Source organism: Kitasatospora sp. NPDC001159 (assembly GCF_053598235.1).
In genome coordinates this window covers 1-56,829 of the sequence record NZ_JBSFJV010000036.1, presented here as the reverse complement: position 1 = coordinate 56,829, position 56,829 = coordinate 1, and the positions used below count along the sequence as shown (strand labels likewise).

Here is a 56,829-nt window from a genome sequence, read left to right as displayed (position 1 = left end):
GGGCGGGGCAGCGACGTAGCTGCCCTCGCCGTGGCAGGCCAGGTCGAGCGCGGCGTCGTCCCAGCCCATCCGGTACAGCAGGTCGGGCAGTCGACGGGCGGTGCCGGCGGCGACCAGGAACTGCAGCCGGCCGGTGGGCGGGGCGAGCACCGGGCCGACCTGGGTGCCCATCCGCTCCAGCCGGACCAGCGCCTGCAGACCGGCCTGCTCGGGGACGTCCAGGACGTCGAAGGCGCGGCCGGTGGGGAACAGTACGGAGCCCTGGGCGCCGGCGGCGCGGGCCCGGCTCTCGGTGCCCGGCACGGGGTGCAGGCCGGGCACGGCGCAGCGGTGGGTGCCGCAGGGACAGCGGGTCGGGGCGGTGACGGAGCCGGCCGGGTCGCCGGTGGCGACCGCCCAGCCCCAGCGGCCGGTGTACTCCGCGGCGGCCTGGGACGCGGTGACCTTGGTGCGGCGGCGCGCGCCCAGCGGTGCCAGCCGCAGGTGCCCCAGTCGAAGTTCGCCGAACAGGTTGTCCATGCCTCCCCCAACAGGTTCTCGTTGCCGATGGTTACGGGACGGTGACTGTGTGTTGATTGTCCGTTGCGTTGTGCGTTGTGCGGTGGCGGCGCGCGGCGCTTGGCGTGCGCCTGTTGCGGTGGTGCGCCTCGGGCGCCGCCTTGTGGGGGCGGCGCCGATGCCGGATCGTCGTGTGCGTGAGGCTGCTGCTGTCCCGAGTGGGCGGCGAACTCGCCTGTGACTGCGGTGGATTGCCGGGTCTGCCGGGTCTTCCGGGGTTGGCCGGGGGACTTGGCGGCCCGTACATGCCGGACCCGTCGGGACTATCCAGTGAAGCGCGTGCCCCTTGACTTCGGTTCACCCCTGGGGGTGGCGAAAGGTGGCGTTTCGCCAGGGTCGCTCCCACGGGTACCTCGCGGGGCACTACGTTCAGCACACGGACGTCGTCGAGGAACCTGCTCCGGGCCGTCGGGGAACGGGAGTTGGGGATGCCGTCGCACCGTCCGGTGCGACGGCACACCAGTACGACGAGGCGGTACCGCAACACCTCAGGCACGGCACGTCTGGCAAGAGCCCGCAACCGTCGGGCGGTCACGATCGGGGCCCCTCAGGGGCCGGGCGGGATGGGGACGTTCCCATGGCAGAGAAGCAACCCAATGAGAAGCTGACCACGTGGTTCGCCCGCAGTGGCTGGTCCAAGGGGGAGTTGGCCCGCCAGGTCAACCGCCGGGCCCGGCAGATCGGCGCCCACCACGTGTCCACCGACACCTCCCGGGTGCGCCGCTGGCTCGACGGCGAGCAGCCCCGCGAGCCGATCCCGAAGATCATGTCGGAGCTGTTCTCGGAGCGCTTCGGCTCGGTGGTCTCGGTCGAGGACCTCGGCCTGCGCGCCGCGATCCCGGTCTCCACCGTGGGCGGCGGCGTGGACCTGCCGTGGAGCGCCCCACAGACCGTCCAGCTGATCAGCGAGTACTCCCGCAGCGACCTGATGCTCAACCGCCGGGGCTTCCTCGGCACCTCGCTCGCGCTGACCGCCGGCGCCGCGCTGATCGAGCCGATGCAGCGCTGGCTCGCCCCCGGCCCGGGCGGCATGCCCACCCCGATCCTGACCGCGGCCAACGGCGGCGAGGCGTTCACCGGCCGACTCTCCGAGCCCGAGCTGGAACTGTTGGAGCAGACCACGGTCATGTTCCGCCAGTGGGACGCCCAGAACGGCGGCGGGCTGCGCCGCAAGGCCGTGGTCGGCCAGCTCCACGAGGTCACCGACCTGCTCCAGGAGACGTACACCGAGGACACCACCAAGCGACTGTTCCGGCTCACCGCCGAGCTCGCCCACCTGGCCGGTTGGATGTCCTACGACGTCGGGATGCACCCGAGCGCGCAGAAGTACTACGTGCTGGCCCTGCACGCGGCCAAGGAGGCCGGTGACCGCCCGTTCGGCGCGCTGATCCTCACCGACATGAGCCGCCAGATGATCCACCTCAACCGGGGCGAGGACGCCCTGGAGCTGATCCACCTGGCGCAGTACGGCAGCCGGGACACCGCCACCCCGCGCCAGCAGTCCCTGCTGTACGCGATGGAGGCGCGCGCCTACGCCACCATCGGCGAGGTGAACCGCTGCGCCCGGGCGATCCGGCTGGCCGAGGACACCTTCACCGACATCCGTGAGGGGGACGGGGACCCGGACTGGCTGAAGTTCTTCTCACCGGCCGAGCTGAACGCCGAGAACGCGCACTCCTACCGCGACCTCGCCTACCACTCGGACAACGCCCAGCTGTACGCCTCGCTGTCGGCGCCGGTGATGGAGCGCGCCGTCGACCTGTTCCGTCAGGACGAGGACCACGTGCGCTCGTACGCCTTCAACCTGGTCGGCATGGCCAGCGTGCACCTGCTGCAGAGAGAGGCCGAGGAGGCGGTGGTGTACGCCGAGCAGGCGGTGGACATCGCCACCAAGGTGCGCTCGGAGCGGCTGAACTCCCGGGTGCGCAAGACCACGGAGGCCGCGGCTGCCCGGTTCAAGGGCGTGGACGCGGTGAGCCGGCTCAAGGAGCGGGTGGTCCAGGACATCCCGGAGTACGTCTCGGTGGTCTGACCGCCCCCCGCACAGGACTCCACCGACCGTGACGGCCGCCGTCGCCACGGCTGGTGGCATTTCCTCCCCGAAGAGCGCTGCCGGTGGCGGCGTGCGGCGGCACGGTACGCCATCCGGCCCTGCGGCCGGGCCGCGGTTCACGTGCCTGTAACCCGCGCGTCGCACGCGTCACGGCCGCGAAACAACGGACCGCACTGGCCGAAACCAGCCTTCGGCACTCTCCTCTTCATCGCCGCCACCCCGGGTGGCACGGGACAGGTACCCGGGGGTAGGAGCGGCTTTCACGCAGAGGAGACGCCGATGCCGGACGGCTTCAGCGCGGGCGACACCGCCTTCGTGCTCATCAGTGCGGCCCTGGTCATGGTGATGACCCCGGGCCTGGCCTTCTTCTACGGGGGCATGGTCAGGGCCAAGAGCACACTGAACATGCTGGCGATGAGCTTTCTCTCGCTCGGCATCGTCAGCGTGCTCTGGGTCCTCTACGGGTACTCGCTCAGCTTCGGGCCCGACTCCTTCGCCGGACTCATCGGCAACCTGGACTTCCTCGGGATGCGCGGCATCGGGCTGAACGAGCTGACCGGGTCCATCCCGGTGACCGCGTTCGCGGTCTTCCAGCTGATGTTCGCGATCATCACCCCGGCGCTGATCAGCGGCGCCATCGCGGACCGGGCCAAGTTCGCCGCCTGGGGCCTGTTCATCGCCCTCTGGGTAACGATCGTCTACTTCCCGGTCGCGCACTGGGTGTTCTTCTTCGACAACGGCAATGGCGGCTGGCTCGGCGACAGAAACGGCGTGATCGACTTCGCCGGCGGGACGGCCGTGCACATCAACGCCGGTGTCGCGGGCCTCGCGCTCTGCCTGGTGCTGGGAAAGCGGGTCGGCTTCAAGAAGGACCCGATGCGCCCGCACAGCCTGCCGCTGGTGATGCTCGGCTCCGGGCTGCTGTGGTTCGGCTGGTTCGGCTTCAACGCGGGTTCGGCGCTGGCCGCCAACGGCGTCGCCGCGATGGCCTTCGTCAACACCCAGGTCGCCACCGGCGCGGCGCTGGTCGGCTGGCTGATCTACGAGAAGCTCAAGCACGGCGCGTTCACCACCCTGGGCGCCGCCTCCGGCGCGGTGGCCGGCCTGGTCGCGATCACCCCGGCCTGCGGCTCGGTCAGCCCGCTCGGCGCGGTGGCGATCGGCCTGATCGCGGGCGCGGTCTGCGCCGCCGCCGTCTCGCTGAAGTACCGCTGGGGCTTCGACGACTCGCTCGACGTGGTGGGCGTGCACGCGGTGGGCGGGGCGATCGGCTCGCTGCTGATCGGCCTGTTCGCCACCGGCGGGGTCGGCCAGACCGCCAAGGGCCTGTTCTACGGCGGCGGGCTGGGCCAGCTCGGCAAGCAGGCGATGGGCGTGGCGGTGGTCGCGGCGTACTCGTTCGTGCTGTCCTGGCTGCTGGCGAAGGCGGTCGACAAGCTGGTCGGCTTCCGGGTCGCCGAGGAGGTCGAGGTGGCCGGCATCGACCAGGCCGAACACGCCGAGTCCGCCTACGATTTCAGCGCCGTGGGCGCGGGCCTGGCCCGAGCCCTGCCGGGCTTGGGCGGCGTGGCCTTCGCGCCGGTCGCCGTGTCCGCCGAGAAGCCCGCCGAGAAGCCCGCCGAGAAGCCCGTCGAGAAGCCCGCCGAGAAGACCGCCGAGAAGACCGCCGAGAAGACCGAGGTCGACGCCTGATGAAGCTCATCACCGCCGTGATCAAGCCGTACCGCCTGGACGAGGTGAAGGCCGCCCTGCAGGCCTTCGGGGTCCACGGCCTGACCGTCACCGAGGCCAGCGGCTACGGCCGCCAGCGCGGCCACACCGAGGTCTACCGGGGCGCCGAGTACACCGTGGACCTGGTGCCGAAGATCCGGATCGAGGTCCTGGTCGAGGACGAGGACGCCGACGACCTGATCGACGTCCTGGTGAAGGCCGCCCGGACGGGGAAGATCGGCGACGGCAAGGTGTGGAGCATCCCGGTCGACACCGCCGTCCGGGTCCGCACCGGCGAACGCGGGCCGGACGCCCTGTGAGGCCCTGACCGATCGGCGGGCCCGCGCCCCTCCCCACGGGGGCGCGGGCCCGCCGACGGCGTATCGGCGCCCGGCCGGGCCGCAGGCCGTACGGCGCCCCGATCGGCCGCTCGGCGGCCCACCTGACGGACGGGACCCACGCGCATGACCACCGAGACCAGCCACTCCGACCCCTCCGACCACGCCGCCGCCCGGGCCGAGCTGCTCGACCGGCCCGGTCTGACCGGCCGCCCCCGCCGCGCCGCGCTCGCCCGGCTCACGGACGACTGGCTGGCCGGGCTGCTCGCCGCCGCCGACGCCCCCGCCTCCGGTGTCGCGCTGGTCGCCGTCGGCGGCTACGGGCGCGGCGAACTGTCCCCGCGCAGCGACCTGGACGTCCTGCTGCTGCACGACGTCCCGATCGCCCGTGAGCTGCCCGAACGGATCTGGTACCCGGTCTGGGACGCGGGCGCCAAGCTCGACCACTCGGTGCGCACCGTCGCCGAGGCCCGCTCCGTCGCCGCCGCCGACCTCAAGGCCCAGCTCGGCCTGCTGGACGCCCGCCACCTCGCCGGGGACTCGGCGCTCACCGCCGCGCTGCGCTCCGCGGTGCTCACCGACTGGCGCGCCAGCGCCCCCGCGCGCCTGCCCGAGCTGCGCGAGCTGGGCCGGGAGCGGGCCGAGCGGCACGGCGAGCTGTCCTTCCTGCTGGAGCCCGACCTCAAGGAGGCCCGCGGCGGGCTGCGCGACCTCGTCGCGCTGGACGCGATCGCCGCCACCTGGCTCGCCGACGCGCCCCGGGACGGCCTGGACGCCGCCGCGCTGCGGCTGGCCGACGTCCGCGACGCGCTGCACCTGGCCACCGGCCGGTCCACCGAGCGGCTCAGCCTCCAGGACCAGGACCAGGTCGCCGAGCGGCTCGGCGTGCTGGACGCGGACACCCTGCTGCGCCAGGTCTACGAGGCCGCCCGGACCATCGCCTACGCGAGCGACGTCACCTGGCGGGCGGTGGAGCGGATACTGGCCGCCCGGTCCGGCCGGGGCCGCCGGGTGGGCCGGCTGGCCATCCCGTTCACCGGCGTCGGCCGGGGCACCGGCGCGGTGGCCCGGGGCACCGTCGAGCGCCGTCCGCTCGCCGAGGGCGTGGTCGAGCAGGACGGCGAGGCGGTGCTCGCCCAGGCCGCCCGCCCGGCCGCCGACCCGGTGCTGCCGCTGCGCGCCGCGGCCGCCGCCGCGCAGAACGGGCTGACCGTCTCGTACGCGACGGTGCGCCGACTGGCCACCGAGTGCCGACCGCTGCCGGTGCCCTGGCCGGACGAGGCGCGCGAGCAGCTGGTCACCCTGCTCGGCGCCGGGGAGGCGGCCGTCCCGGTGTGGGAGGCGCTGGAGGCGGAGGGGCTGGTCACCCGGCTGCTGCCGGACTGGGAGCGGGTGCGCTGCCGTCCGCAGCGCAACGCGGTGCACCGCTGGACGGTGGACCGGCACCTGGTCGAGACGGCCGTGCGGGCCGCCGCGATGACCCGCCGGGTGGCCCGGCCGGACCTGTTGCTGGTCGCCGCGCTGCTGCACGACATCGGCAAGGGCTGGCCCGGCGACCACAGCGAGGCCGGCGAGGTGATCGTCCGGGACCTGGCCGTCCGGATGGGCTTCGGCGCCGAGGACACCGAGACCCTGGCGGTGCTGGTCCGCCACCACCTGACCCTGGTCGACACCGCGACCCGGCGCGACCCGGACGACCCGGCCACCGTGGAGGCGATCACCAAGGTCGTCGGCACCCCGGTGGAGCTGGAGCTGCTGCACGCGCTCACCGAGGCGGACGCGCTGGCCACCGGCCCGGCCGCGTGGAGCAGCTGGCGGGCCTCGCTGGTGGACGGCCTGGTGGCCCGGGCCGCCGCCCAGCTCGCCGGGGCCGGCGGGGCACCCGCGGAGGGGGCGCCCTCCGCCGAGCAGGAGCGGCTCGCGGTCGAGGCCGCGCGCACCGGCACTCCCGCGCTGTCGCTGCTGGCCCAGGTCGATGGGGCGGACCCGGGCACCGAGCCGATGGGCGTCGAGCTGACCCTGGCCGTACCGGACCGGCCCGGGCTGCTCGGCACGGTCGCCGGGGTGTTGGCGCTGCACCGGCTGACCGTCCGCTCGGCAGGGCTGCGCGAGCTGGACCCGATCGGCGCGGGCCCGGTGCTGCTGCTGTCCTGGCGGGTGGCCGCCGAGTTCGGCGAGCTGCCGGAGGCCGCCCGGCTGCGCGCCGATCTGCGCCGGGCCCTGGACGGCTCGCTGGACGTCTCCCGCCGCCTCGCCGAGCGGGACGCCGCCGCCCCGCGCCGCAAGGGCATCCCCACCCCGCCGCCGGTGGTCGCGGTGGCGCCCGCGGTGGCCTCGGCGACCGCGACCGTGCTGGAGGTCCGCGCGCACGACGCCCCCGGGCTGCTGCACCGGATCGGCCGGGCGCTGGACGGGGCGGGGGTGCGGGTGCGCACCGCGCACGTCTCCACGCTGGGCGCGGAGGCCGTGGACTCGTTCTACCTGACCGACGCGGAGGGCCGTCCGCTCACCGCAGAGCGGGCCGGTGAGGTGGTGGTGGCGGTCCGGGCGGCGCTGGGCTGAGAGCCCGCCCGGGCAGGGGTTCCGACAAGGGTTCCGACAGCGGTTCCGACAGGGGAGGAGACCGTACCCGGGGTGGCCGGATACCCTGGGGGACGACGACCGTACCGATACCGATGCCGCAGAGGACCCGCGCCGACGTGTTCGACACCCTTTCCGATCGCCTCGCAGCGACGTTCAAGAACCTCCGGGGCAAGGGCCGCCTGAGCGAGGCGGACATCGACGCCACCGCCCGCGAGATCCGCATCGCGCTGCTGGAGGCGGATGTCGCGCTGCCGGTCGTCCGGGCCTTCATCAAGCAGGTCAAGGAGCGGGCGCTCGGTGTCGAGGTCTCCGGAGCGCTGAACCCGGCGCAGCAGATCATCAAGATCGTCAACGAGGAGCTCATCGCGATCCTCGGCGGCGAGACCCGTCGCGTGCGGTTCGCCAAGAGCGGCCCGACGGTCATCATGCTCGCCGGTCTGCAGGGTGCCGGTAAGACCACCCTCGCGGGCAAGCTCGGCCACTGGCTCAAGAAGCAGAAGCACACCCCGCTGCTGGTCGCCTGCGACCTCCAGCGCCCCAACGCCGTCAACCAGCTCCAGGTGGTCGCCGAGCGGGCCGGTGTGGCCTTCTACGGGCCGCAGCCGGGCAACGGTGTCGGCGACCCGGTGCAGGTCGCCAAGGACTCGATCGAGTACGCCAAGCAGAAGCAGTACGACGTCGTCGTCGTCGACACCGCCGGTCGCCTGGGCATCGACGCCGAGCTGATGCAGCAGGCCGCCGACATCCGCGCCGCGGTGAACCCGGACGAGGTCCTGTTCGTCGTCGACGCGATGATCGGTCAGGACGCGGTCACCACCGCGCAGGCCTTCCTCGACGGCGTCGACTTCACCGGTGTCGTGCTCTCCAAGCTCGACGGCGACGCCCGCGGCGGTGCCGCGCTGTCGGTCGCGCACGTCACCGGCCGGCAGATCATGTTCGCCTCCAACGGCGAGAAGGTCGACGACTTCGACGCCTTCCACCCGGACCGGATGGCCTCGCGCATCCTCGGCATGGGTGACGTCCTCTCGCTGATCGAGAAGGCCGAGCAGACCTTCTCGCAGGCCGAGGCCGAGAAGATCGCCGCCAAGCTGCGCGGCGGCCCGAAGCAGTTCACCCTGGACGACTTCCTGTCGCAGCTGGAGCAGGTCCAGAAGATGGGCTCGATCTCCAAGCTGCTCGGCATGCTGCCCGGTATGGGTCAGATCCGCGAGCAGATCAACAACATCGACGACAAGGACGTCAACCGGGTCGGCGCGATCATCAAGTCGATGACCCCGACCGAGCGCGCCGAGCCGGAGCTGATCAACGGCTCCCGCCGGGCCCGTATCGCCAAGGGTGCGGGTGTCCAGGTCGGCGAAGTGAAGAACCTGGTCGAGCGGTTCTTCGACGCCCGCAAGATGATGTCCGCGATGGCCTCCGGCAAGGGCATGCCCGGCATGCCGGGGATCCCGGGGATGGGCGGCGGCGCGAAGAAGTCCGCCAAGAAGGCCCCGCAGGCCAAGGGCAAGCGCAAGAGCGGCAACCCGCTGAAGCGCGCGCAGGAGGAGGCCGCGGCCGCCGAGCGCCGCGCGCTCGGCGCGGGCGGCGCCCAGGGCCCGGCCGACGGCGGCGCGTTCGGCCTCGGCGCGGGCAAGGGCCCGGCCGACTTCGAGCTGCCCAAGGAGTTCAAGGACATGCTGTAGGCCCCGGCCCGGCTCCGTCCCCGATCGGCCCGTCGTCCCGCATTTCCGGGGCGGCGGGCCGCTCGCATGTCCGATGATGTTGGCGTGCGAGTGATGATCAGGGCCCCGAGGGCCGACGACGAGGTTGTGTACGCCGAGGCGGTCCGACGGTCCGCCGAGCACATCGGGCGGTGGAACCCGGTCGAGCCGGACGGGCTGCCGGAGCTGCTGGAGCGCCAGGGGGCGGGGCTGCGCACCTTCCTGATCTTCGACCGGGACACCGGCGGGCTGGTCGGCAAGGTGAACGTCGCCAACATCGTGATGGGCCGGTTCTGCAACGGCGCGCTGGGCTACGACTCGTACCTGCCGTTCGCCGGCACCGGGCGGATGACCGAGGGCCTGCGGCTGGTCCTGGAGCGCTGCTTCGCCCCGCAGTCGGCCGGCGGTCTCGGCCTGCACCGGCTGGAGATCAACGTGCAGCCGGAGAACGAGCGTTCGATCGCGATGGCCAAGCGGCTGGGCTTCCGGCACGAGGGTTTCACGCCGCGGATGCTGTTCCTGCAGGGGGACTGGCGCGACCACGAGCGCTTCGCGCTGACCGCCGAGGAATGGCCGGGCATCGTGGCGTAACCGCTGGTGGGGGCCGTGGCGCGGTCCGTGGGAGCGGTGGGGCGCGGCGTTGCGGTTGGCTCGTTCGAGCGCCTGTCCGTATTGTCCGGTGGGTGACCGAACCTGTGCCGTCGCGCCAGACCCCCGACCAGCCCTGGCGGTCCGAGGGCGCGCCGCCCCCGCCGCCGCCCCGCCGCCGGATGCCCGGCGGCTGGACGGGCCTCATCCTCACCGCACTCGTGGTGTTCCTGATCTCCGACCTGCTGCTGTCCTTCTTCGGTAACGAGGGCGCCACCACGATCTCCTACACCGAGTTCAACAACCAGCTGAACAAGGGCAACATCACCAAGATCTACTCCAAGGGCGACGCGATCGAGGGCACCCTCAAGACCGCCCAGCCCAAGCCGGACGGCGGCAAGGGGGGCTACGCCGAGTTCGACACCCAGCGCCCCTCCTTTGCGGGCGACAACCTGTGGGCCACCCTGCAACAGCAGGGCGTCGAGGTCACCGCCACCTCACCGGTGCAGCAGCGCAGCTTCCTCACCAACCTGCTGCTCTCGCTCGCCCCGATGCTGCTGCTGATCTTCGTCTGGGTGCTGCTCGCCCGACGGATGGCCGGCGGTCTCGGCGCCGGGCCGCTCGGCCGCAAGGCCCCGCCCAAGCCGGTCACCGCCGAGCAGGGCAAGCGGACCACCTTCGCCGACGTGGCCGGCATCGATGAGGTCGAGGCCGAACTCACCGAGGTGGTCGACTATTTGAAGAACCCCGACCAGTACCGCAGGCTCGGCGCCAAGATGCCGCGCGGCGTACTGCTCAGCGGCCCGCCCGGAACCGGCAAGACCCTGCTGGCGCGGGCCGTGGCCGGCGAGGCCGACGTGCCGTTCTTCTCCGCCTCCGCCTCCGAGTTCATCGAGATGATCGTCGGCGTCGGCGCCAGCCGGGTGCGCGAACTGTTCGCCGAGGCCCGCAAGGTCGCTCCGGCGATCATCTTCATCGACGAGATCGACACCATCGGCCGTCAGCGCGGCGCCGGCGGCGGCACGGGCGGGCACGACGAGCGCGAGCAGACGCTCAACCAGATCCTCACCGAGATGGACGGCTTCTCCGGCTCCGAGGGCGTCATCGTGATCGCCGCGACCAACCGGGCGGACGTGCTCGACCCGGCGTTGCTGCGCCCCGGCCGCTTCGACCGGCGGATCACCGTCAGCCCGCCCGACCGGGAGGGCCGCGCCGCGATCCTGGCCATCCACACCCGGACCGTCCCGCTGGCCGGCAGCGCCGACCTCAACCAGCTGGCCAAGGTGACCCCCGGGATGACCGGCGCCGAACTCGCCAACCTGGTCAACGAGGCGGCCCTGCTGGCCGTCAAGCGCAAGCAGGACGCGGTCAACGAGCGGGACCTCTCGGACGCCCTGGAGAAGGTCCAACTCGGCGCCGTACGGCCGCTGGTGATGCCCCAGGAGGAGCGCGAGCGGACGGCCTACCACGAGAGCGGGCACGCGCTGCTGGGCATGCTCCAGCCCGGCGCGGACCCGGTCCGCAAGATCACCATCGTGCCGCGCGGCCGCGCCCTCGGCGTCACCCTCTCCACCCCGGAGAACGACCGCTACTCGTACACCGAGCCCTACCTGCGCGGCCGGATCATCGGCGCACTGGGCGGGATGGCGGCCGAGCAGGTGGTGTACGGGGTGATCACCACCGGTGCGGAGAGCGACCTGGAGCAGGTCACCAACATCGCGCGCGGGATGGCCGGGCGCTGGGGGATGAGCGAGCGGGTCGGGCGGCTCACCGCGGTGCCCGCGGATGCGCAGGGCGCGTACGGGCTCTCAGCCGCGCCCACCACGCTGGACGCGGTGGACGAGGAGGCGCGGCGGATCGTCGCCGAGTGCTACGAGGACGCGGTGCGGCTGCTGACCGAGCAGCGGCACCGGCTGGACGCGCTGGCGGCGGCGCTGCTGGAGGCGGAGACGCTGGACGAGGAGGAGGCGTACCGGGCGGCGGGGGTGCCGCGGAAGGCCTCGGAGGAGGACGGCGGGTCGGCCTCGGGCGGCGGCTCGGGTTCGTCCTCGACTTCGGGTTCGTCCTCGACTTCGGGTTCGGACGGCGGTGGCGGGTCGGACGGGGCGTCGCTCGATCGGGCGTGAAGGCGCTGACCGGGGGCGCTCGCCGTGATGGCGGGCGCCCCCGGTTTCTTTCGTCCGGCTTCTGGTTCCGCTTGGTTCTGGTTCCGCTTGGTTCTGGTTCCGCTCGGTTCTGCTTCCGGTCGTTCCCGCCGCGGTCGTCAGATGACTCGCCACCGGCCTCCTACCGGGGCCGTTCGGCGACCAGGTAGCGGAAGACGTTCTCCATCCGGACCGTGCCGTCCGGGCGCAGGTACGGCTGCAGCGCCTCCTCCAGCTCCTTGGCCACCAGGGAGGCGCCGGAGAACTCCTCGGCCGCCTCGAACAGCCCGGTGGAGAGCAGACCGCGGACCGCGCTGTCGAGGTCCGGGTAGGCGAACGGGCAGCTCACCCGGCCGCTGCCGGCCGGGCGCAGGCCGGCCGGGGCGAGCAGGTCCTCCAGCGCGCCGGGCGCGCTCAGCTCGAACGGGTCGCGCGCGGTGGTCCGGCCCGCCATCCGGCGTGCCACGTCCAGTACCGGGGCGCTCTGGCAGCGCTCCGGCGGGCCCCAGGCGGCGAGCACCACGTGCCCGCCGGGGAGGGTGAGCCGGGCAGCCTCGGAGACCACCGGGCCGGGCGCGGCGGCGCCGGGCAGCTGCTCGAAGACGGTCACCAGCGAATGGGCCGAGCGGGGGACGGCGGCGGTCGGCCGGGACCCGGCGCACACCCGCAGCCGACGGTTGCGGGCCAGTTCGCGCAGCTCGTCCCGCGGCTCCTGCCCGGCGACCTGGGCGCCCCGTCCGGCCGCGAGCAGCAGGGCCAGTCCGGACCGGCAACCCAGCCCCAGCACGCTGCTCGCCGGGCCGACCTCCAGGCGGTCGTACACCGCCTCGTAGAGCGGCACCAGCATGCGTTCCTGGATCTCCGCCCAATCGCGCGCCCGCGCGGGCGCGGCGGCCCCGGGCTGCGGGTGGTGCGGTCGTGCGCCCGCTGGTCGTACGGTCGTGCCGGTCGTCCGAGCTGAAGCCATCGCGGCCTCCCATCCGGTCCTTCGGTGTGCTGCTACGGCTCCCCCAAAGTCCCGCCCCACTCCAGCGAACAGCGGGTCGAGCCCGGCGTCCAGAGGGGTGCGGGGTGGTGCGCGCGTGTCGCGGTCGTGCGCCCCCTGCGGCCGACCGCGGGCCGCCGTCCAGCGGCCGGGGGTGTGATACCGATTCGAAACCGGGGGCCCCGTCCCCGTACCATTCCGCCCATGGCTAAGGCACCCGTTCTCACCCCTCAGGCGGAAGACTTCCCCCGCTGGTACCAGGACCTCATCAACAAGGCCGAGCTGGCCGACAACGGTCCGGTGCGCGGCACCATGGTCATCCGACCGTACGGCTACGGCCTGTGGGAGCGGATGCAGCAGGAGATGGACGCGCGCATCAAGAAGGCGGGCGCGCAGAACGCCTACTTCCCGATGTTCATCCCGCAGTCCTACCTGACCAAGGAAGCCGAGCACGTCGAGGGCTTCGCGCCCGAGCTCGCGGTGGTCACCCACGGCGGCGGCAAGCAGCTGGAGGAGCCGGTCGTCGTCCGGCCGACCTCCGAGACGATCATCAACGAGTACTTCTCGAAGTGGGTGCAGAGCCACCGCGACCTGCCGCTGCTGATCAACCAGTGGGCCAACGTGGTCCGTTGGGAGCTGCGCCCGCGCGTCTTCCTGCGCACCACCGAGTTCCTCTGGCAGGAGGGCCACACCGCCCACGCCACGTACGAGGACGCCCGCGACTACGCGTCGATGATCCACACCCAGGTCTACGGCGACTTCATGACCAACGTGCTCGGCATCGACGTCGTGCTCGGCCGCAAGACCGCCAAGGAGCGCTTCGCCGGCGCCATCAACACCCTCACCCTCGAGGCCATGATGGGTGACGGCAAGGCGCTGCAGATGGGCACCAGCCACGAGCTGGGCCAGAACTTCGCCAAGGCGTTCAACACCACCTACCAGCTGCAGGGCGCCGAGCGCGAGTACGTCTGGCAGACCTCCTGGGGCGTCTCGACCCGCATGGTCGGCGGCCTGATCATGTCCCACGGCGACGACAACGGCCTGCGGGTGCCCCCGCGCCTGGCCGCGGTCCAGGCCGTCGTGCTGGCCATCAAGGGCGACGACGCCGTCATTGCCAAGGTCCGCGAGATCGGCGCCGCGCTCGAGGCGGCCGGCGTCCGAACCGTCGTCGACGACCGCACCGACACCCCGTTCGGCCGCCGCGCCGTCGACTGGGAGCTCAAGGGCGTTCCGCTGCGCATCGAGGTCGGCCCGCGCGATCTCGAGAACGGCACCGCAATGCTGGCCCGCCGCATCCCGGGCGGCAAGGAGCCGGTCTCCATCGACGCCCTGGCCGCGCTGCTGCCCGGCATCCTGGAGGAGGACCAGGCGCTGCTGCTGCGCCAGTCCCGCGAGCGCCGCGAGGCCCGCACCGTCGATGTCAAGACCATCGACGAGGCCGTCGAGGCCGCCGCGACCGGCTGGGGCCGGATCTCCTGGGCCGAACTCGGCCCGGAGGGCGAGGCCAAGCTGGCCGAGCAGGGCGTCACGGTCCGCTGCATCGTCGCGGCCGACGGTTCGGTGCCGCAGTCGGACGACCAGGACGGCAATATCGCGATCGTCGCGCGCGCGTACTGATGCCTGTTACCTGCAGGTAATGACCGTTGGCGGCGACATTTGCCCGGAATGCGGGTGGGTAAGAATCCGGTAACTCTCCCGGGCGACTACCGACACCCGACATCCCTACTCACCGGTCAACTGCCGGTATTAACGGAATAGCGGTACGGTGTACGGCCCGTGGCCCTGTCAAACTTCGACGGGTCCACGGGCCGTACGTCCTGGGGCGACAGCCCGCCCCTCGGACGGAATTCACGAGGCCCGCCGACTCTGCGGCGGGCCGAAACCGGCAGGGGGTTGGTCTTGCGTCAGATCCGGAACGCGCAATTCGCGCACAGTCGCGCATTCCTGGGAGTCCCCTGGGAATTCCCGGAGAACGGGAACATGCGGAACATCGGCTCGCTCTGCATCGTTGGTCTAGCGTGAGCACGACACAGCCCCTCGTCCTCGCGGCCGAACTGGCCGCCGCCTGGAGCGACATCCAGGCCCACCACCAGGACCTCCCGGACCTGGCCTCGCCCGAGGCCCTGATCGGCGAGTCCTCCTCGGCCTGTGGCACGCGGCTCGGTTTCGAGCGGCTCCTCCACGAGGCTGCCCACGGTCTGGCCGCGGCCCGGGACATCCGGGACACCTCGCGCGCCGGCCGCTACCACAACCGACGCTTCCTGATGCTGGCCTCCGAGCTGGGTCTGGCGCACCCGGTCGAGCCGCACGCGAGCAGCGGCTTCTCCCAGGTGACCATGCTCAAGGAGACGCAGGAGCGCTACGCCGAGACCATCGAGCGCCTGGACCGCGCCCTCGGCGCGCACCAGGAGGCGGTGGCCGGTGACGGCGCGACCCGCGCCTTCCGCGGTCCGGCCGCCCGGCACGGTTCCTCCGGCGGCGGCGTCCGGGTCAAGGCGGTCTGCGGCTGCGGGCGCAACGTCCGGGTCGTGCCGTCCGTACTGGCGCAGGCGTCCATCGTCTGCGGCGCGTGCCAGCAGCCGTTCAAGATCGCATAGCCGGGCGGCCGGGACCGGTCGGCGACTGTGCGGGCAGTCGGTGCGCCGGGGCGATCGGACGTTCGGAGTCGGTGAGTCTGTGGGCTGACCGGGAGCGGGGGCTCCCGGTCGAGCCCTGAGCCCTGCGTTCCGGGCCCTGGAGCGGCTCCGTCGTGAGCCCCAGTGGTCCCCGGGTGGTTCCGTTCGGGGTGGCCTGGGCTGCTGCGTCCGTGGCGGGCGGGTCAAGACCGTTCGCGCCGGTGTGGCAGAATGGACAGCTGAGTACTCGGCAGCCGGGCAGGACCCCTCTCTCCTACGGCTGGCGTGTCCCTTGAACGCCCCGCCCCGCAACCCCACGCGGACGGCGAGGACGCTCACCCACGTCAACACCAGGAGAATCCACTCCCGTGGCAGTCAAGATCAAGCTGAAGCGTCTCGGCAAGATTCGCTCCCCGCACTACCGCATCGTCGTCGCCGACGCCCGCACCAAGCGTGACGGTCGCGCGATCGAGGAGATCGGCATCTACCAGCCGACCTACAACCCCTCGAAGATCGAGGTCGACAGCGACCGCGCCCAGTACTGGCTGTCCGTCGGCGCCCAGCCGACCGAGCCGGTGCTCGCCATCCTGAAGCTGACCGGCGACTGGCAGAAGTTCAAGGGCCTGCCGGCTCCGGCGCCGCTGAAGGTCGCCGAGCCGAAGGTGGAGGACTTCTCGCACCTGTTCGCCAAGGCCGTCGCCGGCTTCGAGGACGCCACCACCGGTGTCGCCATCACCCCGAAGGCCAAGAAGTCGGACAAGGCCGAGGCTGAGGCCGACGCCGCCGCCGAGGCCTGATCGTGATCGAGGACGCCCTCGACCACTTGGTGAAGGGCATCGTCGAGCACCCCGACGAGGTGCAGGTGCGCTCGCGCAACCTGCGTCGGGGCAACACCATCGAGGTGCGAGTGCACCCCGATGACCTCGGCAAGGTGATCGGCCGGGGCGGCCGCACGGCGCGCGCTCTGCGCACCGTGGTCGGCGCTCTCGGCGGTCGCAACGTCCGGGTCGACCTGGTCGACGTGGACAACATTCGCTGACGCAGCTGCTCGTTCAGCCGTCGGGCTTGAGGCCGACCGGGACGCATGTCGTCCCGGTCGGCCTTTTTGCTAGCTGTCTCTGCTTACCTGTCTCTGCCTTCTTGCTCAGCAACTCCAGGAGAACGATCACCGTGCAGCTCGTCGTCGGCAGGATCGGCCGCGCCCACGGCATCAGGGGGGACGTCAGCGTCGAGGTCCGCACCGACGAGCCGGAACTCCGGCTCGGACCCGGTGCCGTCCTGCTCACCGACCCGGCCTCGGCCGGACCGCTGACCGTCGAGTCCGGCCGGGTGCACAGCGGCCGACTGCTGCTGCGCTTCGCCGGCGTCAAGGACCGCAACGCGGCGGAGGCGCTGCGGGGCACCCTGCTCATCTCCGAGGTCGACCCGGAAGAGCGGCCCGACGACCCGGAGGAGTACTACGACCACCAGCTGATCGGCCTTGACGTGGTGCTGCTCGACGGCACCCCGGTCGGCGAGCTGACCGAGGTGGTCCACCTGCCGTACCAGGACCTGCTCACGGTGAAGAAGGCCGACGGGACGGAGGTGCTCGTGCCCTTCGTCAGCCAGATCGTGCCGACGATCGATCTGGAGAACCAGCGGGCCGTGATCACCCCGCCAGCCGGGCTGATCGACCCCGAGCAGGCCGAGGTCGCCGGTCGGGCGGCGGCGGAGCCGGGGGCATCGGGCGAGTCCGGCGAGTCTGCCGAGTCCGGCGATTCGGACGGGGAGGCGGAGTGACTGTCGAGCAGACCCCCCAGGGCGCCGGGCAGGACGCCGGGCAGGGCGCCGCTCCGGGTGTCCAGTCCGGGATGCGGATCGACGTCGTCACGATCTTCCCCGAGTACCTGGAGCCGCTGGACATCTCGCTGGTCGGCAAGGCCCGCGCCCGCGGCCAGCTGGACGTGCACGTCCACGACCTGCGCGAGTGGACCCACGACGTGCACCGCACGGTGGACGACAGCCCGTACGGCGGCGGCCCCGGCATGGTGATGAAGCCCGAGCCGTGGGGCGAGGCGCTGGACGCGGTGGTGGCCGGCGGCCCCGAGGGCGAGGTGCCCACGCTGGTCGTGCCCACGCCCAGCGGGCGCCCGTTCACCCAGGAGCTCGCCCAGGAGCTGGCCGGCCGTCCCTGGCTGGCGTTCACTCCCGCGCGGTACGAGGGCATCGACCGCCGTGTGATCGAGGAGGCGGCCACCCGGATGCCGGTGGTCGAGGCCTCGATCGGTGACTACGTGCTGGCCGGCGGCGAGGTCGCGGTGCTGGTGATGGTCGAGGCGATCGCCCGGCTGCTGCCCGGCGTGCTCGGCAACGCCGAGTCCCACCGGGACGACTCCTTCGCTCCCGGCGCGATGGCCGACCTGCTGGAGGGCCCGGTCTTCACCAAGCCCGCCGAGTGGCGCGGCCGGACCGTGCCGGACGTGCTGCTCAGCGGCAACCACGGCAAGATCGCCCGCTGGCGGCGGGAGCAGGCCTTCGCCCGCACCCTGGCCAACCGGCCCGACCTGGTCGAGCGCTGGCAGTACGGCGCCTTCGACAAGAATGACCGGCAGGCGCTCAGTGTCCTGGGCCTGGCCTGGGACGAGGAGCTCGGCCGATTTCGGTCCGCGGCCGGTGGTGTGGAAGAATAGGCGGCTGCTGTCTGTCGCTGGCCCCCTCCCGTAGGGGGCACGTGGACCGGCGCCCCCGCCACGGGGGGATCGTCGTCAGCCGACGCGGCCCGCAGCAGACCCCATTGTGACGAACTTCCGTGGGCGGCCCGTGGCGCCTGCGATGGAGAGCAACATGAGCAACAAGCTCGCTGCTGTCGACGCGGCCTCGCTGCGCACCGACATCCCGGCCTTCCGCGCCGGTGACACCCTGAAGGTCCACGTCCGGGTCATCGAGGGCAACCGCTCCCGTGTCCAGGTCTTCCAGGGCGTCGTCATCCGTCGTCACGGCGCCGGCGTCGGTGAGACCTTCACTGTTCGCAAGGTCAGCTTCAACGTCGGCGTGGAGCGCACGTTCCCGGTGCACACCCCGGTCGTCGAGAAGATCGAGGTCGTGACCCGCGGTGCGGTTCGCCGTGCCAAGCTGTACTACCTGCGTGACCTCCGCGGCAAGGCCGCGAAGATCAAGGAGAAGCGCGACCGCTGATCCACCGGCCCCCGGCCACGCCGGGGGATCGGAGCGCTCTGAAGGGCCGGGCTTTCGCAAGGTAAGCTCAGCCCCCGATGAGCACGCACGAGCCACCCGCGGACCGCGACGGCAGTCCCGCACCCACCGGTGCGGACTCGCTGTCGCGGTCCGCGGTCGTTTCCGGGGGAGTTCCGCGGGGCGGTTCCGCAGCGGCTCCTGGTGCCGGCACCGATTCCGGTGTCGGGGTCCTCGCCGAGGGCACGGCCGTGCGGGAGCGCGGGCGAGGGCCGGAGCACGATCGGGATGCGGCAGCTGCGGGGGTGCGTGAGGCCGCCGAGCCGGACGAGGAGCCGGACGAGGAGCCGGACGAGGAGCCCGGGCGCTCGCGGTCGCGGGACCTGCTGCTGTTGGTCGGGATCTGCCTGGCGGCCCTGCTCCTGGTGAACGCCTTCGTCGCGCGTCCGTTCACGGTGCCCTCCGGTTCGATGGAGGACACCCTGCGGCCCGGCGACCGGCTGATCGCCAACCAGCTCGCCTACACCTTCGGCGGCCACCCCCAGCGGGGCGATGTCGTGGTCTTCGACGGGACGGGCTCCTTCCTGCCCGAGTCGGCCGAGCAGCCCGGTTTCTGGGACAACGTTCGTTCGATCGGCCGGGACCTCGGGCTGGCCCCGGCCGGGAACACGGTCTACGTCAAGCGCGTGATCGGCGTCGGCGGGGACCGGGTGACCAGCACCGGCCCGGGCAAGCCGATCACCGTCAACGGCGTGCCGGTGGACGAGAGCTCCTACCTGGCCCCGGGTGACGAGCCGTCCAACGTGGCCTTCGACATCGTGGTGCCAGCCGGCAAGCTGTTCGTGCTGGGCGACCACCGGAGCGCCTCCCGGGACACCCGCGACCACCTCGGCGAGCCCGGCGGCGGCTTCGTGCCCGAGGACAAGGTGATCGGCCGGGCGGACTGGGTCGTCTACCCGTTCTCCCGCTGGGCCGGCCTGGACCGGCCCACGGCCTTCGCCGCGATCGCGGGGACGGGTGGTCATGGGGACCAGAGGTAGGGGGCGGGTCGCCGACCGCCCGGCTCCGGAGCCGGATGATAGCGGCCCGGGCGGCGTAGGACCCGATTCGGCTCCGTCGGTCCGCGGTCGCGCCGAGCGCCGTCGCACCGCCCGGCGCGCGGCCCGTCGGCGCAAGCGCTCGCTGCTGCGTGAGTTCCCGCTGATCATCCTGGTGGCGCTGCTGGTGGCGCTGGTGATGAAGACCTTCCTGATCCAGGTGTTCGTGATCCCCTCGGGCTCGATGGAGCAGACCATCCAGGTCGGGGACCGGGTGCTGGTGGACAAGTTGACCCCCTGGTTCGGCAGTGAGCCGCAGCGCGGCGACGTCGTGGTGTTCAAGGACCCGGGCGGCTGGCTGGAGAACGATCGCAAGCCGTCCGACGGTCCGGTGCTGGGTGCGGCCAAACACGTGCTCACCTTCGTCGGGCTGTTGCCGTCCGACGACGAGCAGGACCTGATCAAGCGCGTGATCGGCGTCGGCGGGGACACCGTCGAGTGCTGCGACGCGCAGGGACGCCTCAGCGTCAACGGCCGTCCGGTGGCGGAGCCGTACCTCGCGGCGGGCAACCCGCCGTCCCGGCAGCCCTTCAAGGTGACGGTGCCGAAGGGGCGGCTGTGGGTCATGGGTGACCACCGGGACGTCTCCGCCGACTCCCGCTTCCACATGGGGAATCCGGGACAGGGGACCATCCCGCTGAGCGATGTGGTCGGTCGCGCGTTCATGATCACCTGGCCGCTGGACCGTTTCCATCAACTCGACGAGCCGAGTTCACTCTCCTCTCTTGCCGGGGCCACGGCCGGGGGCTCGCAGCCCGGCGGAACTACGCCGAAGTCGATGGGGATTGGGCCGGTTCCCATTGAACCTCCGCTCGTTATGGGTGTGTTGGGCATCCTTCCGCTCGTCGTTCGCTGGCCGGGACGGCCTCCCGAGTGAGCCGCCCCGGCGGTTGAACGGCCGGACCGCGCGTGTGGAACCGCGAGCCGGATGCCCGGGAGTGATAGAGAAGTGCAGGTGCGGCCGGGAGTGGTCCCGGCTGTGCGCCGAGGCCGTGTTGGTGTCAGGGGAGCCCGATGTGGGCAGCCCTGATGCGTTCATGGTCGTGGCGAGCGTGGTGCCCGCTGTGCGGCACTCTGAGCGCGGGCGCGCGGGCGTCCGCACAGCAGGGAGGAGACGTTGTGGGGGATTTGGTGATCGGCGCCCGCTCGGGCGCCGGGGACCCCGAGGGCTCGGGCGGCGGCCGGGTGACCCGGTCCGCCGATTCCTCGACGCCTTCGGCCGCGGTCGATGACGCGACCGCCAAGACCGCCGACGAGCACGGCACCGGGGCGGAGGGCTCCTCGGAGCCCCTGCGGTCGGGGAGCGAGTCGCCGGACGAGTCGGAGTCGGAGGCTCCGGCCAAGCCGCACAAGCAGCGCTCCTTCCTGAAGGAGCTGCCGATCCTGATCGGCATCGCGCTGATCCTCGCGCTGGTGATCAAGACCTTCTTCGTCCAGGCGTTCTCCATTCCGTCGGAGTCGATGCAGAACACGCTGCAGGTCGGCGACCGCGTTCTGGTGGACAAACTGACCCCCTGGTTCGGGGCCGAGCCCGAGCGCGGTGAGGTCGTGGTGTTCCACGACCCGGGCGGCTGGCTGAACGACGAGCCGACCCAGCAGAGCGGCAACTCCTTCGTCCGCGGTGTTCAGGATGTGCTCAGTTTCGTCGGCCTGATGCCCTCCGCCAACGAGAAGGACCTGATCAAGCGGGTCATCGCGGTCGGCGGGGACACCGTCGAGTGCAAGGGTGACGGGCCGGTCGAGGTCAACGGCGTCGCGCTCGACGAGCCGTACGTCTACCCGGGCAACACCCCCTGCGGAACGCAGCCCTTCGGCCCGCTGAAGGTGCCGAACGGCCGCATCTGGGTGATGGGCGACCACCGCGCCGACTCGCTGGACTCCCGCTTCCACATGGACCAGCCGGGTGGCGGAGCCGTGCCGGTGGAGAACGTCATCGGGCGTGCCTTCGTGGTGGCCTGGCCGGTCTCCCACTGGTCCACGCTGCCGGTGCCGGACACCTTCGACCAGGAGGGTCTGACGGGGGCCTTGCCCATGGAGCCTCCCGTGGCCGGTGCGGTGGGTGCCGTCGCCCTGCTTCCGCTGGTGCGCCGGGCTCGGGCCCGGGCGGACCGCGGGAAGGAGTCCTGAGCCCCACCGGGTCGTCCCCAGCTCTTGCGCGGGCCGTGGTACCGACGAGTAATCTGCTCGGACGTGCCACGGCCCGTCGGCGTTTCCGCCCGAGCCACCGGCGTGCCAGTGGTGTTCTCCGGTCGGCCAGAGGTGGACGGTGTCGATGAGCAGTGTCGTGGAACAGCCGGCCGACCGGTCGGCCGTGCCCGTCCGTTCCCGTCGCGGGCCCGCCGCGGTGCTGCAGGGCATCGCGCTCGGGCTCGGGCTGGTGTTGATGATCGGCGGCTTCGCCCTCATCGCGGTCGACTACCGGCCGTACAAGATCCCCACCGCCTCGATGCACCCGACGCTCCAGGCCGGGGACACCGTGCTCGCCCGCAAGGTCGGCGGCGCCGACATCGGCCGGGGCGACGTGGTGGTCTTCCGCGACCAGGCCTGGGGCGGGGAGCTCATGGTCAAGCGGGTGGTCGCGGTCGGCGGGGACACCGTCGCCACCACCGGCAGTGACCAGCGGCTGACGGTGAACGGGCAGCCGGTGGACGAGCCCTACCTCGCGACCCAGGGCCGCCAGGGCGAGACGTTTGGCGTGACGGTGCCGCAGGGGCGGCTGTTCCTGCTCGGTGACAACCGGCTCGGCTCGCTCGACTCCCGCACCCATCTGGAGGTGGACGGCGGAACCGTCCCGGCCGCCGCGGTCGAGGCCAGGGTCGAGGCCACCCTTCAGCCCTTCGGCCGGATGGGCGTGCTCGACCGCACCACGGCCTTCGACTCCTTCGCGGGCCCGAAGGCCGGCGAGCCCGGGCCGCTGGAGCCAGCCGCCTACGCCAGCGTCGCGGGCGCGGCGCTGATCGTCGTGACCTCGGCGGTGGGCGGGGTGGCGGGCCTGGCCCGCAGGCTTCGCCGGGGGCGCAGCTCCTGAGCGTGGCCGTCGCCGACCGGGCCGCTGTGCGGAACATCGCCCCGGACGGACGCGTCGGGTGGCAGGATCGGTAGCGCCACCGATGCGTACGGAAGGAGCGTGGAGCGCTGCCATGACAGCACAGCGTCGCAGGGCGGCGCGGATCCTGCTGTTGGACGGGCTGGACCGCATCCTTCTTTTCCTGGGCGCCGATCCGGCCGTGCCCGGGGAGACGTGGTGGTTCACGCCCGGGGGCGGCTTGGAGCCGGGGGAGGACGTGCGCGAGGCCGCCGAGCGGGAGCTCGCGGAGGAGACCGGCCTGCGGGGTGTGGACCTGGGACCCTTGGTGGCGTACGGCACGGTGTCGTTCTCCTTTCAGGGACAGCGCTACGAGCAGGAGCAGTGGTTCCACTTGGCCCGGACCACGGAGACGGGTCTGGACCACTCGGGCATGGGCGAGGAGGAACACGCCCAGCTGCTCGCGGCGCGCTGGTGGACGGTCGAGGAACTGCGGGGGACCGCCGAGACGGTCTATCCGGCCGGGCTGGCGGACTTCCTCGGGCGACTGCTGGCAGAGGGCCCGCCGGTCGGTCCGGTACGGCTCTGAGCGTGGGTGCGGTGGTCCACAATGGGTGGACGTGACAAGTTGAGGGGACGCCTGGATGAGTGCCGAAGATCTCGAGAAGTACGAGACCGAGATGGAGCTCAAGCTCTACCGGGAGTACCGGGACGTCGTCGGCCTGTTCAAGTACGTGATCGAGACCGAGCGACGGTTCTACCTCACCAATGACTACGAGCTGCAGGTGCACTCGGTCCAGGGCGAGGTGTTCTTCGAGGTGTCGATGGCGGATGCGTGGGTCTGGGACATGTACCGGCCGGCCCGGTTCGTCCGCAAGGTCCGGGTGCTGACCTTCAAGGACGTGAACATCGAGGAACTCGCGAAGAGCGACCTGGAGCTGCCCTCGGACGAGTCCGGCTTCGGGAACTGACGTTGGACGACTCCGTCCCGCGTTGTCCAGCCGAATTTCGCGCGACGGGGGCTTCTCACCCCTGCGGGTGACAAAAGTTATCCACAGGCCCGGGTTATCCACAGGGAGCCGGAATTTCCCGGCTTCGTCGCGCGCGGTGGTGCAGCCTCCTCGGCGGAGGTGGTCATCATGCAGAACACCGTCGTGCAGGACCAGGCCGTACCGGACACGGCCGCAGTCGGGGCGGACACCGGGGAGCGCCCGGACCGCAGCACCAGGAACGGGCTCGGCCGTTACGGGGAGCGGGTCGCCGCCCGCCACCTCACGGAGGCCGGGCTCCGCATCCTGGACCGCAACTGGCGCTGTGTCGAGGGCGAGCTGGACATCGTCGCCCTCGACGGCGACACCGTCGCGGTCTGTGAGGTGAAGACCCGTTCCGAGCGGGGCTTCCAACAACCCAGCGAGGCCATCGACCGGGCCAAGGCCGCCCGACTGCAACGCCTGGCCGAGCGCTGGATGGCCGAACGCTGGCCCGGCCACTTCGCCCGGCTCGCCGGGCCCGGGTACGACCCCGGGCCGGCCGATCCGCAGTGGCCGCCCGCTCCACCGGGTGGGGTGCGGATCGACCTGGTGGCAGTGGTCAACCGGGCGCGGGGAGCGGCCCTGGTCGACCATCTGCGGGGGGTGGTCTGAGATGGCCTTCGCCCGTACCTGTTCCGTCGCGCTGGTCGGGGTCGACGGAGTGATCGTCGAGGTCCAGGCCGATCTGGAGCCCGGGGTGGCCGCGTTCACCCTGGTCGGCCTGCCCGACAAGGCACTCACCGAGGCCCGCGACCGCGTCCGCGCCGCGGTCTGCAACAGCGGGGAGGCCTGGCCGCAGCGCAAGCTGACCGTCGGCCTCAGCCCCGCCTCGGTGCCCAAGAGCGGCAGCGGCTTCGACCTCGCGGTGGCCTGCGCCGTGCTGGCCGCGGCCGAGCGGCTCGACCCGTCGTCCATCGCCGACCTTCTGCTCATCGGGGAGCTGGGGCTGGACGGCCGGGTGCGGCCGGTCCGCGGGGTGCTGCCGTCGGTGCTGGCCGCCGCCGACGCCGGGTACGTGCGGGTCGTGGTCGCCGAGCAGACCGCGCCCGAGGCCTCGCTCGTCCCCGGGGTGACGGTGATCGGCGTGCACAGCCTGCGTCAACTGGTCGCCATCCTGACTGGGGCGACGGCGCCGGAGGAGCCGCCCGACCCGATCGACGGCCGGCCGGATCCGCTGATGGCCGGCCTGATGTTGCCCAGCGCCGGCGTGCGGGGCCTGCCCGACGACCGGGCGCTCCGGCTCGACATGGCCGACGTGGCCGGACAGTACGAGGCCCGGCGGGCTCTGGAGATCGCCGCTGCCGGAGGGCACCACCTCTACTTGAAGGGCCCACCGGGCGCGGGCAAGACGATGCTGGCCGAGCGGCTGCCCTCGCTGCTCCCGCCGCTGACCCAGAAGGAGGCGCTGGAGGTCACCGCCGTCCACTCGGTGGCGGGCCTGCTCCCGGCCGGGCGCCCGCTGCTCGACACCGCGCCCTACTGCGCCCCGCACCACTCCACCACGATGCCCGCGATCGTCGGCGGCGGCAGCGGACTGCCGAGACCGGGTGCGGTCTCGCTGGCCCACCGTGGGGTGCTCTTCCTCGACGAGGCGCCGGAGTTCCCTGTGCGGGTGCTCGACGCGCTGCGGCAGCCGCTGGAGTCGGGCGAGGTGGTGATCGCCCGCTCGGCCGGGTCCCTCCGGCTCCCGGCCCGGTTCCTGCTCTGCCTGGCCGCCAACCCCTGCCCGTGCGGCCGGTACTCCCGGCGGGGCGAGGGCTGCGAGTGCACGCCCGCGATGGTCAGCCGGTACCAAGGGCGGCTCTCCGGGCCGCTGTTGGACCGGGTCGACCTCCAGGTCCAGGTCGCCCCGGTGACCAGGGTCGAGCTGATGGAGCGGGACGCCACGGCGGAGAGCACCGAGACCGTCGCGGCCCGGGTACGGGCCGCGCGGGAGCGGGCGGCGGCCCGGTTGGAGCACACCCCCTGGCGGACCAACGCGGAGGTGCCGGGCCATGAACTGCGCACCCGCTGGCAGCTCGCGTCCGACGCACTCAACGACGCCGCGCGCCAGCTGGAGCGCGGACTGCTGACCGCGCGTGGCCTGGACCGGGTGCTCCGGGTCGCCTGGACGGTTGCCGATCTGGCCGGCCGCGACCGGCCGGACCAGCGGGACGTGCGCACCGCCCTGGTCATGCGTACCGGGGTGGAGCAGGGGCTGCCGCTGAACGAACGCCCAGTCGGCTGGCTCGGGGACATCCCGACCCAGCGCCGCAGCGGCCCGGACGACGACTGGCCGCCGGTGCGGGAACAACCCCCGGCGAGCGAGGAGGACGTGGTATGAGCCAGCCGTTGAGGAACCCTCATGCACCGCCAACGGCTGGGCCCGACACCGCAGCCGAGCCCGCCACCACGGCCGTACCCGATCCGGAGCGCCTCGCCCGCGTCCTGCTGAACCGGCTCAGCGAACCGGGCGACGCGGTGGTCGGCCGCTGGCTCGGGCAACTCCCCGCGGTGGAGGTGGTCCGGGCGATCCGGGCGGGGACCGTCCCCGAGCACCCCGGGCTGGACGCCGCCCGGCTCGCCGGCTACCAGGCGCGGCTCCCGGGTCTCGACCCGGCGGACGACCTGAAACGGGTACGAGCAGTCGGTGGACGCTTCATCATTCCGGGGGACACGGAATGGCCCAGCCAACTGGACGACCTGGGCGACGGGCGCCCGATCGGGCTGTGGACCACCGGCACCGGTTCACTCCGGTTGCTCGCCCTGCGCTCGGTGGCGGTGGTGGGCTCCCGAGCCTGCACGGCCTACGGCGCTCATGTCGCCGGGGAGCTGTCGGCCCAACTGGCCGAGCGCGGCTGGGTGGTGGTCTCCGGCGCCGCCTACGGGATCGACGCGGCCGCGCACCGAGGGGCACTCGCCGTCTGCGGGATGACCGTCGGTGTGCTCGCCTGCGGGGTCGACGTCGCCTACCCGAAGGGGAACGCCGAACTGATCCGGCGGATCGGCGTCCAGGGGCTGCTGGTCAGCGAACTCCCGCCCGGGGAACACCCGAATCGGTTCCGCTTCGTGCTCCGCAACCGGGTCATCGCGGCGCTCACCCGGGGCACCGTGGTGGTCGAGGCGGCCATGCGCAGCGGAGCCCTGAGCACGGCCCGACGGGCGCGGGACCTCAACCGCCACACCATGGGCGTCGCCGGCCCGGTCACCTCGGAGCTCTCCGCCGGGGTGCACGCCCTGATCCGCAGCGGCAGCGCCACGCTGGTCACCGACGCGGCCGAGATCACCGAGCTGATCGGGGCGATCGGGGACGACCTGGCGCCGCAGCGCAGCGGGCCGGTATTGCCCCGGGACCTACTGGAGCCAGCGGTGGCTCGGGTGCTGGAGGCCGTCCCGGCCACGGCGGAGGGCGCCCCGGTCGAGCGGCTGGCCCGTCAGTCCGGGCTCTCGTCCGATGAAGTCCTGCAGCGGCTCTACGAGTTGGTCTCGCTTGGTTATGTGGAGCGGCACGGTGCGCACTGGCGCATGGTGCCGAGAAGGAGGTGACCACGAGAAGGCGAGAACGCGAGAACGCGAGAACGCGAGTGCGCCCGAGGAGGGCGCGCCGGGACGGCCCGGCTGACCTGCTGATCCGGTTCTTCCGCTCGTATGGCCGGATCCGGTGAGCGAACGCCACCGGATCGAGGGACGACCGGGTGGCGGTAGCGCTTTGCAGTGAGTCGGTCACGCTACGCTCCACCTGCCTTCCCTATCAGCACATGACTCGGCAGAACGGCGCAGACCAACGTATGCCCACACACATTCCCGGACACAGAGTGACCGGTGGCGCTCGGTCCTCGGGAGGGCCGCGGACCGAGCGGCGACCCGCGAATGAGTTCCCGTCCAAGTCGGCGGGGACGATGGGAGGCCTGTCGCGTCAGGGCGGCCGGCCGACGGTGGTGCCCGGTCAACCCGCGGACGCGACCCGCGGCACCGAGCCGACCCACGACGGCGGGGCGGCCAGTGGGGCGGGCGCGACCGTCGACCATGCGCCCCGCCCGCCTGGCAGCGCCCCCACCCCGGACGCCACCTCCCCACCGGACGCCACCTCTCCACCCGGCGCCACCTCACCGCCCGGCGCCCCGGGGCGCAGCGCGCTCGAAGAGCTCTGGCGCTCCTACAAGGAGACCGGCGATCAGCGGCTGCGCGAGCAGCTGATCCTGCACTACTCACCGCTCGTCAAGTACGTCGCGGGCCGGGTCGGGGTCGGTCTGCCCTCCAACGTCGAGCAGGCCGACTTCGTCTCCTCCGGGGTCTTCGGGCTGATTGACGCGATCGAGAAGTTCGACGTCGACCGCGCCATCAAGTTCGAGACCTATGCGATCAGTCGTATCCGCGGCGCGATCATCGACGAACTGCGCGCCCTGGACTGGATCCCCCGTTCGGTGCGGCAGAAGGCGAAGGCCGTCGAACGGACGTACGCGACGCTGGAGGGCCGGCTGCGCCGGACGCCGCACGAGCCCGAGGTCGCGGCCGAGATGGGCATCGCGATCGAGGACCTGCATACGATCTTCAGCCAGCTGTCGCTCGCCAACGTGGTGGCCCTGGACGAATTGCTGCACCCGGTGGGTGAAGGCGGCGACCGGCTGAGCCTGATGGACACCCTGGAGGACCACGGCGCGGACGACCCGGTCGAGGTGGCCGAGGACCGCGAGCTGCGCAGACTGCTGGCCCAAGCGGTCAACACCCTCCCCGAGCGGGAGAAGACCGTGGTAACGCTCTACTACTACGAGGGACTCACCCTCGCCGAGATCGGACAGGTGCTGGGGGTGACGGAGAGCCGGGTGAGCCAGATCCACACCAAGTCCGTCCTCCAGCTTCGCGCCAAGCTCTCGGACGTCCGTTAGCGCGCGCCGGATCCGCCTGGCGGGCCCCACCTTGTCCGAATGCGTGGCGCCGTATCGGCCGCGGGTACGGCTCCGTAGAGTGGGTGCGTGCCGAAGATCCGAGCGGCCACGGTGGCCGAGCATCGCCAGCTGCAGCGGGCAGCCCTCCTCGACGCTGCCCGCACCCTGCTCGCCGAGGGCGGCATGGAGGCCCTGACCTTCCCAGGGCTCGCGGCGCGCACCGGGCTGGCGCGTTCCTCGGTCTACGAGTACTTCCGCTCGCGTGCCGCCGTGGTCGAGGCGCTCTGCGAGGTGGACTTCCCGCTCTGGGCGGCCGAGATCGAGGCCGGGATGGAGAGCTGCGACACCGCCGCCGAGCGGATCGAGGCGTATGTCCGGGGCCAGCTGGCGCTGGCCGCCGACCCGAGGCACCAGGCGGTTGTGGCGATCTCCGCGCTGGAACTCGACGAGGCCGCGCGGGAGCGCATCCGGGCGGCGCACGGTCGTCTCGTCGGCCTGGTCGTCCAGGCGCTGGAGGGCCTCGGGCATGAGCAGCCCCGACTCGCCGCGGCGCTGCTGCAGGGGATCGTGGAGGCGGCCGTCCGCCGGGCCGGGCAGCAAGCCTCCGGCGAGCGCGCTGGCTGCCCGGCCGAGACCCCCGAGACCCCCGAGGCGATCGCCGACGCCGCGGTCGCCCTGGCGCTGCACGGCCTCGCCCGCGCCTGAGCCGCTGCCCGTGACAGGGCCGCTCGGCCCCGTGCCGCCCACCCGCCCCGCGCCGCCCAGTGGCAGTAGCCGTGCCGCGCCCGCGCCGAGCAGGGCCAGCGGATCGAGGTAGCGGCCGCCGCGCAGCAGCCCCCAGTGCAGGCAGTCCCGCGCGCCGCAGTGCCGTCCGTCCGTGGCGAGCTGCCCGATCACCTGCCCGGCGGTCACCGGGGTGCCGACCGGGACGGTGCCGGTGACGGGCAGGTAGGTGGTCCGGAGCGGGGGAGTCCCCGAGCCCGGGTGGGTGACGGTCACCACCGGCCGTCCCGCCACCAAGCCGGAGAACGCGACCACCCCGGCAGCCGCCGCCCGTACCTCCGCCCCGGGCGCGGCGGCGAGGTCCACTCCCCGGTGTCCGGCCGCCCAGGGTTTCGCCGGCGGTTCGAACCGCCCCAGCACTCCACCGGGCCCGCCCACCGGCCAGGCCCGCGCCGCCGCACCCCGTTCCGGCCCGTCTCCGGTCGCACCGGCCGCGGCCCCCGCGTCACCCGACAACCCCAGCACCGCCGTCACCACCAGCACCACCCCGGCGAAGACGGCGGACACCCCTCGAACCCCACTGAGCCCAGTCATGCCCCGAGGCTCGCCGTGCTCCCGACCTCACACCACCCACTTCCGGATTCCTGTGGACAAACCGCCCCCGCCCCCGACCGGTGTCCCTCCGGCGGGTGTACGGATGCCGCCATCCGGTGTACAAGCGGCATGCCGGCACCGGATCGTGGGCAGGTGCCCGGCCGGCGAGCATCCGGTCCGCACCGCCCGCCCGCCGCCGCGGACCCGCCCGCCGCAACCGTTTCCCGGACTTCTCCAAAGGCCCTCCGCAGGCCCTCCGCCGCTCGCGAAGTCGCTCGCCCCTCGGCGCTTCCCGTACACTTCACACGCGACCCGGTCCACCGGGTCGACTTCGCACGCCCCGCCACCGGTGGTCGGACGCGGTTCATCCGCAGCCCCGCCAGGTGCGAGTGCCGCTCGGTCCGCCGAGCCCGACCGGTCCCCGGACCGAGCGGGTGGAGCGGCTCGGCACGTTCGGGGCGTCAGGCGTGGCTGTCACCTGGCCGCCACGGACAAACCGAGACTGACCCGGCCGTAGGCGGTCACCCGACGGGAAAACCCCACGGGAACGCCGCAGCCGGGCCGTAACACCTGAGGAGCACGGCAATGGCCGTCGTCACGATGCGGGAGCTGCTGGAGAGCGGCGTCCACTTCGGTCACCAGACCCGCCGCTGGAACCCGAAGATGAAGCGCTTCATCATCACCGAGCGCAACGGCATCTACATCATCGACCTCCTGCAGTCGCTGAACTACATCGACCGCGCCTTCGAGTTCATCAAGGAGACCGTTGCCCACGGCGGCAGCGTCCTCTTCGTCGGCACGAAGAAGCAGGCCCAGGAGGCCATCGCCGAGCAGGCCACCCGCGTGGGCATGCCCTACGTGAACCAGCGCTGGCTCGGCGGCATGCTGACCAACTTCTCGACCGTCTACAAGCGCCTGCAGCGCCTGAAGGAGCTCGGCGAGCTGGACTTCTCGGACGTGGCCGGCTCCGGCCTCACCAAGAAGGAGCTCCTGGTCCTCCAGCGCGAGCATGACAAGCTGGAGAAGACCCTCGGCGGTATCCGCGACATGCAGCGCGTTCCCAGCGCTGTCTGGATCGTGGACACCAAGAAGGAGCACATCGCGGTCGGCGAGGCCCGGAAGCTCAACATCCCGGTCGTCGCCATCCTCGACACCAACTGTGACCCGGACGAGGTCGACTACAAGATCCCGGGCAACGACGACGCGATCCGCTCCGTCACCCTGCTGACCCGCGTGATCGCCGACGCCGTCGCCGAGGGCCTGAAGGCCCGCGCCGGTGTCGCCAAGGGCGACACCAAGGCCGAGCCGGGCGCCGACCAGCCGCTGGCCGACTGGGAGAAGGACCTCATCGAGGGCGAGAAGAAGGCCGAGGAGGCCCCCGCCGCCGCCGAGGCTCCGGCCGAGCAGGCCTGACGTACCAAGGGTGAGGGGTACCCGCCGGTGCGAAGCCGGCAGGTGCCCCTCTCTCCCGCGCCGGGGCCGAACCACCGGTCCCGGCGCCACCCCACGCAGACACGCGAGACGCGAGAAGAGATTCACACCATGGCGAACTTCACCGCCGCGGACGTCAAGAAGCTCCGTGAGCTCACCGGCGCCGGCATGATGGACTGCAAGAAGGCCCTGGACGAGGCCGAGGGCAACGTCGAGAAGGCCGTCGAGCTCCTGCGCATCAAGGGCCAGAAGGGCGTTGCCAAGCGCGAGGGCCGTGACGCCTCGAACGGCGCCGTCGCCGCGCTGATCGCCGAGGACAAGAAGTCCGGCGTCCTGGTCGAGCTGAACTGCGAGACCGACTTCGTCGCCAAGGGCGAGAAGTTCGTCGAGGTCGCCGACGCGATCGCCGCCCACGTCGCCAAGACCACCCCGGCCGACCTGGACGCCGCCCTGGCTTCCGAGATCGAGGCTGGCAAGACCGTCCAGCAGTTCGTGGACGAGGCCAACGCGAGCCTGGGCGAGAAGATCGTCTTCCGTCGCTTCGCCCAGTTCGACGGTGACGGCTACGTCGCGGTCTACCTGCACAAGACCAGCCCCGACCTGCCGCCGGCCGTCGGTGTCCTGGTCGAGCTGGACAAGGAGAACGCCGAGGTCGCCAAGGACGTCGCGCAGCACATCGCCGCCTTCGCGCCGAAGTTCCTGTCCCGCGAGGACATCCCGGCCGAGGACCTCGAGAACGAGCGCCGCGTCGCCGAGGCCACCGCTCGCGAGGAGGGCAAGCCGGAGGCTGCCCTGCCGAAGATCGTCGAGGGTCGCGTCACCGGCTTCGTGAAGGAGAACTCCGTCCTGGAGCAGGCCTTCGCCAAGGACAACAAGAAGACCGTCGCCAAGGTCCTCGAGGAGAACGGCGTCGCCCTCAAGCGCTTCGCCCGCTTCCGCGTCGGCGCCTGAGCCACGTTCCACCTGGTCCCCGGCCCCTTTAGGCTGGGAACCGTCCCCGCCCGCTGACCAGGGCGGGCGGAACGCCGAACGGGCTCACCCAGCGCCAACCGTCCATGGGCGGGCCGCTTCGGCACCATGAACGACGAGGAGGCCATTGCCGTGCAGGACACCGAACCGGTTCCCGCGGCAGTGGCCTCCTCGCGTGTACACGCAGGTCGGGTATCCGCACACCCAGGCCTGTGAGCCAGCAGGTGCAAAAAGGAGAAGTCCATGCAGGAGACGCAGGAGACCGCGCAGGACCCCAAGGCGGGCTCGCGCCGCCGGGTGCTGCTGAAGCTGTCCGGTGAAGCCTTCGCCGGTGGCGGCGGGCTCGGCGTCGACCCGGACGTCGTGCACGCGATCGCCCGGGAGATCGCCACGGTCGTCCGCGCCGGTACCGAGGTCGCGGTGGTCATCGGCGGCGGCAACTTCTTCCGCGGTGCCGAGTTGCAGGTCCGCGGCATGGACCGGGCCCGCTCGGACTACATGGGCATGCTCGGCACCGTCATGAACTGCCTTGCGCTGCAGGACTTCCTGGTCAAGGAAGGCATCGAGACCCGGGTCCAGACCGCCATCACCATGGGCCAGGTCGCCGAGCCGTACCTGCCGCTGCGGGCCGTCCGGCACCTGGAGAAGGGCCGGGTGGTGATCTTCGGTGCCGGTATGGGCATGCCGTACTTCTCCACCGACACCACGGCCGTCCAGCGCGCCCTGGAGATCCACGCCGACATCCTGCTGATGGGCAAGAACGGCGTGGACGGCGTCTACGACTCCGACCCGCGGACCAACCCGGACGCGGTGAAGTTCGACGCGCTGGAGTACTCCGAGGTCATCGCGCGCGACCTGAAGGTCGCCGACCTCACCGCGATCACGCTGTGCAAGGACAACAACCTCCCGATGCTGGTCTTCGAACTGCTGGCGGAGGGCAATATCGCGCGTGCGGTGAAGAGTGAGAAGATCGGCACACTCATCAGCCAGGATTCCGTCCGGGCCTGAGCAGCAACCAGCCGTACGGGACGGCGTCCGCCGCGACCGGCCCCGACGCCGACACCGGTCGGGACAACAGCAGATGAACCGGACAGGGAGACCACAGTGATCGAAGAGACCCTCCTCGAGGCCGAGGAGAAGATGGAGAAGGCCGTTTCCGTCGCCAAGGACGACCTCGCGGCCATCCGCACCGGCCGTGCCCACCCGGCGATGTTCGCCAAGATCGTCGCCGAGTACTACGGCGCCGTGACCCCCATCAACCAGCTGGCCTCGTTCTCGGTGCCGGAGCCCCGGATGGCGGTCGTCTCGCCGTTCGACAAGACCGCGCTGAAGGCCATCGAGCAGGCCATCCGCGACTCCGACCTGGGCGTCAACCCGTCGAACGACGGCTCCATCATCCGAGTGGTGCTGCCCGAGCTCACCGAGGAGCGCCGCCGGGAGTTCATCAAGATCGCCCGCACCAAGGGCGAGGACGCCAAGGTCTCGATCCGTTCGGTGCGCCGCAAGGCCAAGGACGCCATCGACAAGCTGGTGAAGGACGGCGAGGTCGGCGAGGACGACGGCCGCCGCGCCGAGAAGGAGCTCGACGACACCACGGCCAAGTACGTGGCCCAGGTCGACGAGCTGCTGAAGCACAAGGAAGCCGAGCTGCTCGAGGTCTGATGAACGACGCCCCTGACGCCCCTGGCTACTGGGGCCCGTCCGACCAGCAGTTCCAGCCCTACCGCCCGGCGCCGCAGCCGCACGCGCCCGGGCCGTCGGCCCAGCCGACGCCGGGGTACGGCGAGTACCCGGCGCCGGCCCAGGGCCAGCCTGTCCCGGGGCACGCGGCTTCGGGAAACGCAGTCCCGGGGCACGTCGGCCCGGGGCATCCCGCCCAGGGACACCCCGGCCACCCGGGCGGCCAGGCCGCCCACCAGGGTGCGCCGGGCGCTGTCCCGGGTGACCACCGCCTCCGTTCGGATCACTCGCAACAGCCTCCGGTGTACTGGGGCGGCGACGCGGAGGAGACTCAGGTCATGCCCCCCGTACCGGCCGATGCCGGCCCGCACGCGGCGCAGGGTCGGCGGGCGGCCCCCGGTGAGCCGGCCGACCCCGGCGCGGGCCCGGCCCGGGAGGCCGGCCGGCTGACGGGCGGCCCGCTGTTCCGGGACGAGCAGCCCGAGACGGCGCCGCCGGGTGTGACGGAGACGGTCGTGCTGCGCGCGATAGCCGATGACGTCACCCTCGCCCCCGGTCCCGGCGCCCAGCCGTACCCGGGGGCTCCGGTGCATCCCGTGCCGCCGCAGAGCCACCAGGCGGCCGGGCAGCCCCACTTCGTGCCGTCGTCCCACCCAGGGCAGGAGACACCCGTGGCCGCCCAGCCCGCCCCGCAACCGGAGCCGCGCAAGCAGCGCGGTGGTCGTAACCTCCAGGCCGCCATAGGCGTGGGGGTGGGTCTCGGTGCGGTGATCGTCGCCTCGCTGTTCGTGGTCAAGGCATTGTTCCTGGTCGTCGTGATGGCCGCGGTCGCGGTCGGCAGCTGGGAGCTGACGACCCGGCTCGCCGAGCGCAAGCAGATCAAGGTGCCGCTGATCCCGCTGCTGGTGGGCGGCGTCGCCATGGTCGCCACCGGCTACTGGGCCGGGATCCAGTGGGCCGCGGCCTCGCTCGCGCTGACCGGGCTGGCGGTGATGGTCTGGCGGATGGCCGAACCGCCGGAGGACTACCTGCGGGACATAACGGCGGGTGTGTTCACCGCCTTCTACGTGCCGTTCCTGGCCACCTTCGTGGCGATGATGCTGGCGGCCGACGACGGCCCCCAGCGGATCGTGCTCTTCCTGATCGTCACGATCTGCAGCGACACCGGGGCCTACGCCGTGGGCTACAAGTTCGGCAAGACCAAGCTGGCCCCGACGATCAGCCCCGGCAAGACCCGCGAGGGCCTGGCCGGCGGCATCGGCCTGTCGATGCTGGCGGGCGCCCTGCTGATGCAGCTGATCATCGACGACGGCAGCTGGTGGCAGGGCCTGATCCTGGGCGGCTGCGCGGCGGTCACCGCGACCCTGGGCGACCTGGGCGAGTCGATGATCAAGCGCGACCTCGGGATCAAGGACATGGGCACGCTGCTGCCCGGCCACGGCGGCATCATGGACCGGCTGGACTCGCTCCTGCCGACCGCCCCGGTGGTCTGGCTGCTGCTGGCCGCCTTCGTCGGCAGCTAGCGCGAGAGCTCACCGCGAGGGCCCCGGACACCAGGCGTCCGGGGCCCTCGCGCGTCTGCGACACTGGAACGACCATGCCTAAGCCCGGAGAACTCACCTTTGTCGCGCCGCGCGGCGCCAAGCCCCCGCGACACCTCGCCGACCTGAGCCCCGCCGAGCGCAAGGAGGCCGTCGCCGAGCTGGGCGAGCAGCCGTTCCGTGCCAAGCAGCTCTCCAACCACTACTTCGGCCGGATGTCGAACGACTCGGCGAGCTGGACGGACATTCCCGCCGCCAGCCGGGAGAAGCTCACCGAGAGCCTGCTGCCCGAGCTGATGTCGGTGGTGCGGCACGTCTCCTGCGACGACGACGCCACCCGCAAGACGCTGTGGAAGCTGTTCGACGGCACCCTCGTCGAGTCGGTGCTGATGCGCTACCCGGACCGGGTCACCATGTGCATCAGCTCGCAGGCCGGCTGCGGCATGAACTGCCCGTTCTGCGCCACCGGCCAGGCCGGGCTGACCCGCAACCTGTCCACCGCCGAGATCGTCGAGCAGATTGCCGCCGGGATGCGCGCGCTCAAGGCCGGCGAGATCCCGGGCGGCGAGGCGCGGTTGTCCAACGTGGTGTTCATGGGCATGGGCGAGCCGCTGGCCAACTACAACCGGGTACTGGCCGCGATCCGCCGGCTGACCGACCCGGCCCCGGACGGCTTCGGGCTGTCCCAGCGCGGCATCACGGTCTCCACCGTCGGCCTCGTCCCGGCGATGAACCGGCTGGCCGACGAGGGCCTCAGCTGCCGTCTGGCGCTGTCGCTGCACGCCCCGGACGACGAGCTGCGCGACGAGCTGGTCCCGGTGAACACCCGGTGGAAGGTCGCCGAGGTGCTGGACGCGGCCTGGAACTACGCGGAGAAGTCCGGTCGCCGGATCTCCATCGAGTACGCGCTGATCAAGGACATCAACGACCAGGCCTGGCGCGCGGACCTGCTCGGCCGGCTGATCAAGAACCATCGGGTGCACGTCAACCTGATCCCGCTGAACCCGACCCCGGGTTCCAAGTGGACGGCTTCCCGGCCGGAGGACGAGCGCGAGTTCGTTCGTCGGCTCCAGTCGCACGGAGTGCCGACGACCGTCCGCGACACTCGCGGCCAGGAGATCGACGGCGCCTGCGGCCAGCTGGCCGCGGCCGGCTAGGAGCTAGCTAGCGCAGTCCGGCGGCCGCCAGCGCGGCGGTCGTCCCGCCGGTCAGCAGTAGGGCGGTGCCGACCGCGAGGGTGCGCAGCGCGACCGCGCCGAACAGCAGCCGGGGCGAGGCACCGAGGCGCAACAGTGCGTCGGTGACCTCGCTGCGGTCGGTGCGGACCTCGGCCAGCCGGGAGACCACCGCGGCGGCCGCACAGCCGAGCACCAGGCAGGCCTCGACGGCGGGCAGCACGTCGGCGCTGTCGGGCGTGCCGATCCAGTAGCGGATGGTGGTGAGCACCAGCGCGACGGTGAGGGTGAGGACGGCCAGCGGCGGCCCGAGCCGCCGGGCCTGGGCGGTGAGACCGCGTCCGGCCAGCAGCCGCAGCGGGGTGGGCCGACCGATCGCGAGCAGCCGTCCGGTCCAGGCGAGCAGCGGGCCGGTGAGCAGCGCGAGGCCGAGCGCGCTGGCTGTCCAGCCGCCGAGGGCGGCGGTGCTGGTGGTGCCGAGCCCAGCGGGCAGGTGGATCGGGCGTCCGTCGGCGGCGGCGTCGGGCCGCAGTGCGATGAGTTCGAGCGCGGCGCCGATCACCACCAGCCCGATCGGCAGGGCGATTCGCCAGACGCCGAAGCCGGTCCGGCCGCGGGTGCGGCCGCCGGGCAGGGTGTCGGCGGTGGGTACCGCGCAGGCGGCGGCGATGCCGGCGGTGAGCGGGACCAGGGCGAGCAGGGTGACCGGCGCGGCGGCCGGCAACGGCACGCCCATGCCGAGGTCGGGGGCGAGCGAGGGCCCCGCGATGTCGTTGCGCAGCACCAGGAAGAGCAGCAGGGTGAGCACGCTGCCGAGGGTGCAGGCGAGGACGACCTCGCCGGCGATCAGGGTGCGGATCCTGCGGGAGCCGGCGCCGGCGGCGGTGAGGCCGGCGATCCGCTCGGGCCGCCGGGCGGGCACCGAGCGGGCGGCGACGGCCGCGAACCAGGCGACGGCGGCGAGCGGGGGCAGGCACCAGAGCAGCCGGACCAGCCCGTCGGTGCCGCCGAGCGGGTCGCTCAGCGCCCGGCCGAGGGAGCGCAGCAGGAAGGCGGCGACGACGCCGGCGACCAGTGCGGTGAGCAGCCAGCGGCCGAGGTCGGGCACCCGGTAGCCCCGGGCCAGACGGAGGTAGAACACGTCGACTCTTTCAGCGGCTGGGCGTCGTCAGCGGCGGGTGGCCGTGACGGCGGACGCATTGGTCGTCCCCGGGGCGGCGGTGTCGCGCGGGACGGGGGCGGCGGGGGCGGTGAGCCGTCCGTCGACGAGGGCTACGGCGCGGTCCGCGAACCGGACGAGTTCGGGGTCGTGGGTGGCCAGGACGAGGGTGAGCTGGTGCGAGCGGGCCGCGCTGGTCAGTATCCGCAGGACCTGGTCGGCGGCCTCGCGGTGCAGCGGGGCGGTGGGGTCGTCGGCGAAGACGACGGGCGGCAGCGGGGCGAGGGCGCGGGCCACGGCGATCCGCTGGCGCTGGCTCTGGGCCAGCTGGTCGGGGCGCTGCCGGCCGATCTCGCCGACGTCGAGGCGCTCCAGCCACTCGTCGGCGGCGGTGCAGGCGGCCTTGTTGCCGGCCCCGGCGAGCAGCAGCGGCAGGGCGACGTTCTCGCGGGCGGTCAGTTCGGGGACCAGGTGCGGTTCGGAGCCGACGAAGCCGAAACGGTCGCGGCGCAGCCGTTCGCGGCCGGCCCGGCCGAGGGTGTGCACGGGGGAGCTGTTGAACCAGACCTCGCCCTCGTCGACCGTGAGCTGGGCGGAGAGGCAGCCGAGCAGGGTGCTCTTTCCGGAGCCGCGCGGGCCGGTGACGGCGAGTACCTCGCCCTCGCGGACGCCGATCGAGATGCCGCGCAGGGCGGGCGTGCCGTAAAGGGACTTGACGATCCCTCGAGCCCACAGCACGTCGTTGTCAGGCGGTGCCGCTGACATGAGGTTCCATCCTGGGTGCCGCAGGGATATGACAGTCGTCAGATTAGAACGACCGGGACCGGTCGCGGTTGCGGCGCACTGGTCCATCACGGGCAAATCACCCGCATTCAGGCATGTTTGGTCGTACGACTGTGATGTTGCCGGGCCGCCGGGCAGGGACGCCGAAGGGCGGCCCCGCGGGGAGCGGGGCCGCCCTTCGGCGGAGGGTGGGGAAGGGGGCTCAGGGGATCAGAGCTTCGCCCACGCGTCGGTGAGGCTGGTCCGCAGGATCTGCTCGATCTCGTCGAAGGTCGACTGGTCGGAGATCAGCGGCGGGGCCAGCTGGACGACCGGGTCGCCACGGTCGTCGGCGCGGCAGTACAGGCCGTTGTCGAAGAGGGCCTTCGAGAGGAAGCCGTAGAGCACGCGCTCGGTCTCCTCGTCGTTGAAGGTCTCCTTGGTGACCTTGTCCTTCACGAGCTCGATGCCGTAGAAGTAGCCGTTGCCGCGGACGTCGCCGACGATCGGCAGGTCGCGCAGCTTGCTGAGGGTGCCCAGGAAGCGCGACTCGTTGTCGAGCACGTGCTGGTTCAGGCCCTCGCGCTCGAAGATGTCGAGGTTGGCGAGCGCCACGGCGGAGGAGACCGGGTGGCCGGCGAAGGTGTAGCCGTGCAGGAAGGTGTTGTCACCCTTGTAGAACGGCTCGGCGATGCGGTCCGAGATGATCGTGGCGCCGATCGGGGAGTAGCCCGAGGTCATGCCCTTGGCGCAGGTGATCATGTCCGGCACGTAGCCGAACTTGTCGGCGCCGAACATGGTGCCGAGGCGGCCGAACGCGCAGATGACCTCGTCCGAGACCAGCAGCACGTCGTGGCGGTCGCAGATCTCGCGCAGGCGCTGGAAGTACCCGGGCGGCGGCGGGAAGCAGCCGCCGGCGTTCTGCACCGGCTCGACGAAAACGGCGGCGACGGTCTCGGGGCCCTCGAAGAGGATGGCCTCCTCGACCTGGTCGGCGCACCAGCGGCCGTACGCCTCGGGGTCGACGGTGCCGTCGGGGCCCTCGAGGTAGTGCGGGGCGCGGTAGATGTTGGTGTTCGGGGCCTTGTGGGTGCCCGGCACCAGCGGCTCGAACGGGGCCTTGAGGCCCGGCAGGCCGGTGATGGACAGCGCGCCCTGCGGGGTGCCGTGGTAGGCGATGGCGCGGGAGATGACCTTGTACTTGGTCGGCTTGCCGATCAGCTTGAAGTACTGCTTGGCGAGCTTCCAGGCGGTCTCGACGGCCTCGCCGCCGCCGGTGGAGAAGAAGACCTTGTTCAGGTCGCCCGGGGCGTAGTTGGCCAGGCGCTCGGCCAGCTCGACGGCCTTGGGGTGCGCGTAGCTCCAGATCGGGAAGAACGCGAGTTCCTTGGCCTGCTTGGCGGCGACCTCGGCGAGCTCGGTGCGGCCGTGACCGGCCTGCACGACGAACAGGCCGGCCAGGCCGTCGATGTACTTCCGGCCCTTGTCGTCCCAGATGTACGTGCCCTCGCCCTTGACGATGGTCGGCACGGGGGAGTTCTCGTACGACGACATGCGGGTGAAGTGCATCCACAGGTGGTCGTAGGCGGTCTTGGAAAGGTCCTTCTGCGCCGGGTCGGCTGTCATCGGGTGCCCCAGGTGTAGGTCTGTTTCCGGAGCTTCAGGTAAACGAAGCTCTCGGTGCTCCGCACGCCGGGAAGCGCGCGGATGCGCTTGTTGATCAGTTCGAGCAGGTGCTCGTCGTCCTCGCAGACCAGTTCGGCCAGGAGGTCGAACGAGCCTGCGGTGCAGACGACGTAGTCGACCTCGTCGAGGGCGGCCAGCGCGTCGGCGACGGGCTCGATGTCGCCCTCGACCCGGATGCCGACCATCGCCTGGCGGGTGAAGCCGACGGTGAGCGGGTCCGTGACGGCGACGATCTGCATCACGCCCTGGTCGAGCAGCTTCTGGACGCGCTGTCGTACGGCCGCCTCGGACAGGCCGACGGCCTTGCCGATGGCGGCGTACGGGCGGCGCCCGTCCTCCTGGAGCTGCTCGATGATCGCCTTGGAGGCGGCGTCGAGGGGAACGCTCGCGTTCCGGTCGCGGTTGGCCACGCGGCCACTGTGCCTGATCGTTCCCCTGTTCGCAAGCGAGGAAACTGCTGATTTCGTCGTGATCTTGGAGATCGCATGCGGATTTCATCGTGTACGCGAGTCATGCCTGTCGATCCCGGCGGTCTTGCGGCTACCCTGGCACGGTACGCGCGCACCCCCGCAGGGCGGCGCGCATTCCGCCACCAGTGGACCGCGCCGCTTAGGGCTCGGCCACTCGGCACCCTTCGTAGGCCGGATCCGCCGACGTACCATGGCGCCGGAATCTGCAATGCCGCAGGCCCAGACCGAGGAGAGACCCGTGAGCGACCTTCGCGCGCTGCGCAACTACATCAACGGTGAGTTCGTCGACGCGGCTGACGGCCGCACGCTCGACATCGTGGACCCGACCACCGGCGAGGTGTACGCGACGTCGCCGCTGTCCGGTGCCGCTGACGTGGACGCGGCCATGGCCTCGGCTGCCGCCGCGTTCCCGATCTGGCGCGACGCCACCCCCAGCACCCGGCAGAAGCTGCTGCTGAAGATCGCCGACGCGGTCGAGGCCCGGGCCGACGAGATCGTTGACGCCGAGGTGCGCAACACCGGCAAGCCCCGCGCGCTGACCCTCTCCGAGGAGATCGGCCCGATGGTGGACCAGATCCGCTTCTTCGCCGGCGCCGCCCGCCTGCTGGAGGGCAAGGCCGCCGGTGAGTACATGGACGGGATGACCTCGATCATCCGCCGCGAGCCGGTCGGCGTCTGTGCCCAGGTCGCGCCGTGGAACTACCCGATGATGATGGCGGTGTGGAAGTTCGCCCCGGCCATCGCCGCGGGCAACACGGTCGTGCTGAAGCCCTCGGACACCACCCCTGCCTCCACCGTGCTGCTGGCCGAGATCATCGGCGGCGTCCTCAAGGACCTGGAGCTGCCGGCCGGCATCTTCAACGTCATCTGCGGTGACCGCGAGAGCGGCAAGCTGATGGTCGAGCACAAGACCCCGGCGATGGCCTCCATCACCGGCTCGGTCCGGGCCGGCATCCAGGTCGCCGAGTCCGCCTCCAAGGACGTCAAGCGCGTCCACCTGGAGCTGGGCGGCAAGGCCCCGGTCGTGGTCTTCGAGGACGCCGACATCGCCGAGGCCGTCGAGGGCATCTCGGTGGCGGGCTACTTCAACGCCGGCCAGGACTGCACCGCCGCCACCCGCGTGCTGGTGCACGAGTCGATCCACGACGCCTTCGTCGAGGCGCTGGCCAAGGCCGCGGCCGAGACCAAGACCGGCGGTGTGGACGACGAGGACGTGCTGTACGGCCCGCTGAACAACGCCAACCAGCTGAAGCAGGTCGCCGGCTTCATCGAGCGTCTGCCCGCACACGCCAAGGTCGAGGCCGGTGGCCACCAGGTCGGCGACAAGGGCTACTTCTACGCCGCGACCGTCGTGTCCGGTCTGCAGCAGGACGACGAGATCATCCAGAACGAGGTCTTCGGCCCGGTCATCACCGTGCAGAAGTTCACCGACGAGGACCAGGCCGTCGAGTACGCCAACGGCGTCGAGTACGCGCTGGCCTCCTCGGTGTGGACCAAGGACCACGCCCGCGCCATGCGGATGTCGCGCCGCCTGGACTTCGGCTGCGTCTGGATCAACACCCACATCCCGCTTGTCGCCGAGATGCCGCACGGCGGCTTCAAGAAGTCCGGCTACGGCAAGGACCTGTCGGCGTACGGCTTCGAGGACTACACCCGGGTCAAGCACGTCATGACTGCGATCTGATGATCGTCTGAATCGACAAGGGGCCCGGGTCTTTTCGATCCGGGCCCTGTCGCTTTGCATCCTGTCGGCGGGTCGCGTGACGGGCTGACAGGATGGAACTGCACTTCGTCGGCGGGCGGCCCTAGCCTTACCGGCATGAGCATCCCCACCGCTGACTCAGCCGCCGGCCAGGCCGTCAAGGCCGCCGACCGCGCGCACGTCTTCCACTCGTGGTCCGCCCAGGCGCTGATCGACCCCCTCGCGGTGGCCGGCGCCGAGGGCTCGTACTTCTGGGACTACGACGGCAACCGCTACCTCGACTTCTCCTCGCAGCTGGTCAACACCAACATCGGCCACCAGCACCCGAAGGTGGTCGCCGCGGTTCAGGAGCAGGCGGCGAAGCTCTGCACCATCGCTCCCGGCTTCGCGGTCGAGTCGCGCAGCGAGGCCGCCCGGCTGATCGCCGAACGCACCCCGGGCGACCTGGACAAGATCTTCTTCACCAACGGCGGCGCCGAGGCCGTCGAGAACGCCATCCGGCTGGCCCGCCTGCACACCGGTCGGCAGAAGGTGCTGTCCACCTACCGCTCGTACCACGGCGCCACCGCCAACGCGATCGCCCTCACCGGCGACCCGCGGCGCTGGGCCAACGAGACCGGCGTCTCCGGTGTGGTGCACTTCTGGGGCCCGTACCCCTACCGTTCCAACTTCCACGCCGAGAACGAGGCGCAGGAGTGCGAGCGCGCGCTGGAGCACCTGGAGCAGGTGATCGCGTTCGAGGGGCCGGGCACGGTCGCGGCGGTCATCCTGGAGACCGTGGTCGGCACCGCCGGCATCCTGATCCCGCCGCCGGGGTACCTGGCCGGGGTGCGGGAGATCTGCGACCGCTACGGGATCGTGTTCATCCTGGACGAGGTGATGGCCGGCTTCGGGCGCACCGGCGAGTGGTTCGCCGCCGACCACTGGGGCGTCGTCCCGGACCTCATGACCTTCGCCAAGGGCGTCAACTCCGGCTACGTGCCGCTGGGCGGCGTGGCGATCAACGCCGAGATCGCCGCCACCTTCGCCGAGCGGCCCTTCCCCGGCGGGCTCACCTACTCCGGGCACCCGCTGGCCTGCGCCTCGGCGGTGGCCACCATCAACGCCATGGCGGAGGAGGGCATCGTCGAGAACGCCAAGCACATCGGCGAGACGGTGCTCGGCCCCGGGCTGCGCGAGCTGGCCGAGCGGCACCCCTCGATCGGCGAGGTGCGCGGCCTGGGCGTGTTCTGGGCGCTCGACCTGGTGCGGAACCGGGAGACCCGCGAGCCGCTCGTCCCGTACAACGCCGCGGGCGCGGACAGCGCGCCGATGGCCGAGCTGGCCGCTGCCTGCAAGCAGCGCGGGCTCTGGCCGTTCGTCAACATGAACCGCTTCCACGTCGTTCCGCCGTGCACCGTCACCGAGGAGGAGGCCAAGACCGGCCTCGCGGTGCTGGACGAGGTGCTGTCGCTCACCGACGCGCACACTCTCTGACGTACCTACCAGGACGGCCCCGGGCACCCGTGTGTCCGGGGCCGTCCCACGCTCCGGAAGGCCCACATGTCCAGCAGCTCCCCCCTGCCCCGCCGTTCCGCCCCGAGCCGCCCGCAGGGCCCCGCACGCGGACGCCGACGTTCCGTGCTCGGCGGGCCGCGGTGCTCGGCGCCGGGACGCTGACCGGCTGTGGCATCCCGTCGGCGTAGGTCGCCGAGGACCGCCGTTCGGCGCCGGAGCGCCCGGGATCACCGGCATCGCGTACAACCGCAAGGCGCTCGGCCGGGAGCTGAAGTCCACCGTGGACCCGTGGGCACCCGATCTCTGGGGCCGGGTCACCCTGTTCGCCGGACTGGACGAGGCGCGCGGGCCGCACAAGCTCCGGGGGCACATGACCGGAGTGTGAGGGGGACCGGGGTGTGACCGCCGTCGATCAGCGGCGTACGGCGTCCAGGGCGAGCAGCGCCACGTGCAGGGACAAGCAGGACTCCACCTGGTCGAGGTCGACGCCGAGGATGCGCTCGACCTTGTGCAGCCGATCGTAGAAGGACGGCCGGGACAGGTGCGCGGCGTCGGCAGCCGCCGACTTGTTCCGGCCCTGCTCCAGGTAGATCCGCAGCATCTGCACCAGCTGGCCGTTGTGCTCGGCGTCGTGGGCCAGCAGCGGGCCCAACTCCCGTTCCACGTAGGTCTGCAGGCGGGCGTCGTCGCGCAGCAGGTGGAGCAGGCCGCGCAGCCGGACGTCGGGCAGCCGGTAGTAGGAGGCGGTCCGGCCGCCGCCGGGCGCATCGTGCAGGGCGGCGTCCGCGACCTGGGCGGCCTCCAGCAGGGTGCGCCGGGCGTCGCGGACCGAGCCGACCGAGGAGCCGACCGCGACCACCGGGCCCGGGGCGTCGGCGCCCTCCCGACCGGCCTCGGCGGACATCCGGCGCAGGGTGGCCGAGAAGGAGTCCAGCGCGGCGTGCTCGTCCTGCTGGGCGCCGAGCGCGATCAGCAGGCCCACGCCCTCGTCGTCCAGCGCGCCGACCAGGGCCGAGAGCCGGCAGGCCCGGACCGCGCCGGCGGCCAGCTCGGTGAAGTCGCGCAGTCGGGCCTGCGCCTCCAGCGCGGCCGGGATCGGCCCGCGGCGCTGGCGCAGCACCACGCCGACCAGCCGGCGGCCCTCCAGCGGGACGCCGAGCGCCTGGGCACGCAGGGCCACCTCGGAGACGGTCAGCGCGTGGGTGAGGATGCCGGAGAGCAGGGTGCGGTGGGTCTGCCGCTCCAGGCTCTCCCGGTCGCGCACCACCAGCCGGTTGAGCGCCAGCGCGGAGGCGCCGCGCTCCAGCAGCATGGCGTGCGGGTGGGTCTCGCCCTCGGGCAGCGGTCCCGGTTCCTGGATCAGGACCAGCCGGCCCCAGTCCTGGCCGCGGGCGCCGACGGTGGTGACCAGCCAGCCACTGCGCGGGTCGTGGCCGGTGCGGCCGGGCGGACGGACCCCGCGCGAGCGGCGCTCCCAGTCCTCCAGCAGCTCGACCTCCGGGCGTCCGGCGGAATCGTGGGCGAGCACCTGGTGGGCCAGGTTCTCCAGGACCACCGGCGCGCCCGCCATCCGGGCCACCTGACGGATCACCTCCGGCGCCTCGGCGCCCTCCACCACCAGCTCGTTGAACACCTGGTGGACCGACTCGGAGACCCGCAGCTGCTCCAGCTGGGCGTTGACCACCAGGGCGTGCACGGCCTCGGTGACGGCGACGAAGCGCACCTCGCGGCGGAGCGTGATCAGCGGCAGCCCGCGCTGCTCGGCGGCGTTCACCAGGGCGCGCGGCAGCGAGTCGAAGTAGCGCCGACCGAACTCGACCACCAGGCCGGCCACCCCGACCTCGTCCAGGTCGCGGACGTAGCGGGCCAGGCCCTCGCGGTCCTCGGGCAGTGCGATGCCGGTGGTCAGCACCAGCTCGCCGCCCTGCAGCATCCCGGCGACATCGGGCAGCTCGCTGACGTGGACCCAGCGGACCGGCCGCTCCAGGCGGTCGGCGCCGGCCACCACCTGGGGCAGGCCACGCCGCATCACCTCCAGGTCGAGTACTCGGGCGACGGTGGGGAGCATCGTGGCCTCCAGGGCCGGGGGAGGGCCGTAGTGGGGATCGGAGTGGGATTCGGAGTGGGCAGAGTGTCAGGTGAATCATCCATCGTGGCGACGACCTGTTGCCCTGCGAAGGGCCTTGCACCCTGTAAGGCCCTTTGTGTCGAGACTGTCGACGTGACCCTTGTCACGTCAATCCCGAACCGGGCAAGGTCAGCGGGACCGCAGACCCCCACGGCGGAAGCACGGACCGCGGCGTGCGGTCGAACCGCCGGCACTTGGAGGAACCAGATGGACCTGACCGACTTCGGCGCGGGCGCGCAGTACATCGCGGGCCGTCAGACGCGGGGCGGCGGCGAACCCTTCCAGGTCGTCAACCCCGCTGACGGCAGCGTGGTCGAACAGGTCGCACTGGCCACCGCCGCCGACGTGGACACCGCCGTCGCCGCCGCGAAGGCAGCCCTGCCCGGCTGGTCCTCCGCCACCCCGGGCGCCCGGGCCGAGGCGCTCACCCGGCTGGCCGCCGTACTGGCCGACGCGGCGGAGGACCTCGCCCGGGTGGAGACCGCGCAGACCGGCAAGCCGGTCAAGCTGGCCACCGAGTTCGACGTCCCCGGCACCATCGACAACACCGCCTTCTTCGCCGGCGCCGCCCGCAACCTGGAGGGCAAGGCGGCTGGCGAGTACTCCGGCGACCACACCTCCTACGTGCGGCGCGAGGCGATTGGCGTGGTCGGCTCGATCTCGCCGTGGAACTACCCGCTCCAGATGGCCGCCTGGAAGATCCTCCCGGCCGTCGCGGCGGGCAACACCATCGTCCTCAAGCCGGCCGAGCTGACCCCGCTGACCTCGCTGATGTTCGCCCGGGCCTGCACCGAGGCGGGCATCCCGGACGGCGTGGTCAACGTGGTCACCGGCGCCGGGCGCACGGCCGGCGAGCACCTGGTCGCCCACCCCGACGTCGCGATGGTCTCCTTCACCGGCTCCACCGTGGTCGGCAGGCGGGTCGCCGAACTCGCCACCGCGAGCGTCAAGCGCACCCACCTCGAACTCGGCGGCAAGGCCCCGTTCGTGGTCTTCGACGACGCCGACCTGGACGCCGCGGTGCACGGCGCCGTCGCCGCCTCGCTGATCAACGGCGGCCAGGACTGCACCGCCGCCACCCGCGCCTACGTCCAGCGCCCGCTGTACGACGCCTTCACGGCCGGGGTGGCCGAACTGTACGCCGCGATCCGGATCGGCGACCCGCGCAACCCGCACACCGACCTCGGCCCGCTGGTCTCGTACGCCCACCGGGACCGGGTGGCCGGCTTCGTGGAGCGCGCCCGCTCCTACGCCACCGTGGTCACCGGCGGCCCCGCGCCGCAGAAGGGCCACGACGGCTCCGACCTCGGCCGGGGCGCCTACTACGCGCCGACCCTGATCACCGGCGCGGCCCAGGACAGCGAGGTGGTCCAGGGCGAGGTGTTCGGCCCGGTGCTGGTGGTGCTGCCCTTCGACGGCGACGGCGAGGGCCTGCGGCTGGCCAACGACACCCCGTACGGCCTGGCCGCCTCCGCCTGGACCGGCAATGTGCACCGCTCGCTGCGCGCCACCCGGGAGATCGCCGCCGGGTGCGTCTGGGTCAACGACCACATCCCGATCATCAGCGAGATGCCGCACGGCGGGTACAGGGCGTCCGGCTACGGCAAGGACATGTCCCAGTACTCGCTGGACGAGTACACCCAGGTCAAGCACGTCATGTTCGACACCACCGCGGTGGCCCGCAAGGACTGGCACCGCACCGTCTTCGGAGACAGATAACCCCCCCGGACCAGGGTGCTCCCCCCAACGCGCCCTCAATCCCCCCCAGGAGGCCCGTTCCATGGTGTTCAAGGCGTTCAACGAGCTCACCGACGGTCTGCCCGAACCGGTCCGCAGGGCCTGGGAACGCAGTCTGACCGGCGGTCGGGCCGCGGTCGGCCGCCGCACCCTGCTGCGCGCCGCCGCGCTGACCGCCGGCGCGGGCACCCTGGCCGCCTGCGGGATCCCGGCGGCGCCCCGGGCGACCGGCGACTCGACCGCCAACGCGGCCAAGGACCTCTCGGACAGCGAGAAGGAGGTCGACTTCTCCAACTGGCCGCTTTACGTGGACACCGACGAGAAGGACAAGCAGAAGCACGGCACCCTGGACGCCTTCACCGCGGCCACCGGCATCAAGGTCAAGTACAACGAGGACGTCAACGACAACGTCGAGTTCTTCGGCAAGGTCAAGCCGCAGCTCGCGTCCGGCCAGGACACCGGCCGCGACCTGATGGTGCTCACCGACTGGATGGCCGCCCGGTTGATCCGGCTCGGCTGGGCGCAGAAGCTCAACCCGGCGAACGTCACGACCGCGATCACCACCGTCGAGCCCCGCTTCCGCGCCCCCGACTGGGACCCGGGCAGGCTCTACTCCTACCCGTGGGCCGGCATCCAGACCGTCATCGCGTACAACCGGAAGGCGACCAGGGGGAAGGAGGTCGCCAGCGTCTCCCAGCTGCTGGACGACCCCGACCTCAAGGGCCGGGTCACCTTCCTGTCCGAGATGCGCGACAGCATCGGGATGGTCCTGCTGGACATGGGCAAGGACCCGGCGAAGTTCAGCGCGGACGACTACGACGGCGCGATCGCCCGGGTGCAGAAGGCCGTCGACAGCAAGCAGATCAGGCGCTTCACCGGCAACGACTACGGCCAGGAGCTCTCCTCCGGCGACATCGCCGCGTGCGTCGCCTGGGGCGGCGACCTGATCCAACTGCGTGCCGACAACCCGGACATCGAGTTCGTGATCCCGGAGAAGGGCTACCTCTCCTCGACCGACAACATGCTGGTCCCGGCCAAGGCGCGGCACAAGACGAACGCGGAAAAACTGATCGACTTCTACTATCAGCCGAAGATCGCGGCGCAGCTGGTCGCCGGCATCGGCTTCGTCTCCGCCGTCACCGGGATGAAGGAGGAGCTCGCCACCCTCGCCCCGGACAGCGCGGCCAACCCGCTGGTCGTACCCACCCCCGAGATGGCGGCCAAGGCACACGTGTTCCGCACGCTCGCCGAGGGCGAGGAGAGCGACTTCGAGCAGAAGTTCTCCAAGCTCATCGGCGCCTGACTCCCGCCCACGGCAGAGATCCCAGGAAGACACCCCATGACAGACCAGCTGCGCGACGCGGCCGGCGGCGACGTCCGCCTCTCCGGCATCGGCAAGACCTACGGCTCCTTCACCGCTGTCCACCCGCTCGACCTGACCGTCCCCCAGGGTTCCTTCTTCGCCCTGCTCGGCGCCTCCGGCTGCGGCAAGACCACCACCCTGCGCATGATCGCCGGCCTGGAGGAGCCCACCTCCGGCACCGTGCTGATCGGCGGACAGGACGTCACCGCCCTGCCCCCGTACAAGCGGCCGGTGAACACCGTCTTCCAGAGCTACGCGCTCTTCCCGCACCTGGACATCTTCGAGAACGTCGCCTTCGGCCTGCGCCGTCGCGGCAGGAAGGACGTCAAGAAGCAGGTCGACGAGATGCTGGAGCTGGTCGAGCTCGGCCAGTACGCCAGGCGCAAGCCGCACCAGCTCTCCGGCGGCCAGCAACAGCGCGTCGCGGTCGCCCGCGCGCTGATCAACCACCCCAAGGTGCTGCTGCTGGACGAGCCGCTCGGCGCCCTCGACCTCAAGCTGCGCCGCCAGATGCAGCTGGAGCTCAAGCGGATCCAGACCGAGGTCGGCATCACCTTCGTGCACGTCACCCACGACCAGGAGGAGGCCATGACCATGGCCGACACCATCGCGGTGATGAACGGCGGCCGGGTCGAGCAGCTGGGCGCGCCCGCCGAGCTGTACGAGAACCCCGCCACCACCTTCGTGGCCAACTTCCTCGGCCAGTCCAACCTGCTGCCCGCCGAGGTCACCGGCGGTGCGGGCGCGGACCTGCTGCTCACCGTGGCCGGCGCCCGCCTCGCGGTGCCGAAGGCCCGCTGCGCCACCGACGCCAAGCGCGTCCACCTGGGCGTGCGCCCGGAGAAGATCACCATCACCCACGCCTCCGAGAAGGTCGCCGAGGGCCGCAACGAGCTGGCCGGCACCGTCGTGGACTCCAGCTTCATCGGCGTCTCCACCCAGTACGTGGTGCGCACCGAGGGCGGCCAGGAGGTCACCGTCTTCGAGCAGAACATGGAGCGCGACGCCCGGATCGTCCCCGGCGCCAACGTGCTGCTGCACTGGAACCCGGCGCACTCCTTCGCCCTGGACGCTTCGCAGGCGATCGACGCGGGCACCGCGGAGGAGGCCGCATGACCGCCACCACCCCGGCCGCGCCGCCGCAGGCCGTACCCCCGGATCGCGGCCCGCTGCCGTCGAAGGAACCGAAGCCCAGGCGCAAGCTCACCCCGTACTGGTTGCTGCTGCCCGGCATCGCCTGGCTGGTCGTCTTCTTCGCCGTGCCGATGGTCTACCAGGCGTCCACCTCGCTGCAGACCGGCTCGCTCGAAGAGGGATTCAAGGTCACCTGGCACGTCTCGACCTACTGGGACGCCCTGGTCGAGTACAAGTGGCACTTCGTCCGCTCGTTCTCCTACGCGGCGATCGCCACCGTGCTCTGCCTGACCATCGGCTACCCGCTCGCCTACACCATCGCCTTCAAGGCGAACCGGCGCTGGCGCAACGTCATCCTGATCCTGGTCATCGCGCCGTTCTTCACCAGCTTCCTGATCCGAACGCTGGCCTGGAAGACCATCCTGTCCGACGGCGGCCCGGTGGTCGGAGCGCTCAACACCCTGCACGTCCTGGACGTCACCAACGCGCTCGGCCTCACCTCCGGAGACCGGGTGCTGGCCACCCCGCTCGCCGTGGTCTGCGGCCTGACCTACAACTTCCTGCCGTTCATGATCCTGCCGCTGTACACCTCGCTGGAGCGGATCGACCCCCGGCTGCACGAGGCCGCCGGCGACCTGTACGCCCGGCCGTTCACCACCTTCCGCATGGTCACCTTCCCGATCTCGCTGCCCGGCGTGGTCGCGGGCACCCTGCTCACCTTCATCCCGGCCTCCGGCGACTACATCAACGCCCAGCTGCTGGGCTCGCCGAGCGAGCAGATGGTCGGCAACGGCATCCAGAAGCAGTTCCTGAACGTGCTCGACTACCCCACGGCGGCCGCGCTGAGCTTCATCCTGATGGCCCTGATCCTGGGCATGGTGACGGTCTACATGCGCAAGGCCGGGACGGAGGAACTGGTCTGATGTCCCGGATTTCCAAGTGGATCCGCGCCCACCTGGTGGTGCTGGCCAGCCTGCTGGCCCTCGCCTACCTGGTGCTGCCCAACCTGGTCGTGCTGGCCTTCTCGTTCAACAAGCCGGTCGGCAAGTTCAACTACGAGTGGAACGAGTTCTCCACCGACGCCTGGACCAACCCCTGCGGCGTGGCCGACATGTGCCGGTCGCTCTCGCTCAGCCTGCAGATCGCGGTGCTCGCCACCATCGGCGCCACCGTGCTCGGCACCATGGTCGCCTTCGCGCTGGCCCGCTACCGCTTCCGCGGCCGCTCGGCCGCCACCGCGATGATCTTCCTGCCGATGGCCATGCCCGAGGTGGTCATGGCCGCCTCGCTGGGGACGCTGTTCCTCAACATGCGCATCCCGTTCGGCGTCACCACCATCCTCATCGCGCACATCATGTTCTGCCTCAGTTTCGTGGTGACGGCGGTCAAGGCGCGGGTGATGAGCATGGACCCGAGGCTCGAACAGGCCGCCCAGGACCTCTACGCGACCCCCACCCAGACCTTCCTGAGGGTCACCCTGCCGCTGGCCGCCCCCGGCATCGCCGCCGGTGCGCTGCTCAGCTTCGCGCTCTCCTTCGACGACTTCATCATCACCCAGTTCAACTCGGGCCCGACCACGGTCACCTTCCCGATGTTCGTCTGGGGCGCCTCGCAGCGCGGCATCCCGGTGCAGGTGAACGTCATCGGCACCGCGATGTTCGTCGCCGCGGTCGCGCTGACCGTCGCCGGACAGTGGCTCGGCAACCGTCGGAAGGCCACCGCCTGACGGAACGCCTGACGGCGCCTGGTGGAAGGCCCGGCGTACCGCCGGCACGCGACCTGACGTACGGCCGGTCATCGGTGGCGCACAACTGTCATCTATCCGTAGAAAGTGGCTGATAATGCATGGACTCCGCCCGCGCACTCAGTGACGCCAGGCCCAGCCCCTTCTGGCTGGAGGACCCCGGCCGGCCGGAGACGCTGCCCGCCCTGGTCGGCGACACCACCTGCGACCTGCTGGTCGTCGGCGGCGGCTACTCCGGCCTGTGGACCGCCCTCATCGCCAAGGAACGCGACCCCTCACTGGACGTCGTGCTGGTCGAGGGCAACGAGGTCGGGTGGGCCGCGTCCGGGCGCAACGGCGGATTCTGCGCGGCCAGCCTCACCCACGGCTTCGGGAACGGCCTGCAGCGCTGGCCCGCCGAACTCGCCCAGCTGGAACGCCTCGGTGCCGCCAACCTCGACGGCATCGAGGCCGCCGTCAAGCGCTACGGCATCGACGCCGAGTGGGAGCGCACCGGCGAGATCGACGTCGCCACCCAGCCCCACCAGGTCGAGGAACTGCACGAGATCGCCGAGGCCGTCGCCCGGTACGGCTTCGACATCACCGTCCTGGACGCCGACCAGCTGCGCGCCGAGGTGAACTCGCCGACCTTCCTCGGCGGCCTCTGGGACAAGGAGGGCGTGGCGATGGTCCACCCCGCCAAGCTCGCCTGGGGCCTCAAGGACGCCTGCCTGAGCCAGGGCGTCCGCGTCTACGAGCACACCCGGGCCGCCGACCTGCGGGAGTACGGCAGCGGCATGGCCGCCCGTACCCCGTACGGCCGGGTGTTCACCCGCCGGGTCGCGCTCGGCACCAACGTGTTCCCGTCCCTGCTCAAGCGCGTCCGTCCGTACGTCGTGCCGGTGTACGACTACGCGCTGATGACCGAACCGCTCAGCGAGGAGCAGCTCGCCGCGATCGGCTGGCACGGCCGGCAGGGGCTCGGCGACAGCGCCAACAAGTTCCACTACTTCCGGCTCTCCGCCGACGACCGGATCCTCTGGGGCGGCTACGACGCGGTCTACCACTACGGCGGCCACGTCCGGCACGAGTACGACCAGCGGCCGGAGACCTTCCGCACTCTGGCCGACCACTTCTTCCGCTGCTTCCCGCAGCTGGAGGGGCTGCGCTTCACCCACGCCTGGGGCGGGGCCATCGACACCTGCAGCCGATTCTCGGCGTTCTTCGACACCGCGTACCGGGGCAAGGTCGCCTACGCGGCCGGGTACACCGGGCTCGGCGTCGGCGCGACCCGCTTCGGCGCCGAGGTGATGCTCGACCTGCTCGCGGGCGAGCGCACCGAGCGCACCTCGCTGGAGATGGTGCGCTCCAAGCCGCTGCCGTTCCCGCCCGAACCGGTGCGCTGGGCCGGGATCGAGATCACCACCCGCTCGCTGGAGCGGGCCGACCGCAACGGGGGCCACCGCAACCTCTGGCTGCGCACGCTCGACCGGCTGGGGCTCGGTTTCGATTCCTGACCGGCTTGTCAAGCTGCGCCCGCTCCGGGCGTCCCGTGATCCGCGTGACGCGACCCGTGTCAGGTCGGCCGCGGCCCTGGACGTCCTGGACAGCGGCTCCTGGGGTCCGGTCCTCATCGACTTCGGGGACGAGCACGTCAGCTTCCTGGTGCCGGTCGGCACCGCCGCCCGCTGGGTCGGCACCAGCGTGCGCTGCGCGGGGGAGGGCACCTGGATCGTCGTCCCGCACCCCGAACGCAGCAGCCGGGGCGTGCGCTGGCTGCCCCGCCCGACGGCTCCGGGCGACTCAACGACCCGGTGCTGCTGGAGCTCGTCCTGCACGAGGCGGCGGCCGGGCTCACCGGCTGGTGCGCGCCCGCGCGTTCCCCGGCGTGGCGCGTGGGGCGGGCGGCCGCGTCAGACTGGAGGCGTGACCACCGCTCCGCACGCCGTCGACGTCTCGCTCCGGCCGGGCCCCGCCCAGCTGCGCCTGGCCGCCCTGGCCGCGCCCGCCTGCGCCCGGTACGGGCTGGCGCTGGCCGGCGGGCACGCGCTGCGCGCGCACGGGGTCGCGGCCTGCCCGCAGGACGGGCTCACCCTGGCGACCGGCGGCGCCGACCTGCCGGAGGTGGCCGCCGCGCTGGCCGAGGCGTACCGCGCGGCGGGCGGCGGGGTCGCCGAGCGGCCCGGCACGCCGCGCCTGGAGCAGCTGACCGTACGGCTGGCGCTGGGCGGGCGCACTCGGTGGAACTGCGGAAGGAACCGCTCGGCCACCGGCCGGTCCGGCTCGACCTGGGCGCCCCGGCGCCGGACGAGCCGCCGGTGGTGCTACCGGTGGTCGCGCTGGAGGACGCGGCGGCGCTCACCACCGCGCTGCTGGTCGACCGGGGCGTGCCGCGTGACCTGATCGACGTGCATGCCCTCACCCGCTGCTACCGGGAGGGCGAACTTCTCGCGCTGGCTGGTGAGTTGGACCCGGAATTCCAGCCCGCCGCGCTCGCCGACCGGCTGGAGACGCTGGCCGAGGCGGCGGACGGCCGGTTCCGCGCCCGGGGCGTCGAGGCCGGGGCGGTGGACGGGCTGAAGCTCTGGGCGCTGGCCTGGGCACAGGACCTGCGGCTTGACCTGCTGGAGACCCAGGAGGCGGCGGACGGGCTGCACGACCCGTACCTGGAGGACGAGGAGTCCTGAGCCCCGGGGCCGCCGTTTCACACGTTCGGAGCAGCAACCGGACGACCTGTAAGGCTGAATCCGGGATCCCCGTCAGCCTGTTCGTTGAGCCCTGCCGGGGCGGCCACCAGACTGGGAGACGAGCGCGGTAGCCCCGTGAATTCCCGTCGCCCAACCCTCTCGCGGGCGGCGCCAGACCGGACCGGTGGCAGGACGCCGCCCGGGACTTCGGAGGCAGACGGACCTTGAGCAAGCACATCATTCACTGGATCGGCGGCAAGCCCGTCGCCACCGCCGGCGCGGCGCCCCGCCGCGGTGACATCTTCGACCCGGCCACCGGCCAGGTCTCCGGCCACGTCGACTTCGCCGAGATCGCCGAGGTCGACCAGGCCGTGGCCGCGGCCGCCTCGGCCTTCGCCGAGTGGCGCACCGCCTCGGTGGCCAAGCGGACCACGGTGCTCTTCGCCTTCCGCGAGCTGCTGAACGCCCGCCGCGACGAACTGGCCTCGATCATCGTGTTTGAGCACGGCAAGGTGCACTCGGACGCGCTGGGCGAGATCGCCCGCGGCCTGGAGGTCGTCGAGTACGCCTGCGGCATCCCGCAGCTGCTCAAGGGCGGCTTCACCGAGCAGGCCTCCACCGGCATCGACGTCTACTCGATCCGCCAGCCGCTCGGCCCGGTCGCGATCATCTCGCCGTTCAACTTCCCGGCCATGGTGCCGATGTGGTTCTTCCCGATCGCCATCGCGGCGGGCAACACCGTCGTGGTGAAGCCCTCGGAGAAGGACCCGTCTGCCGCCAACTTCCTGGCCGAGCTGTGGAAGGAGGCCGGGCTGCCGGACGGCGTCTTCAACGTCGTGCACGGTGACAAGGTGGCCGTCGACCGCCTGCTGGAGCACCCGGACATCAAGTCCGTCAGCTTCGTCGGCTCCACCCCGATCGCCCGCTACGTCTATGAGACCGGCACTCGCTACGGCAAGCGCGTGCAGGCCCTGGGCGGCGCCAAGAACCACATGCTGGTGCTGCCCGACGCCGACCTCGACCTCGCCGCCGACGCCGCCGTCAACGCCGGCTTCGGCGCGGCCGGCGAGCGCTGCATGGCCGTCTCCGTGCTCGTCGCCGTCGACCCGATCGGCGACGAGCTGGTCGACAAGATCAAGCAGCGGATGGCCGCCCTGAAGGTCGGCCCCGGCTGCAACGGCGACTCCGAGATGGGCCCGCTGGTCACCGGCCAGCACCGCGACAAGGTCACCTCCTACGTCGAGTCCGGCCTCGCCGACGGCGCCGAGCTCGCCGTGGACGGACGCAAGCACCCGATCACCACCGAGGACAAGAACGGCGCCCCGACCGCCGACGGCTTCTGGCTCGGCCCCACGCTGTTCGACCACGTGAAGCCCGGCATGTCCGTCTACAACGACGAGATCTTCGGCCCGGTCCTCTCCGTCGTGCGCGTCGCCTCCTACGAAGAGGGCGTGGCGCTCATCAACGCCAACCCGTACGGCAACGGCACGGCCCTGTTCACCAACGACGGTGGCGCGGCGCGGCGCTTCCAGTTCGAGGTGGAGGTCGGCATGGTCGGCATCAACGTGCCGATCCCGGTGCCGGTCGCCTACTACTCCTTCGGCGGCTGGAAGGCCTCGCTGTTCGGCGACTCCCACGCGTACGGTCCGGACGGCGTGCACTTCTTCACCCGCGGCAAGGCCGTGACCCAGCGCTGGCTGGACCCGTCGCACGGCGGCATCAACCTCGGCTTCCCCACCAACAGCTGAACTCCCCTTCTGAGCACGGCTCCTGAGCCCCAGCTCTGAGCCCCCGCTCCGCGGTCGCGCTGGCCGGACCCCTCCCCCCGGGGCCCGGCCAGCGCCTTTGCGCGCCGTTTGCGTCCGGCCACAGAAACGCGTACAGTCCTTCGAGCTGCCTGGCAGGGAGCACCGGACACGCATCCGCGCGGACGGTCCCGGGGTAGCCAATCCTCTGAAACACCACTTCCGGTTCGTGCCGGTCGTTTTCGCGTGCTTGCGTTGCGGCCTGGTGCTTATTGGGCGTGCACGTTTTATCGGATTGCGGCCGGATTCGCTTTTCGGAGCGGGGATCGGCTAGTGTTTGAAACGTCGGACGGGGCGTCAAGTCCTGGAAGACACCGGCGAGTTGGATGAACGAAGCCCCGGAAACGGAGCGGAAAACATCTGATAAGCTGGAAACACGAAAGAACGAAGCGCCCGGAGG

At 71.8% G+C, this 56,829-nt stretch carries 49 protein-coding genes and 3 pseudogenes (1 of these 52 only partly in view); 44 read left to right on the top strand and 8 right to left on the bottom strand.

Going from position 1 to position 56,829, the window contains the following annotated elements:
- Positions 1 to 519 carry the 5' portion of a bifunctional DNA primase/polymerase gene (locus tag ACWC9T_RS20180; protein ID WP_449822399.1) on the bottom strand. Its footprint begins 159 nt before the window's first position, so the window shows 519 of its 678 coding nt (coding positions 1-519); it begins with the start codon at positions 517 to 519; its stop codon lies off the left edge, out of view.
- Positions 520 to 1,135: 616 nt separating this feature from the next.
- Between ACWC9T_RS20180 and nsdA the strand changes: the two genes are divergently transcribed.
- The 7 genes from nsdA to ftsH all read left to right on the top strand — a co-directional run bounded on the left by nsdA (position 1,136) and on the right by ftsH (position 11,656).
- Positions 1,136 to 2,590, top strand: a complete 1,455-nt coding sequence (gene nsdA / locus ACWC9T_RS20175; protein ID WP_449822398.1) for a transcriptional repressor NsdA — start codon at positions 1,136 to 1,138, stop codon at positions 2,588 to 2,590.
- Between the two features lie 300 nt (positions 2,591 to 2,890).
- Positions 2,891 to 4,303 carry an ammonium transporter gene (locus ACWC9T_RS20170; RefSeq protein ID WP_449822397.1) on the top strand — a complete coding sequence of 471 codons (1,413 nt, stop codon included), beginning with the start codon at positions 2,891 to 2,893 and terminating at the stop codon, positions 4,301 to 4,303.
- Positions 4,303 to 4,641: a P-II family nitrogen regulator gene (locus ACWC9T_RS20165; RefSeq protein WP_270143771.1), complete on the top strand. Its 339-nt coding sequence runs from the start codon at positions 4,303 to 4,305 to the stop codon at positions 4,639 to 4,641. The genes ACWC9T_RS20170 and ACWC9T_RS20165 overlap by 1 nt, the downstream gene beginning before the upstream one ends.
- A 144-nt stretch (positions 4,642 to 4,785) precedes the next feature.
- Positions 4,786 to 7,221 (top strand): [protein-PII] uridylyltransferase, encoded by a 2,436-nt coding sequence (locus tag ACWC9T_RS20160; protein ID WP_449822396.1) that lies wholly within the window; start codon positions 4,786 to 4,788, stop codon positions 7,219 to 7,221.
- Positions 7,222 to 7,358: 137 nt separating this feature from the next.
- Complete coding sequence (gene ffh / locus ACWC9T_RS20155) at positions 7,359 to 8,924, top strand: signal recognition particle protein (RefSeq protein ID WP_449822417.1); 1,566 nt, start codon at positions 7,359 to 7,361, stop codon at positions 8,922 to 8,924.
- 66 nt (positions 8,925 to 8,990) lie between these two features.
- Positions 8,991 to 9,533, top strand: coding sequence for a GNAT family N-acetyltransferase (locus ACWC9T_RS20150; RefSeq protein WP_449822395.1), 543 nt, complete (start codon positions 8,991 to 8,993; stop codon positions 9,531 to 9,533).
- Between the two features lie 92 nt (positions 9,534 to 9,625).
- Positions 9,626 to 11,656 (top strand): ATP-dependent zinc metalloprotease FtsH, encoded by a 2,031-nt coding sequence (gene ftsH, locus ACWC9T_RS20145; protein ID WP_449822394.1) that lies wholly within the window; start codon positions 9,626 to 9,628, stop codon positions 11,654 to 11,656.
- A gap of 160 nt (positions 11,657 to 11,816) precedes the next feature.
- On the opposite strand, the gene ACWC9T_RS20140 is transcribed toward ftsH, so the two are convergent.
- On the bottom strand, positions 11,817 to 12,641 hold the full coding sequence (locus ACWC9T_RS20140) for a class I SAM-dependent methyltransferase (protein ID WP_449822393.1): 825 nt from the start codon (positions 12,639 to 12,641) through the stop codon (positions 11,817 to 11,819).
- A gap of 222 nt (positions 12,642 to 12,863) precedes the next feature.
- Between ACWC9T_RS20140 and proS the strand changes: the two genes are divergently transcribed.
- The 18 genes from proS to ACWC9T_RS20050 all read left to right on the top strand — a co-directional run bounded on the left by proS (position 12,864) and on the right by ACWC9T_RS20050 (position 29,168).
- Positions 12,864 to 14,276, top strand: coding sequence for a proline--tRNA ligase (gene proS / locus ACWC9T_RS20135; protein ID WP_449822392.1), 1,413 nt, complete (start codon positions 12,864 to 12,866; stop codon positions 14,274 to 14,276).
- A gap of 401 nt (positions 14,277 to 14,677) precedes the next feature.
- On the top strand, positions 14,678 to 15,256 hold the full coding sequence (locus tag ACWC9T_RS20130) for a hypothetical protein (RefSeq protein ID WP_280685330.1): 579 nt from the start codon (positions 14,678 to 14,680) through the stop codon (positions 15,254 to 15,256).
- A 386-nt stretch (positions 15,257 to 15,642) separates the two neighbouring features.
- Entirely contained in the window at positions 15,643 to 16,071 is a 429-nt protein-coding gene (rpsP, locus tag ACWC9T_RS20125; RefSeq protein WP_045700219.1) for a 30S ribosomal protein S16, read from the top strand.
- 2 nt (positions 16,072 to 16,073) lie between these two features.
- Entirely contained in the window at positions 16,074 to 16,313 is a 240-nt protein-coding gene (locus ACWC9T_RS20120; RefSeq protein ID WP_030056773.1) for an RNA-binding protein, read from the top strand.
- Positions 16,314 to 16,444: 131 nt separating this feature from the next.
- Positions 16,445 to 17,053 carry a ribosome maturation factor RimM gene (rimM, locus tag ACWC9T_RS20115; RefSeq protein ID WP_449822391.1) on the top strand — a complete coding sequence of 203 codons (609 nt, stop codon included), beginning with the start codon at positions 16,445 to 16,447 and terminating at the stop codon, positions 17,051 to 17,053.
- A 71-nt stretch (positions 17,054 to 17,124) separates the two neighbouring features.
- The gene (gene trmD / locus ACWC9T_RS20110; RefSeq protein ID WP_449822416.1) at positions 17,125 to 17,943 is read left to right on the top strand and encodes a tRNA (guanosine(37)-N1)-methyltransferase TrmD; all 819 of its coding nucleotides are present in this window, start codon (positions 17,125 to 17,127) and stop codon (positions 17,941 to 17,943) included.
- 154 nt (positions 17,944 to 18,097) lie between these two features.
- Positions 18,098 to 18,448 carry a 50S ribosomal protein L19 gene (rplS, locus tag ACWC9T_RS20105; protein WP_030243502.1) on the top strand — a complete coding sequence of 117 codons (351 nt, stop codon included), beginning with the start codon at positions 18,098 to 18,100 and terminating at the stop codon, positions 18,446 to 18,448.
- A gap of 302 nt (positions 18,449 to 18,750) precedes the next feature.
- Positions 18,751 to 19,485 (top strand): signal peptidase I, encoded by a 735-nt coding sequence (gene lepB, locus ACWC9T_RS20100; RefSeq protein WP_449822390.1) that lies wholly within the window; start codon positions 18,751 to 18,753, stop codon positions 19,483 to 19,485.
- Entirely contained in the window at positions 19,469 to 20,419 is a 951-nt protein-coding gene (gene lepB, locus ACWC9T_RS20095; RefSeq protein WP_449822389.1) for a signal peptidase I, read from the top strand. Before lepB (ACWC9T_RS20100) ends, lepB (ACWC9T_RS20095) begins: the two co-directional genes overlap by 17 nt.
- Positions 20,420 to 20,661: 242 nt before the next feature.
- A complete protein-coding gene (gene lepB, locus ACWC9T_RS20090; RefSeq protein WP_449822388.1) occupies positions 20,662 to 21,669 on the top strand; it encodes a signal peptidase I in 1,008 nt (335 codons plus the stop codon).
- A gap of 145 nt (positions 21,670 to 21,814) precedes the next feature.
- Positions 21,815 to 22,570, top strand: coding sequence for a signal peptidase I (gene lepB, locus ACWC9T_RS20085; protein ID WP_449822387.1), 756 nt, complete (start codon positions 21,815 to 21,817; stop codon positions 22,568 to 22,570).
- A 112-nt stretch (positions 22,571 to 22,682) separates the two neighbouring features.
- A complete protein-coding gene (locus ACWC9T_RS20080; RefSeq protein ID WP_449822386.1) occupies positions 22,683 to 23,156 on the top strand; it encodes an NUDIX hydrolase in 474 nt (157 codons plus the stop codon).
- A gap of 55 nt (positions 23,157 to 23,211) precedes the next feature.
- Positions 23,212 to 23,538, top strand: a complete 327-nt coding sequence (locus ACWC9T_RS20075; protein ID WP_030056781.1) for a DUF2469 domain-containing protein — start codon at positions 23,212 to 23,214, stop codon at positions 23,536 to 23,538.
- Between the two features lie 168 nt (positions 23,539 to 23,706).
- A complete protein-coding gene (locus tag ACWC9T_RS20070) occupies positions 23,707 to 24,210 on the top strand; it encodes a YraN family protein (RefSeq protein WP_449822385.1) in 504 nt (167 codons plus the stop codon).
- 1 nt (position 24,211) lies between these two features.
- Entirely contained in the window at positions 24,212 to 25,921 is a 1,710-nt protein-coding gene (locus tag ACWC9T_RS20065; protein WP_449822384.1) for a YifB family Mg chelatase-like AAA ATPase, read from the top strand.
- Complete coding sequence (gene dprA, locus ACWC9T_RS20060; protein WP_449822383.1) at positions 25,918 to 27,123, top strand: DNA-processing protein DprA; 1,206 nt, start codon at positions 25,918 to 25,920, stop codon at positions 27,121 to 27,123. Before ACWC9T_RS20065 ends, dprA begins: the two co-directional genes overlap by 4 nt.
- 392 nt (positions 27,124 to 27,515) lie before the next feature.
- Positions 27,516 to 28,463 (top strand): RNA polymerase sigma factor WhiG, encoded by a 948-nt coding sequence (gene whiG, locus ACWC9T_RS20055; protein ID WP_449822382.1) that lies wholly within the window; start codon positions 27,516 to 27,518, stop codon positions 28,461 to 28,463.
- Positions 28,464 to 28,574: 111 nt separating this feature from the next.
- Complete coding sequence (locus ACWC9T_RS20050; RefSeq protein ID WP_449822415.1) at positions 28,575 to 29,168, top strand: TetR/AcrR family transcriptional regulator; 594 nt, start codon at positions 28,575 to 28,577, stop codon at positions 29,166 to 29,168.
- 111 nt (positions 29,169 to 29,279) lie between these two features.
- Here ACWC9T_RS20050 and ACWC9T_RS20045 read toward each other — a convergent pair.
- A pseudogene (locus tag ACWC9T_RS20045) lies at positions 29,280 to 29,780 on the bottom strand (peptidoglycan DD-metalloendopeptidase family protein); the annotation flags it as partial.
- Positions 29,781 to 30,365: 585 nt separating this feature from the next.
- Between ACWC9T_RS20045 and rpsB the strand changes: the two are divergent.
- The 6 genes from rpsB to rlmN all read left to right on the top strand — a co-directional run bounded on the left by rpsB (position 30,366) and on the right by rlmN (position 36,558).
- Positions 30,366 to 31,193 carry a 30S ribosomal protein S2 gene (gene rpsB, locus ACWC9T_RS20040; protein ID WP_449822381.1) on the top strand — a complete coding sequence of 276 codons (828 nt, stop codon included), beginning with the start codon at positions 30,366 to 30,368 and terminating at the stop codon, positions 31,191 to 31,193.
- Between the two features lie 129 nt (positions 31,194 to 31,322).
- Positions 31,323 to 32,162, top strand: coding sequence for a translation elongation factor Ts (tsf, locus tag ACWC9T_RS20035; protein ID WP_396252755.1), 840 nt, complete (start codon positions 31,323 to 31,325; stop codon positions 32,160 to 32,162).
- Positions 32,163 to 32,423: 261 nt separating this feature from the next.
- A complete protein-coding gene (pyrH, locus tag ACWC9T_RS20030; RefSeq protein WP_449822380.1) occupies positions 32,424 to 33,188 on the top strand; it encodes a UMP kinase in 765 nt (254 codons plus the stop codon).
- Between the two features lie 96 nt (positions 33,189 to 33,284).
- On the top strand, positions 33,285 to 33,842 hold the full coding sequence (frr, locus tag ACWC9T_RS20025) for a ribosome recycling factor (RefSeq protein WP_355254729.1): 558 nt from the start codon (positions 33,285 to 33,287) through the stop codon (positions 33,840 to 33,842).
- A 356-nt stretch (positions 33,843 to 34,198) separates the two neighbouring features.
- Positions 34,199 to 35,383 (top strand): phosphatidate cytidylyltransferase, encoded by a 1,185-nt coding sequence (locus ACWC9T_RS20020; protein ID WP_449822379.1) that lies wholly within the window; start codon positions 34,199 to 34,201, stop codon positions 35,381 to 35,383.
- A gap of 74 nt (positions 35,384 to 35,457) precedes the next feature.
- Entirely contained in the window at positions 35,458 to 36,558 is a 1,101-nt protein-coding gene (rlmN, locus tag ACWC9T_RS20015; RefSeq protein ID WP_449822378.1) for a 23S rRNA (adenine(2503)-C(2))-methyltransferase RlmN, read from the top strand.
- A 7-nt stretch (positions 36,559 to 36,565) separates the two neighbouring features.
- On the opposite strand, the gene ACWC9T_RS20010 is transcribed toward rlmN, so the two are convergent.
- The 4 genes from ACWC9T_RS20010 to ACWC9T_RS19995 form a co-directional block, all read right to left on the bottom strand.
- Positions 36,566 to 37,717, bottom strand: a complete 1,152-nt coding sequence (locus ACWC9T_RS20010) for a hypothetical protein (protein WP_449822377.1) — start codon at positions 37,715 to 37,717, stop codon at positions 36,566 to 36,568.
- A gap of 27 nt (positions 37,718 to 37,744) precedes the next feature.
- A complete protein-coding gene (locus ACWC9T_RS20005) occupies positions 37,745 to 38,500 on the bottom strand; it encodes an ABC transporter ATP-binding protein (protein ID WP_449822376.1) in 756 nt (251 codons plus the stop codon).
- 228 nt (positions 38,501 to 38,728) lie between these two features.
- Entirely contained in the window at positions 38,729 to 40,123 is a 1,395-nt protein-coding gene (locus tag ACWC9T_RS20000) for an aspartate aminotransferase family protein (RefSeq protein WP_350508287.1), read from the bottom strand.
- Positions 40,120 to 40,593, bottom strand: a complete 474-nt coding sequence (locus tag ACWC9T_RS19995) for an Lrp/AsnC family transcriptional regulator (RefSeq protein WP_030243538.1) — start codon at positions 40,591 to 40,593, stop codon at positions 40,120 to 40,122. Before ACWC9T_RS19995 ends, ACWC9T_RS20000 begins: the two co-directional genes overlap by 4 nt.
- A 268-nt stretch (positions 40,594 to 40,861) precedes the next feature.
- Between ACWC9T_RS19995 and ACWC9T_RS19990 the strand changes: the two genes are divergently transcribed.
- The 3 genes and pseudogenes from ACWC9T_RS19990 to ACWC9T_RS19980 all read left to right on the top strand — a co-directional run.
- On the top strand, positions 40,862 to 42,337 hold the full coding sequence (locus ACWC9T_RS19990; protein WP_449822375.1) for a gamma-aminobutyraldehyde dehydrogenase: 1,476 nt from the start codon (positions 40,862 to 40,864) through the stop codon (positions 42,335 to 42,337).
- Between the two features lie 135 nt (positions 42,338 to 42,472).
- Positions 42,473 to 43,831, top strand: a complete 1,359-nt coding sequence (locus ACWC9T_RS19985; protein WP_449822374.1) for an aminotransferase class III-fold pyridoxal phosphate-dependent enzyme — start codon at positions 42,473 to 42,475, stop codon at positions 43,829 to 43,831.
- 244 nt (positions 43,832 to 44,075) lie between these two features.
- A pseudogene (locus ACWC9T_RS19980) lies at positions 44,076 to 44,195 on the top strand (spermidine/putrescine ABC transporter substrate-binding protein); the annotation flags it as partial.
- A gap of 69 nt (positions 44,196 to 44,264) precedes the next feature.
- Here the strand turns inward: ACWC9T_RS19980 and ACWC9T_RS19975 are convergent.
- Complete coding sequence (locus ACWC9T_RS19975; RefSeq protein WP_449822373.1) at positions 44,265 to 45,920, bottom strand: PucR family transcriptional regulator; 1,656 nt, start codon at positions 45,918 to 45,920, stop codon at positions 44,265 to 44,267.
- A 267-nt stretch (positions 45,921 to 46,187) separates the two neighbouring features.
- Between ACWC9T_RS19975 and ACWC9T_RS19970 the strand changes: the two genes are divergently transcribed.
- The 10 genes and pseudogenes from ACWC9T_RS19970 (at position 46,188) to ACWC9T_RS19925 (ending at position 56,372) form a co-directional block, all read left to right on the top strand.
- Positions 46,188 to 47,699 carry a gamma-aminobutyraldehyde dehydrogenase gene (locus tag ACWC9T_RS19970; RefSeq protein WP_449822372.1) on the top strand — a complete coding sequence of 504 codons (1,512 nt, stop codon included), beginning with the start codon at positions 46,188 to 46,190 and terminating at the stop codon, positions 47,697 to 47,699.
- A gap of 61 nt (positions 47,700 to 47,760) precedes the next feature.
- Positions 47,761 to 49,020 (top strand): polyamine ABC transporter substrate-binding protein, encoded by a 1,260-nt coding sequence (locus ACWC9T_RS19965; protein WP_449822371.1) that lies wholly within the window; start codon positions 47,761 to 47,763, stop codon positions 49,018 to 49,020.
- A 36-nt stretch (positions 49,021 to 49,056) separates the two neighbouring features.
- Positions 49,057 to 50,196: an ABC transporter ATP-binding protein gene (locus ACWC9T_RS19960; protein WP_449822370.1), complete on the top strand. Its 1,140-nt coding sequence runs from the start codon at positions 49,057 to 49,059 to the stop codon at positions 50,194 to 50,196.
- Complete coding sequence (locus tag ACWC9T_RS19955; RefSeq protein ID WP_449822369.1) at positions 50,193 to 51,137, top strand: ABC transporter permease; 945 nt, start codon at positions 50,193 to 50,195, stop codon at positions 51,135 to 51,137. The genes ACWC9T_RS19960 and ACWC9T_RS19955 overlap by 4 nt, the downstream gene beginning before the upstream one ends.
- Positions 51,137 to 51,940, top strand: coding sequence for an ABC transporter permease (locus tag ACWC9T_RS19950; protein WP_449822368.1), 804 nt, complete (start codon positions 51,137 to 51,139; stop codon positions 51,938 to 51,940). The genes ACWC9T_RS19955 and ACWC9T_RS19950 overlap by 1 nt, the downstream gene beginning before the upstream one ends.
- A 119-nt stretch (positions 51,941 to 52,059) precedes the next feature.
- Positions 52,060 to 53,454: an NAD(P)/FAD-dependent oxidoreductase gene (locus ACWC9T_RS19945; RefSeq protein WP_449822367.1), complete on the top strand. Its 1,395-nt coding sequence runs from the start codon at positions 52,060 to 52,062 to the stop codon at positions 53,452 to 53,454.
- 103 nt (positions 53,455 to 53,557) lie between these two features.
- A pseudogene (locus ACWC9T_RS19940) lies at positions 53,558 to 53,793 on the top strand (hypothetical protein); the annotation flags it as partial.
- 70 nt (positions 53,794 to 53,863) lie between these two features.
- Positions 53,864 to 54,340 (top strand): hypothetical protein, encoded by a 477-nt coding sequence (locus ACWC9T_RS19935; RefSeq protein ID WP_449822366.1) that lies wholly within the window; start codon positions 53,864 to 53,866, stop codon positions 54,338 to 54,340.
- A complete protein-coding gene (locus tag ACWC9T_RS19930; protein WP_449822365.1) occupies positions 54,268 to 54,624 on the top strand; it encodes a hypothetical protein in 357 nt (118 codons plus the stop codon). The genes ACWC9T_RS19935 and ACWC9T_RS19930 overlap by 73 nt, the downstream gene beginning before the upstream one ends.
- A 224-nt stretch (positions 54,625 to 54,848) precedes the next feature.
- Entirely contained in the window at positions 54,849 to 56,372 is a 1,524-nt protein-coding gene (locus ACWC9T_RS19925; RefSeq protein ID WP_449822364.1) for a CoA-acylating methylmalonate-semialdehyde dehydrogenase, read from the top strand.
- Positions 56,373 to 56,829: the final 457 nt, after the last annotated feature.

Excerpts from the sequence above, each read along its gene's own strand:
- tsf (WP_396252755.1), top strand. The coding sequence starts at position 31,323 with ATGGCGAACTTCACCGCCGCGGACGTCAAGAAGCTCCGTGAGCTCACC.
- ACWC9T_RS19975 (WP_449822373.1), bottom strand. The coding sequence starts at position 45,920 with ATGCTCCCCACCGTCGCCCGAGTACTCGACCTGGAGGTGATGCGGCGT.
- proS (WP_449822392.1), top strand. The coding sequence starts at position 12,864 with ATGGCTAAGGCACCCGTTCTCACCCCTCAGGCGGAAGACTTCCCCCGC.
- ACWC9T_RS20065 (WP_449822384.1), top strand. The coding sequence starts at position 24,212 with ATGGCCTTCGCCCGTACCTGTTCCGTCGCGCTGGTCGGGGTCGACGGA.
- ACWC9T_RS19960 (WP_449822370.1), top strand. The coding sequence starts at position 49,057 with ATGACAGACCAGCTGCGCGACGCGGCCGGCGGCGACGTCCGCCTCTCC.
- ACWC9T_RS20005 (WP_449822376.1), bottom strand. The coding sequence starts at position 38,500 with ATGTCAGCGGCACCGCCTGACAACGACGTGCTGTGGGCTCGAGGGATC.
- ACWC9T_RS20140 (WP_449822393.1), bottom strand. The coding sequence starts at position 12,641 with ATGGCTTCAGCTCGGACGACCGGCACGACCGTACGACCAGCGGGCGCA.
- ACWC9T_RS20020 (WP_449822379.1), top strand. The coding sequence starts at position 34,199 with ATGCCCCCCGTACCGGCCGATGCCGGCCCGCACGCGGCGCAGGGTCGG.
- ACWC9T_RS19945 (WP_449822367.1), top strand. The coding sequence starts at position 52,060 with ATGGACTCCGCCCGCGCACTCAGTGACGCCAGGCCCAGCCCCTTCTGG.
- ACWC9T_RS20165 (WP_270143771.1), top strand. The coding sequence starts at position 4,303 with ATGAAGCTCATCACCGCCGTGATCAAGCCGTACCGCCTGGACGAGGTG.
- ACWC9T_RS19990 (WP_449822375.1), top strand. The coding sequence starts at position 40,862 with ATGCCGCAGGCCCAGACCGAGGAGAGACCCGTGAGCGACCTTCGCGCG.
- rplS (WP_030243502.1), top strand. The coding sequence starts at position 18,098 with ATGAGCAACAAGCTCGCTGCTGTCGACGCGGCCTCGCTGCGCACCGAC.
- ACWC9T_RS19985 (WP_449822374.1), top strand. The coding sequence starts at position 42,473 with ATGAGCATCCCCACCGCTGACTCAGCCGCCGGCCAGGCCGTCAAGGCC.
- rlmN (WP_449822378.1), top strand. The coding sequence starts at position 35,458 with ATGCCTAAGCCCGGAGAACTCACCTTTGTCGCGCCGCGCGGCGCCAAG.
- ACWC9T_RS20080 (WP_449822386.1), top strand. The coding sequence starts at position 22,683 with ATGACAGCACAGCGTCGCAGGGCGGCGCGGATCCTGCTGTTGGACGGG.
- ACWC9T_RS20075 (WP_030056781.1), top strand. The coding sequence starts at position 23,212 with ATGAGTGCCGAAGATCTCGAGAAGTACGAGACCGAGATGGAGCTCAAG.
- pyrH (WP_449822380.1), top strand. The coding sequence starts at position 32,424 with ATGCAGGAGACGCAGGAGACCGCGCAGGACCCCAAGGCGGGCTCGCGC.
- ACWC9T_RS20160 (WP_449822396.1), top strand. The coding sequence starts at position 4,786 with ATGACCACCGAGACCAGCCACTCCGACCCCTCCGACCACGCCGCCGCC.
- ACWC9T_RS19950 (WP_449822368.1), top strand. The coding sequence starts at position 51,137 with ATGTCCCGGATTTCCAAGTGGATCCGCGCCCACCTGGTGGTGCTGGCC.
- trmD (WP_449822416.1), top strand. The coding sequence starts at position 17,125 with ATGCGGATCGACGTCGTCACGATCTTCCCCGAGTACCTGGAGCCGCTG.
- ACWC9T_RS20070 (WP_449822385.1), top strand. The coding sequence starts at position 23,707 with ATGCAGAACACCGTCGTGCAGGACCAGGCCGTACCGGACACGGCCGCA.
- ACWC9T_RS19970 (WP_449822372.1), top strand. The coding sequence starts at position 46,188 with ATGGACCTGACCGACTTCGGCGCGGGCGCGCAGTACATCGCGGGCCGT.
- dprA (WP_449822383.1), top strand. The coding sequence starts at position 25,918 with ATGAGCCAGCCGTTGAGGAACCCTCATGCACCGCCAACGGCTGGGCCC.
- ACWC9T_RS20000 (WP_350508287.1), bottom strand. The coding sequence starts at position 40,123 with ATGACAGCCGACCCGGCGCAGAAGGACCTTTCCAAGACCGCCTACGAC.
- ACWC9T_RS20150 (WP_449822395.1), top strand. The coding sequence starts at position 8,991 with ATGTCCGATGATGTTGGCGTGCGAGTGATGATCAGGGCCCCGAGGGCC.
- ACWC9T_RS19965 (WP_449822371.1), top strand. The coding sequence starts at position 47,761 with ATGGTGTTCAAGGCGTTCAACGAGCTCACCGACGGTCTGCCCGAACCG.
- ACWC9T_RS19955 (WP_449822369.1), top strand. The coding sequence starts at position 50,193 with ATGACCGCCACCACCCCGGCCGCGCCGCCGCAGGCCGTACCCCCGGAT.
- lepB (WP_449822389.1), top strand. The coding sequence starts at position 19,469 with ATGGGGACCAGAGGTAGGGGGCGGGTCGCCGACCGCCCGGCTCCGGAG.
- rpsB (WP_449822381.1), top strand. The coding sequence starts at position 30,366 with ATGGCCGTCGTCACGATGCGGGAGCTGCTGGAGAGCGGCGTCCACTTC.
- ACWC9T_RS20170 (WP_449822397.1), top strand. The coding sequence starts at position 2,891 with ATGCCGGACGGCTTCAGCGCGGGCGACACCGCCTTCGTGCTCATCAGT.
- nsdA (WP_449822398.1), top strand. The coding sequence starts at position 1,136 with ATGGCAGAGAAGCAACCCAATGAGAAGCTGACCACGTGGTTCGCCCGC.
- lepB (WP_449822387.1), top strand. The coding sequence starts at position 21,815 with ATGAGCAGTGTCGTGGAACAGCCGGCCGACCGGTCGGCCGTGCCCGTC.